At 70.9% G+C, this 57,671-nt stretch carries 48 protein-coding genes and 1 tRNA gene (2 of these 49 cut by a window edge); 27 read left to right on the forward strand and 22 right to left on the reverse strand.

What is annotated here, in order from left to right:
• The 3 genes in view from ACWD10_RS03185 to ACWD10_RS03195 are tightly spaced (each overlapping or abutting the next) and all read left to right on the forward strand, a layout consistent with a single transcriptional unit that may run on beyond the window.
• On the forward strand, positions 1–931 hold the 3' portion of the coding sequence (locus ACWD10_RS03185) for a flavin-containing monooxygenase (protein WP_451086383.1). It extends 683 nt beyond the left edge of the window; 931 of the gene's 1,614 nt are visible here — the last part of the coding sequence; its start codon lies beyond the left edge, outside the window; its stop codon occupies positions 929–931.
• Positions 928–1,935 carry an alpha/beta fold hydrolase gene (locus ACWD10_RS03190; protein WP_451086385.1) on the forward strand — a complete coding sequence of 336 codons (1,008 nt, stop codon included), beginning with the start codon at positions 928–930 and terminating at the stop codon, positions 1,933–1,935. The genes ACWD10_RS03185 and ACWD10_RS03190 overlap by 4 nt, the downstream gene beginning before the upstream one ends.
• Positions 1,932–2,804 carry an SDR family oxidoreductase gene (locus ACWD10_RS03195; protein WP_451086387.1) on the forward strand — a complete coding sequence of 291 codons (873 nt, stop codon included), beginning with the start codon at positions 1,932–1,934 and terminating at the stop codon, positions 2,802–2,804. The genes ACWD10_RS03190 and ACWD10_RS03195 overlap by 4 nt, the downstream gene beginning before the upstream one ends.
• 75 nt (positions 2,805–2,879) lie before the next feature.
• Here the strand turns inward: ACWD10_RS03195 and ACWD10_RS03200 are convergent, their stop codons facing one another.
• The 3 genes from ACWD10_RS03200 to ACWD10_RS03210 form a co-directional block, all read right to left on the reverse strand.
• Positions 2,880–3,056: a hypothetical protein gene (locus ACWD10_RS03200; RefSeq protein ID WP_451086389.1), complete on the reverse strand. Its 177-nt coding sequence runs from the start codon at positions 3,054–3,056 to the stop codon at positions 2,880–2,882.
• A gap of 76 nt (positions 3,057–3,132) precedes the next feature.
• Complete coding sequence (locus tag ACWD10_RS03205; RefSeq protein ID WP_451086391.1) at positions 3,133–6,390, reverse strand: S41 family peptidase; 3,258 nt, start codon at positions 6,388–6,390, stop codon at positions 3,133–3,135.
• 117 nt (positions 6,391–6,507) lie between these two features.
• On the reverse strand, positions 6,508–6,888 hold the full coding sequence (locus ACWD10_RS03210; protein ID WP_451086393.1) for an SsgA family sporulation/cell division regulator: 381 nt from the start codon (positions 6,886–6,888) through the stop codon (positions 6,508–6,510).
• A 271-nt stretch (positions 6,889–7,159) separates the two neighbouring features.
• Between ACWD10_RS03210 and ACWD10_RS03215 the strand changes: the two genes are divergently transcribed.
• The 4 genes from ACWD10_RS03215 to ACWD10_RS03230 all read left to right on the forward strand — a co-directional run bounded on the left by ACWD10_RS03215 (position 7,160) and on the right by ACWD10_RS03230 (position 11,362).
• Positions 7,160–8,215, forward strand: a complete 1,056-nt coding sequence (locus ACWD10_RS03215) for an energy-coupling factor ABC transporter permease (protein ID WP_451086395.1) — start codon at positions 7,160–7,162, stop codon at positions 8,213–8,215.
• Between the two features lies 1 nt (position 8,216).
• A complete protein-coding gene (gene cbiQ / locus ACWD10_RS03220) occupies positions 8,217–8,978 on the forward strand; it encodes a cobalt ECF transporter T component CbiQ (protein ID WP_451086397.1) in 762 nt (253 codons plus the stop codon).
• Complete coding sequence (locus tag ACWD10_RS03225; protein WP_451086399.1) at positions 8,966–9,751, forward strand: energy-coupling factor ABC transporter ATP-binding protein; 786 nt, start codon at positions 8,966–8,968, stop codon at positions 9,749–9,751. The genes cbiQ and ACWD10_RS03225 overlap by 13 nt, the downstream gene beginning before the upstream one ends.
• Positions 9,752–10,141: 390 nt before the next feature.
• Positions 10,142–11,362: a serine hydrolase domain-containing protein gene (locus tag ACWD10_RS03230; RefSeq protein WP_451086401.1), complete on the forward strand. Its 1,221-nt coding sequence runs from the start codon at positions 10,142–10,144 to the stop codon at positions 11,360–11,362.
• Positions 11,363–11,405: 43 nt separating this feature from the next.
• On the opposite strand, the gene ACWD10_RS03235 is transcribed toward ACWD10_RS03230, so the two are convergent.
• From ACWD10_RS03235 to ACWD10_RS03250, 4 genes are all read right to left on the reverse strand, one after another.
• Positions 11,406–12,257: an EamA family transporter gene (locus ACWD10_RS03235; protein WP_451086403.1), complete on the reverse strand. Its 852-nt coding sequence runs from the start codon at positions 12,255–12,257 to the stop codon at positions 11,406–11,408.
• Positions 12,254–12,784, reverse strand: a complete 531-nt coding sequence (locus ACWD10_RS03240; protein ID WP_451086405.1) for a YbaK/EbsC family protein — start codon at positions 12,782–12,784, stop codon at positions 12,254–12,256. The genes ACWD10_RS03235 and ACWD10_RS03240 overlap by 4 nt, the downstream gene beginning before the upstream one ends.
• Before the next feature lie 56 nt (positions 12,785–12,840).
• Positions 12,841–14,604, reverse strand: a complete 1,764-nt coding sequence (locus tag ACWD10_RS03245; protein WP_451086407.1) for a penicillin-binding transpeptidase domain-containing protein — start codon at positions 14,602–14,604, stop codon at positions 12,841–12,843.
• A 129-nt stretch (positions 14,605–14,733) separates the two neighbouring features.
• Complete coding sequence (locus ACWD10_RS03250) at positions 14,734–16,485, reverse strand: dolichyl-phosphate-mannose--protein mannosyltransferase (RefSeq protein ID WP_451086409.1); 1,752 nt, start codon at positions 16,483–16,485, stop codon at positions 14,734–14,736.
• Positions 16,486–16,825: 340 nt separating this feature from the next.
• On the opposite strand from ACWD10_RS03250, the gene rsmI reads away from it, so the two are divergent.
• The 11 genes from rsmI (at position 16,826) to ACWD10_RS03305 (ending at position 31,498) form a co-directional block, all read left to right on the forward strand.
• Positions 16,826–17,689, forward strand: a complete 864-nt coding sequence (gene rsmI, locus ACWD10_RS03255; RefSeq protein ID WP_451086541.1) for a 16S rRNA (cytidine(1402)-2'-O)-methyltransferase — start codon at positions 16,826–16,828, stop codon at positions 17,687–17,689.
• A gap of 184 nt (positions 17,690–17,873) precedes the next feature.
• Entirely contained in the window at positions 17,874–18,398 is a 525-nt protein-coding gene (locus tag ACWD10_RS03260; protein ID WP_451086411.1) for a hypothetical protein, read from the forward strand.
• A gap of 36 nt (positions 18,399–18,434) precedes the next feature.
• A complete protein-coding gene (locus tag ACWD10_RS03265) occupies positions 18,435–19,385 on the forward strand; it encodes a TatD family hydrolase (RefSeq protein WP_451086413.1) in 951 nt (316 codons plus the stop codon).
• A gap of 144 nt (positions 19,386–19,529) precedes the next feature.
• The gene (locus tag ACWD10_RS03270; protein WP_451086415.1) at positions 19,530–20,864 is read left to right on the forward strand and encodes a ubiquitin-like domain-containing protein; all 1,335 of its coding nucleotides are present in this window, start codon (positions 19,530–19,532) and stop codon (positions 20,862–20,864) included.
• 40 nt (positions 20,865–20,904) lie between these two features.
• Positions 20,905–21,795, forward strand: coding sequence for a 16S rRNA (adenine(1518)-N(6)/adenine(1519)-N(6))-dimethyltransferase RsmA (gene rsmA / locus ACWD10_RS03275; protein ID WP_451086417.1), 891 nt, complete (start codon positions 20,905–20,907; stop codon positions 21,793–21,795).
• Positions 21,796–22,695, forward strand: a complete 900-nt coding sequence (locus tag ACWD10_RS03280; RefSeq protein ID WP_451086419.1) for a 4-(cytidine 5'-diphospho)-2-C-methyl-D-erythritol kinase — start codon at positions 21,796–21,798, stop codon at positions 22,693–22,695. It begins immediately after the preceding gene.
• A gap of 194 nt (positions 22,696–22,889) precedes the next feature.
• Entirely contained in the window at positions 22,890–24,737 is a 1,848-nt protein-coding gene (locus tag ACWD10_RS03285; protein ID WP_451086421.1) for an ABC-F family ATP-binding cassette domain-containing protein, read from the forward strand.
• Positions 24,738–25,004: 267 nt separating this feature from the next.
• Positions 25,005–26,948 carry an outer membrane protein assembly factor BamB family protein gene (locus tag ACWD10_RS03290; protein ID WP_451086423.1) on the forward strand — a complete coding sequence of 648 codons (1,944 nt, stop codon included), beginning with the start codon at positions 25,005–25,007 and terminating at the stop codon, positions 26,946–26,948.
• A 118-nt stretch (positions 26,949–27,066) separates the two neighbouring features.
• Positions 27,067–28,881: an outer membrane protein assembly factor BamB family protein gene (locus ACWD10_RS03295; protein WP_451086425.1), complete on the forward strand. Its 1,815-nt coding sequence runs from the start codon at positions 27,067–27,069 to the stop codon at positions 28,879–28,881.
• A 59-nt stretch (positions 28,882–28,940) separates the two neighbouring features.
• Entirely contained in the window at positions 28,941–30,485 is a 1,545-nt protein-coding gene (locus ACWD10_RS03300; RefSeq protein WP_451086427.1) for an outer membrane protein assembly factor BamB family protein, read from the forward strand.
• Positions 30,486–30,715: 230 nt separating this feature from the next.
• Positions 30,716–31,498 carry a LuxR C-terminal-related transcriptional regulator gene (locus ACWD10_RS03305; protein ID WP_451086429.1) on the forward strand — a complete coding sequence of 261 codons (783 nt, stop codon included), beginning with the start codon at positions 30,716–30,718 and terminating at the stop codon, positions 31,496–31,498.
• A gap of 55 nt (positions 31,499–31,553) precedes the next feature.
• Here ACWD10_RS03305 and ACWD10_RS03310 read toward each other — a convergent pair whose 3' ends face one another.
• On the reverse strand, positions 31,554–31,847 hold the full coding sequence (locus ACWD10_RS03310) for a hypothetical protein (RefSeq protein ID WP_451086431.1): 294 nt from the start codon (positions 31,845–31,847) through the stop codon (positions 31,554–31,556).
• Between the two features lie 22 nt (positions 31,848–31,869).
• On the reverse strand, positions 31,870–33,540 hold the full coding sequence (locus tag ACWD10_RS03315) for a sodium:solute symporter family protein (protein ID WP_451086433.1): 1,671 nt from the start codon (positions 33,538–33,540) through the stop codon (positions 31,870–31,872).
• A 229-nt stretch (positions 33,541–33,769) separates the two neighbouring features.
• Between ACWD10_RS03315 and galT the strand changes: the two genes are divergently transcribed.
• From galT to ACWD10_RS03335, 4 genes are all read left to right on the forward strand, one after another.
• Positions 33,770–34,891, forward strand: a complete 1,122-nt coding sequence (galT, locus tag ACWD10_RS03320; RefSeq protein WP_451086435.1) for a galactose-1-phosphate uridylyltransferase — start codon at positions 33,770–33,772, stop codon at positions 34,889–34,891.
• A complete protein-coding gene (gene galE, locus ACWD10_RS03325) occupies positions 34,888–35,883 on the forward strand; it encodes a UDP-glucose 4-epimerase GalE (protein WP_451086437.1) in 996 nt (331 codons plus the stop codon). The genes galT and galE overlap by 4 nt, the downstream gene beginning before the upstream one ends.
• Positions 35,880–37,082, forward strand: coding sequence for a galactokinase (galK, locus tag ACWD10_RS03330; protein WP_451086439.1), 1,203 nt, complete (start codon positions 35,880–35,882; stop codon positions 37,080–37,082). The genes galE and galK overlap by 4 nt, the downstream gene beginning before the upstream one ends.
• Before the next feature lie 276 nt (positions 37,083–37,358).
• Positions 37,359–38,114 (forward strand): LuxR C-terminal-related transcriptional regulator, encoded by a 756-nt coding sequence (locus ACWD10_RS03335; protein ID WP_451086441.1) that lies wholly within the window; start codon positions 37,359–37,361, stop codon positions 38,112–38,114.
• Between the two features lie 111 nt (positions 38,115–38,225).
• Here the strand turns inward: ACWD10_RS03335 and ACWD10_RS03340 are convergent, their stop codons facing one another.
• Positions 38,226–38,723 carry a MarR family winged helix-turn-helix transcriptional regulator gene (locus ACWD10_RS03340; RefSeq protein ID WP_451086443.1) on the reverse strand — a complete coding sequence of 166 codons (498 nt, stop codon included), beginning with the start codon at positions 38,721–38,723 and terminating at the stop codon, positions 38,226–38,228.
• Between the two features lie 130 nt (positions 38,724–38,853).
• On the opposite strand from ACWD10_RS03340, the gene ACWD10_RS03345 reads away from it, so the two are divergent.
• Positions 38,854–39,684 (forward strand): trans-aconitate 2-methyltransferase, encoded by an 831-nt coding sequence (locus ACWD10_RS03345; RefSeq protein WP_451086445.1) that lies wholly within the window; start codon positions 38,854–38,856, stop codon positions 39,682–39,684.
• 43 nt (positions 39,685–39,727) lie between these two features.
• Here ACWD10_RS03345 and ACWD10_RS03350 read toward each other — a convergent pair whose 3' ends face one another.
• Both ACWD10_RS03350 and ACWD10_RS03355 read right to left on the reverse strand, forming a co-directional pair.
• Complete coding sequence (locus tag ACWD10_RS03350) at positions 39,728–40,417, reverse strand: TetR family transcriptional regulator (protein ID WP_451086447.1); 690 nt, start codon at positions 40,415–40,417, stop codon at positions 39,728–39,730.
• Between the two features lie 12 nt (positions 40,418–40,429).
• On the reverse strand, positions 40,430–41,482 hold the full coding sequence (locus tag ACWD10_RS03355; protein WP_451086449.1) for an acyl-CoA desaturase: 1,053 nt from the start codon (positions 41,480–41,482) through the stop codon (positions 40,430–40,432).
• Positions 41,483–41,797: 315 nt separating this feature from the next.
• Here ACWD10_RS03355 and ppc point away from each other — a divergent pair, with 315 nt between their 5' ends.
• A complete protein-coding gene (gene ppc, locus ACWD10_RS03360; protein WP_451086451.1) occupies positions 41,798–44,530 on the forward strand; it encodes a phosphoenolpyruvate carboxylase in 2,733 nt (910 codons plus the stop codon).
• 102 nt (positions 44,531–44,632) lie between these two features.
• On the opposite strand, the gene ACWD10_RS03365 is transcribed toward ppc, so the two are convergent.
• From ACWD10_RS03365 to ACWD10_RS03400, 8 genes are all read right to left on the reverse strand, one after another.
• Positions 44,633–45,292 carry an LPXTG cell wall anchor domain-containing protein gene (locus ACWD10_RS03365; RefSeq protein ID WP_451086452.1) on the reverse strand — a complete coding sequence of 220 codons (660 nt, stop codon included), beginning with the start codon at positions 45,290–45,292 and terminating at the stop codon, positions 44,633–44,635.
• Between the two features lie 175 nt (positions 45,293–45,467).
• Positions 45,468–45,950, reverse strand: coding sequence for a hypothetical protein (locus ACWD10_RS03370; RefSeq protein ID WP_451086454.1), 483 nt, complete (start codon positions 45,948–45,950; stop codon positions 45,468–45,470).
• Positions 45,951–46,040: 90 nt separating this feature from the next.
• A complete protein-coding gene (gene pth / locus ACWD10_RS03375) occupies positions 46,041–46,637 on the reverse strand; it encodes an aminoacyl-tRNA hydrolase (RefSeq protein ID WP_451086456.1) in 597 nt (198 codons plus the stop codon).
• Positions 46,638–46,724: 87 nt separating this feature from the next.
• A complete protein-coding gene (locus tag ACWD10_RS03380; protein ID WP_451086458.1) occupies positions 46,725–47,318 on the reverse strand; it encodes a 50S ribosomal protein L25/general stress protein Ctc in 594 nt (197 codons plus the stop codon).
• Positions 47,319–47,556: 238 nt separating this feature from the next.
• Positions 47,557–48,531 (reverse strand): ribose-phosphate diphosphokinase, encoded by a 975-nt coding sequence (locus ACWD10_RS03385; protein WP_451086460.1) that lies wholly within the window; start codon positions 48,529–48,531, stop codon positions 47,557–47,559.
• 98 nt (positions 48,532–48,629) lie between these two features.
• Positions 48,630–50,081, reverse strand: a complete 1,452-nt coding sequence (glmU, locus tag ACWD10_RS03390) for a bifunctional UDP-N-acetylglucosamine diphosphorylase/glucosamine-1-phosphate N-acetyltransferase GlmU (RefSeq protein ID WP_451086462.1) — start codon at positions 50,079–50,081, stop codon at positions 48,630–48,632.
• A gap of 128 nt (positions 50,082–50,209) precedes the next feature.
• A tRNA-Gln gene (locus ACWD10_RS03395) sits at positions 50,210–50,286 on the reverse strand.
• 13 nt (positions 50,287–50,299) lie between these two features.
• Positions 50,300–51,160: a hypothetical protein gene (locus ACWD10_RS03400; protein ID WP_451086464.1), complete on the reverse strand. Its 861-nt coding sequence runs from the start codon at positions 51,158–51,160 to the stop codon at positions 50,300–50,302.
• A 177-nt stretch (positions 51,161–51,337) separates the two neighbouring features.
• On the opposite strand from ACWD10_RS03400, the gene ACWD10_RS03405 reads away from it, so the two are divergent.
• Positions 51,338–52,729: a sensor histidine kinase gene (locus ACWD10_RS03405; RefSeq protein ID WP_451086466.1), complete on the forward strand. Its 1,392-nt coding sequence runs from the start codon at positions 51,338–51,340 to the stop codon at positions 52,727–52,729.
• 136 nt (positions 52,730–52,865) lie between these two features.
• Here the strand turns inward: ACWD10_RS03405 and ACWD10_RS03410 are convergent, their stop codons facing one another.
• Both ACWD10_RS03410 and ACWD10_RS03415 read right to left on the reverse strand, forming a co-directional pair.
• Positions 52,866–53,372: an SUKH-3 domain-containing protein gene (locus tag ACWD10_RS03410; protein WP_451086468.1), complete on the reverse strand. Its 507-nt coding sequence runs from the start codon at positions 53,370–53,372 to the stop codon at positions 52,866–52,868.
• On the reverse strand, positions 53,372–53,887 hold the full coding sequence (locus tag ACWD10_RS03415) for a YwqJ-related putative deaminase (protein ID WP_451086470.1): 516 nt from the start codon (positions 53,885–53,887) through the stop codon (positions 53,372–53,374). Before ACWD10_RS03415 ends, ACWD10_RS03410 begins: the two co-directional genes overlap by 1 nt.
• Before the next feature lie 350 nt (positions 53,888–54,237).
• Here ACWD10_RS03415 and ACWD10_RS03420 point away from each other — a divergent pair, with 350 nt between their 5' ends.
• On the forward strand, positions 54,238–55,224 hold the full coding sequence (locus ACWD10_RS03420; protein WP_451086472.1) for an SMI1/KNR4 family protein: 987 nt from the start codon (positions 54,238–54,240) through the stop codon (positions 55,222–55,224).
• Between the two features lie 12 nt (positions 55,225–55,236).
• On the forward strand, positions 55,237–57,671 hold the 5' portion of the coding sequence (locus ACWD10_RS03425) for an SUKH-4 family immunity protein (protein WP_451086474.1). The gene runs 586 nt beyond the window's last position; 2,435 of the gene's 3,021 nt are visible here — the first part of the coding sequence; its start codon is at positions 55,237–55,239; its stop codon lies beyond the right edge, outside the window.

Here is a 57,671-nt window from a genome sequence, read left to right on the forward strand (position 1 = left end):
GCCGTTCACCACCGCACTGCGCCGCGGCGTGCTCTGGGGCATCCGGGAGTTGCAGGTCCAGGCGTTCACCAAGCGTCCGAACGAGCTGGGCATGATCGAGGGCCTCGCCAAGGCGAACATGCGCCGCGCCATCAAGGACCCCGTCCTGCGGGACAAGTTGACCCCGGACTACCGCATCGGCTGCAAGCGCATCCTGCTCTCCAACACGTACTATCCGGCGCTCGCACAGGCCAACGTCGACGTGGTGGCGAGCGGGCTGCGCGAGGTGCGCGGCCATACGCTGATCGCCGCCGACGGGACGGAGGCCGAGGTCGACGCGATCGTCTTCGCCACCGGCTTCCACGTCACGGACATGCCGATCGCCGAACGCGTCGTCGCCGACGACGGCAGCACCCTGATGGACAGCTGGAGCGGCGGGATCAAGGCGCTGCGCGGCGCCACTGCCAGCGGGTTCCCGAACTTCATGACGGTCATCGGGCCGAACACCGGGCTCGGGAACTCCTCGATGATCCTCATGATCGAGTCCCAGCTGAACTACATGGCCGACTATCTGCGGCAGTTGGACCTCCTCGGCGGCCGGGACGGCCGGGCCGCGCTTGACGCGCGCGAGGAGGCGGTGACCGCGTGGAACCGCCGTGTCCAGGAGCGGATGGAGCGGACCGTGTGGACCACGGGCGGCTGCCAGAGCTGGTACCTGGACGCCCATGGCGTCAACACCACGCTGTGGCCGGGCACGACGACCGAGTTCCGCAATGCCACGCGCCGCGTCGACCTGGGGGAGTACGAGGTGCTGCGCCCGTCCGCCCCCGTGGTCCCGCTCCAGTCCGTACCGACGGACGCGAGCAAGGGGCGTACGAACAAGGGACGTACGAACAAGGGACGTACGAAGAAAAAAGGGGCCGTGGAGATGACATCGGAGGCAGGCGCATGAGCAGGCTGACCCGAGGCGCGTCCGGGCCCTTCGCACCGCCGCCCGCCGCGCGCGAGCTGACCGCCGTCTCCGCGGACGGGTCCCGCCTTCATGTCGAGGTGCACGGGCCTGTCGAGGACACAGCCGCGCCGGCCGTTATCCTCGCGCACGGCTGGACCTGCTCCACGGCCTTCTGGGCCGCGCAGATACGGGAGTTGGCGGCCGACCACCGCGTCATCGCGTACGACCAGCGCGGGCACGGGCGCAGCCCCGCCCCCGCCGGGCCCGCCGGGTACAGCACCCGGGCGCTCGCCGACGACCTGGAGGCGGTGCTCGCCACCGCCCTCGAGCCGGGTGAGAAGGCCGTGCTCGCCGGGCACTCCATGGGCGGCATGACGCTGATGGCCGCCGCCGCGCGCCCCAAGTTCCGCGAGCACGCGGCGGCCGCGCTGCTGTGCAGCACCGGAGCGCATGACCTGGTGGCCGAGTCGCGGGTGCTGCCGCTGCGGGCCGGGCGGCTTCGGACCCGGCTCACCCGGTCGGTGCTCGGGTCGCGGCTGCCGCTCGGGCCGGTGACTCCGGTCTCCAAGCGGATTCTGCGGTACGCGACGATGGGGCCGGGTTCCGCTCCGGCGAAGGTCGACGTGTGCGCGCGGATCGTGCACGCGTGCCCGCGGCGGGCCCGGTACGGCTGGTCGCATGTGCTCGGCGAGCTCGAACTGCTCGACGGAGTACGGGAGTTGGCGGTGCCGACCGCGGTCGTCGCCGGGACCGTGGACCGGCTCACGCCGCCGGTGCACGCCCACCGCCTGGTCGCGGAACTGCCGCACTGCGTGGGGCTCACCGAGCTCGCCGGGCTCGGCCATATGACGCCGGTGGAGGCGCCGGAGGCGGTGACCGGGCGGATCCGGGAGCTCGTCGACGCGTACGTACGGGACAGGACAGGGCACGGGCACGGGCACGGGCACGGACACGGGCACGGGCACGAGGAATCCGAGGTCGGTAAGGGAGCGGGGAGCGTATGAGCAAGGTCAGCCTGGACGGTCAGGTCGTCGTCGTCACCGGAGCGGCGCGCGGGGTGGGTGAACTGCTCGCCCGCAAGCTGTCGGCGCGGGGCGCCAAGATCGCGCTCGTCGGCCTGGAGCCGGACCTGATGAAGCAGGTCGCGGAGCGGCTGCACACCGAGAGCGACTGCTGGCACGCGGACGTCACCGACCACGAGGCGATGGCGCGGGTCGCGCAGGACGTCAAGCAGCGCTTCGGCAAGGTCGACATCGTCGTCGCCAACGCCGGGGTGGCCAGTGGCGGGCCCTTTGTGCAGTCGGATCCGGTGGCGTGGCGGCGGGTGATCGAGGTCAATCTGATCGGGTCCGCGGTGACGGCGCGGGCGTTTCTGCCGGTCCTGATGGAGAGCCGCGGGTATCTGCTGCAGATCGCCTCGCTCGCGGCGATCACGCCTGCGCCGATGATGACGGCGTACTGCGCGTCGAAGTCCGGCGTCGAGGCGTACGCGCATGCGCTGCGGGCCGAGGTCGGGTACAAGGGCGTGAAGGTCGGGGTCGGGTATCTGTCCTGGACGGATACGGACATGGTGCGGGGCGCCGACCAGGACGACGTGATGCGGGAGCTGCGGCAGCGGCTGCCGTGGCCGTCCAACAAGACGTATCCGCTGGGGCCCGCGGTGGATCGGATCGTGGCGGGGATCGAGCGGCGGTCTGCGCATGTGTATGCGCAGTGGTGGCTGCGGGGGATGCAGGGGATTCGCGGGTATCTGCCTGCGCTCATCGCTGCCGTCGGGCAGCGGGAGGTACGGAGGTTCGAGCCGAGGCTCTCCGAGGTGGGTACGGGGCTCGTGGGCGCCGGAGGCGCGGCGGACGAGGCTTCGCGGGGCTGAGGCAGGTAGTCCAAGCAGTACCAAGGGGGCGCACCCGGAGCGAGAGTGCTCCGGGTGCGCCCCCTTCGGTGCGCGTCAGACGTCGTAGTCCTGGTCGAACCGGTCCTGCTCTTCCTGGGCCAGACGTTCGGTCTCCTGCCGGTCGCGCTCGCGCTCCTGCTGCGAGCGCTCGTCGTTCTCTTTGCCCATCTTCTTCTTGGCCTGGTCGGCGAGCTGCTCGGCCTTGTCCTGGAACTGGTCCTTCATGCCCATGAGGTTTACTCCCGTTGTGGGTGAGGTGGTTGGGCCTCGATCAGCCTTGCACGGGCGGACATTCCACGCATTTCGATCATGCGCGCGGCGGCAGCTTGGGTCGACGGCGGTCGGGTACGGCCGAGTAGTCAGGCGGCACCGACGCCGGGTGTTGCTCCAGGAGGTCGAGGGCGACGTGGACCGCGTCGTCGAGTTGGGCGTGGCGGCCCTCCGCCCAGTCCAGCGGGGTGCGCAGGGCCGCGAGGTCCGGCTCCACGCCCTTGTTCTCCACCGACCAGCCGTACGCGTCGAACCACGCCGCGTTCATCGGGACCGTGATGACCGTGCCGTCGATGAGCCGGTGCCGCCCGGTCATGCCGACCACGCCGCCCCAGGTGCGCTGGCCCACCACCGGCCCCAGGCCGAGGAGTTTGAACGCCGCCGTGATCATGTCGCCGTCGGAGGAGGTCGCCTCGTCCGCGAGCGCGACCACCGGGCCCCGGGGTGCGTGCGAGGCGTACGACACCGCCTGGGCGTTGCGTGTCAGATCCCAGCCCAGGATCGTGCGGGTGAGCTTCTCCACCACCAACTCGCTGATGTGGCCGCCCGCGTTGCCGCGTACGTCGACGATCAGGGCCGGGCGGGACATCTCCATGCGCAGGTCGCGGTTGAACTGGGCCCAGCCCGAGCCGCCCATGTCCGGGATGTGTAGATAGCCGCACTTGCCGTGGCTGAGCTCGCGGACGACCGCGCGGCGCTTGGCCACCCAGTCCTGGTAGCGCAGCGGGCGTTCGTCGACCAGCGGGACCACCGCGACCCGCCGCGACCGGCCCTCACCTTCCGCCGGTTGGAACGTCAGCTCCACCGTCGAACCGCCCGAGCCCGCGAGCAGCGGATACGGGCCGGTGACCGGGTCGACCGGGCGGCCGTCGACATGGCTGAGCACCGCGCCCGCGCGGATGCCCGCACCCGCGAGCGGTGAGCGGGCCTTGGAGTCCGACGACTCGCCCGGCAGGATCCGCTTGACCAGCCAACTCCCGTCCCGGCAGACGAAGTTGGCGCCGAGCAGGCCCTGGGCGCGCTGGTAGTGCGGCGGGCCCTCGTTGCGGCGGGCCGGGGTGACGTACGCATGCGAGGTGCCCAGTTCGCCGAGGACCTCGCGGAGCAGATCCGCGAACTCGTCGGGCGCCGCGACCCGTTCGACCAGCGGACGGTACTGGTCGAGCACCGCGTCCCAGTCGATGCGGCACATCCCCGGGTCCCAGAAGTACGCGCGGATGATCCGCCCCGCCTCGTCGTACGCCTGCCGCCACTCGGCGCCCGGGTCGGCCTCGTGCAGGATGCGGCGCAGGTCGATCCAGACCGTGGAGTCGCTGTCGCCGGACTCGGTGGACGGCACCGCGCGCAGGTCGCCCTCGTCGACGACGACGAGGCGGGTGCCGTCGCCGCTGACCCCGAACCAGTCGAGGTGGTCGACGAGTTCGGTCTTCTTCGCCTTGGAGATGTTGAAGTGCTCCAGGTTCGGGCGGCCGGACACATCCGCCGGGTTGGCGAAGGTCTCACCGAGCGCCCCGGAGATCGGCCAGCGCATCCAGACCAGGCCGCCGCCGCTGACCGGGTGGAGCGACGAGTACTTGGAGGCGGCGACCGGAATCGGCGTCACCCGGTTCTCCAGGCCCTCGACCTCGACGGTGACGGCGCCCTCGCCACCGGTGTCGGCCTCCTCGGTGTCCCAGCCGCCCGCGGCGGGCCGCCCGTCCGGCGAGTACGCGAACGGGGAGGGGGTCGCGGAGGAGAGCGGCACCAGATACGGGCGGCAGCCGAGCGGGAAGGAGAGGTCGCCGGTGTGCACGTCGTACACCGGGTCGAAGCCGCGCCAGGACAGAAAGGCCAGATAGCGGCCGTCGCTGGTGAAGACCGGGTTCTCGTCCTCGAAGCGGCCGTTGGTGACGTCCACGAGGGTGCGCGTCCCCGGACCCTCGATCCGGGCCATCTTGATCGAGCGCAGCGTGCGGCCGATCCCGGGGTGCGACCAGGTCAGCCACGCCCCGTCGGGCGAGAAGGCGAGGTCGCGCACGGGGCCGTTGGTGGACCGGATCACCTCGGTGACCTCGCCGTTGGACTCCTCGGTAGCGTCGATGAGCAGCAGCCGCCCGTCGTCGGAGGCGACCGCGAGCCGCTCGCCCTCCGGGTCGGACACCATCTCCTGGACGATGCCGAGCACGCCGGAGGCGAGGCGGCGCGGCGGCCGGTCGCCGGAGGCCCGGGGCAGGTAGGCGATCTCGATGGCGTCCGCGCCCTCGGCGGAGGTGATGTACGCGACCTGGCCGCCGGAGCCGAGCATCTCCGGAAGGCGTACTCGTACGCCCGGGGTGTCGGTGATGGCGCGGGCCGGGCCGTCCCGGTGCGTGAGCCAGTACAGGCTGCCGCGCACCACGACCGCGCTGGCCCGCCCGGTCTCGTCCACGGACAGCGCGTTGATGTGGTGGGCGGCGGGCACCTGGTAGCGGCGCCGCCCGGCGCGCGGCCCGCCGAGGCGCACGTCCAGCTTGCGCGGTACGGAGTCCGGGGACAGGTCGTCGAGCAGCCATACGTCGCCCGCGCACTGGTAGACGACGCGCGCGCCGTCGGACGTGGCGTGCCGGGCGTAGAACGCGTCGTGGTCGGTGTGCCGCCGCAGGTCGGAGCCGTCCTGGGCGCAGGAGTACAGATTGCCGATGCCCTCGTGGTCGGAGAGGAACGCGATCCGCCCGGCCACGAACATCGGGCAGTGCAGGTGACCGTCGAGGTCTTCGAGGAGCCGCTTGCCGTGCAGCCAGAGGCGGCCGGTGGCGCCGCCCCGGTAGCGCTTCCAGGCGGCCGGTTCGTGCGGGGGTCTGCCGGTGAGCAGCAGGGTGCGGCGCTCGCCGTCGATGTCGGCCACGGCGATGTCGTCGACCGGGCCCCAGGGCAGCTTGCGGCCGGGGGAGCCGTCGGTCGCCACGGTGTAGGCAAACGTGTAGTACGAGAACGGCTCGCCGTAGGAGGTGACGGCGAGGATGTCGCCGTCCGGCTCCCAGCCGCACACCTTGGTGTCGGTGTTGCCCCAGTAACTGAGCCGCCGCGCGGGCCCGCCGTCGACCGGGACGACATGCACCTCCGGATCGAGGCTGCGCCAGGTGGTGAAGGCGATCTGACTCCCGTCCGGCGAGAAGCGGGGGTGTCCGACCCGGGTCCGGTCGACGGTCACCCGCCAGGCGCGCTCCGGGGTGCGGCCCTCCGGGGCGATGGGGGAGACCCAGAGATCGTCCTCGGCGGCGAAGCAGAGGAGGTCGCCGTGGAGGTGGGGGAAACGGATGTATGCGGCATCACTCACGGAACCATGCTTTTCCGGGCGGAGGGGTGCGGCAACTTGGATTCCCCGGTTTTCTTTGCCGGGTTCTTTCGGGGGCCGTCCGCGAACCGTCCGCCGTGAACGGTCAGCCGTCAGCCGTCAGTGAGGCAGGGAAGCCGCCATTCCATGCGTACGGCGCAGGAAGCGCAGCAGCGGCGAGCAGTCGAACTGGAGCACCGCCACCCCGTGGGTGGTGTGGAACTCGATCACCGTCTGGGCCCGGCCGCACGGCCAGACCCGTACGTCGCCGCTCTCGGTCGGGGCCTTGAGTCCCCGCTCCAGAACGTCGCGCTCGAAGGTCCACTCGTGCTCGCGCGGCGGGTCGGGGTAGTACTCGCGCGGGGCGCCGGGGTAACTGAGCCGCACCGTGCCGGGGGCGTCCGCCGGGTCGTAGTGCAGCGTGACCCGGACCGCTCGGGGGCCGTCCGGGGTGTCGGTGACCACATGTGCCCTCGCCAATTCATCGACGACGTCCGGCATGAGGGGGCTCCTCGTACTCGAGCGGCCTCGCGACGGCTGCCTCACGCGGCGGTCGCGATCCACGGCGCCGTTGCCGTGTTCCTCTACCAATGTCCCATATGCGGGGAGATTGGCTCCAGGGCTAGTTGTGTCCGGGGCGCTCTTGCAACCACTTCGCAAGAGGGCACTATTATCAAGCGGCTATTCAGCCGGTCCCGCGGCCGGTTGTTCAGCTGGTTATTTCGGCCGAGGCCCGCAGCAGAGGCCCGAGAGCAGGAAGAGCGGAGCCCTCATGCACGTACCCGACGGATTCATCAACGCGCCCGTCTCCGCCGCCACCGGTGTGATCGCGGCGGGCGCCGTCGCCGTGTCGCTGCGCGGCGCGCGCAAGGAACTGGACGAGCGCACGGCGCCGCTCGCCGGTCTGGTCGCGGCGTTCATCTTCGCCGTGCAGATGCTGAACTTCCCGGTCGCCGCGGGCACCAGCGGACATCTCCTCGGCGGGGCCCTCGCGGCGATACTCGTCGGCCCGTACACCGGTGTCCTCTGTATCTCCGTGGTGCTGCTCATGCAGGGCGTGCTCTTCGCGGACGGTGGCCTGACCGCGCTCGGCGTGAACATCACGAACATGGGCGTCGTCACCGTCCTCGTCGCCTACGCGATCTTCCGCGGCCTGGTGCGGGCGCTGCCGAAGAAGCGCCGCTCGGTGACCATCGCCTCGTTCGTCGCCGCGCTGGTCTCGGTGCCCGCCGCCGCGACCGCCTTCACCGGCATGTACGCACTCGGCGGCACGACGTACGTCCCCGCCGGCACCGTCTTCACGGCGATGGTCGGCGTGCACACCCTGATCGGCCTCGGCGAGGCCGCGATCACCGCCGCGACCGTCGGCGCCGTCATCGCCGTACGCCCCGACCTGGTGTACGGCGCCCGCGGCCTGACCGCACCGCTCAAGCTGCGGGTCGGCGGCGAACTGGTCGACGCGGCCCCGGCCCCGTCCGCCCGGGCCGAGGCCCCGGCGCGCTCCCCGCGCAAGGTGTGGGTGGTCGGCCTGGTCGCCTCCGTCGTCCTCGCGGGCTTCGTCAGCTTCTACGCCTCCGCGAGCCCTGACGGCCTGGAGAAGGTCGCCGCGGACAAGGGCATGGACCAGAAGGCCGAGGAGCACGCCGCCGCCGACTCCCCGCTCGCCGACTACGGCCTCTTCGGCGTCGCCGACGAGCGGCTCTCCGTCGGCCTCGCCGGGGTGATCGGCGTCGGCGCCACGGTGCTCGCGGGGACCGGGGTGTTCTGGGCGGTACGCCGTCGCCGTACCGCGCAGGACGCGGACGTTCAGGTCGAGGAAACTGTCTGACATGGGCGCGGGCCACGCCCACCGGCTCTACCGGCACGGGCACTCGCCGGTGCACGCGCTGCCGCCGCACTGCAAGCTCGCCGCCGTGCTCTGCTTCGTGGTGGTCGTGGTCTCGACCCCGCGCGAGGCGATGTGGGCCTTCGGGCTCTACGCGGTGCTGCTCGCGGCGGTGGCGTACGCGGCCCGCGTACCGCCCGGCTTTCTGCTCAAGCGACTGCTCATCGAGGTCCCGTTCGTGGCCTTCGCGGTGCTGCTGCCCTTCGTGGCGCACGGCGAGCGGGTCGACATCCTCGGCCTGTCGCTGAGCGAAGAGGGCCTGTGGGGCGCCTGGAACGTACTCGCCAAGGGCACCCTCGGCGTCGCCGCGTCCGTGCTGCTCGCCGCCACCACCGAACTGCGCGAGCTGCTGCTCGGCCTCCAGCGCCTGAAGCTGCCGCCGCTGCTCGTGCAGATCGCGTCCTTCATGATCCGGTACGGGGACGTGATCACGGACGAGATGCGGCGGATGCGGATCGCCCGCGAGTCCCGCGGCTTCGAGGCCCGTGGCCTGCGGCACTGGGGCGTGCTCGCGAAGTCGGCGGGCGCCCTGTTCATCCGCTCCTACGAGCGCGGGGAGCGGGTCCATCTGGCGATGGTCAGCCGGGGGTACGCCGGGTCGATGCCGGTGATCGACGAGGTGACGGCGTCCCGGGCCCAGTGGACATCGGCCCTGGCACTGCCGCTGTCCGCCCTGCCGGTCTGTCTGTTGGGATGGTTCCTGTGACTGTTAGCTCTGCCGCTTCTGCCGCTGCTGCCGCTCCTTCTCTTGAGGTCTCCGGCCTCGCGTACGCCTACCCCGACGGTCATCAGGCCCTGTTCGGCGTCGACTTCAGCATCGGCCGCGGGGAGCGGGTGGCGCTGCTCGGGCCCAACGGCGCGGGCAAGACCACGCTCGTGCTGCACCTCAACGGCATCCTGACGGCCGGGGCCGGGACGGTCACCGTCGCCGGGCTCCCGGTCGGCAAGCGGCACCTGGCGGAGGTGCGGCGCCGGGTCGGGATCGTCTTCCAGGACCCGGACGACCAGTTGTTCATGCCGACGGTGCGCGAGGACGTGGCCTTCGGGCCCGCGGCGGCCGGGCTGCGCGGGCCGGAGCTCGAGGCGTGCGTACGGAAGGCGCTCGAGCGCGTGGGCATGGCGGAGTACGCGGACCGGCCTCCGCACCACCTCTCCTTCGGGCAGCGGCGCCGGGTCGCCGTCGCGACGGTGCTCGCGATGGAGCCGGAGATCCTGGTCCTGGACGAGCCGTCGTCCAACCTCGACCCCGCGTCGCGGCGCGAACTCGCGGACATTTTGCGGTCGTTGGACGTGACGGTCCTGATGGTCACGCACGACCTGCCGTACGCCCTGGAGCTCTGCCCCAGGTCCCTGATCCTGAGTGAGGGCGTGATCGCGGCGGACGGGGCGACGCGGGAGATCCTGGCGGACGAGGAGCTGATGCGGGCGCACCGCTTGGAGCTCCCGTTCGGCTTCGACCCGCGGTCGGTGGCAGCCTGAGCGCTCCGCACGCCGATGGGTTTTCCCCCAGCCCCGCCCCTTCCCGAACTGGGGGCAAGCCCCCAGACCCCCCATATCCGCCCTGAACGGGCGTCGTCCTCAAACGCCGGACGGGCTGATAGGTGAGCCCCCTCCGGGTGGGTGGGGGAGGCGGGGGGGGGCGGTTCGCGCGCTCGCGGAGGCGCGGGTGGTTCCCACCCGCCCGGAGCCCCACCCACTAGGAGCCCCCGAAGCGCCGTCAGCCACGCGGCGTTAGCCGCATATCGATACCGTCGGGAAGGGGCGGGGCTGGGGAACAAAGAACCCCCGGAAGCTTGCCCGATTCGTGTGCGTTGCACCATGGAGGGTCGACCAGACGCAACGAGCAGGCAGAAAGACAGGAGTACGGGCGTGAACGTCCAAGGCACCGTGGCGCCGGGGTTCGAGCCCGTCAGAGACGCCTTCGTGCGTAACTTCACCGACCGCGGCGAGCGCGGCGCCGCCGTCACCGTCTACCGCGACGGCCGCCCGGTCGTCGACCTATGGGGCGGGAGGCGGGACGCCGACGCCGGACCGGAAGGCCGGACCTGGGCCCCGGACACCGCCCAGATCGTCCGCTCCGTCACCAAGGGCATCGCCGCCGCCGTACCGCTCCTGCTCCACCAGCGCGGCCGCCTCGACCTGGACGCCCCCGTCGGCACCTACTGGCCCGAGTACAAGGCCGCGGGCAAGGAGCGCACCCTCGTCCGCCACCTCCTGGCCCACCGCGCCGGCGTCCCAGTGCTCGACCACCCCGTTACCGCGGCCGCACTCGCCGCCGACCCCGAGGCGGGCGCCGCGGCCGTCGCCGCCCAGGCCCCGGAGTGGGAGCCCGGCACGGACCACGGCTACCACGCGCACACGTACAGCTGGCTCCTCGGCGAACTGGTCCGCCGGGTCACCGGCCGCACCATCGGGCGCTGGATCGACGAGGAGATAGCCCGCCCCCTCGGCCTCGACCTCTGGCTCGGCCTGCCCCCGCAGCACGCCGCCGACGGCCGGGTGGGCCGCGGCGGCCGCGTCGAGCCGCCGTCCGCGGCCGACGGGAGCCTGCGCCTGCGGCCCAAGCGCAACGTCGCCGCCGCGTACGCGGACCCGGAGTCCCTGACGAGCCGGGCCTTCCGGGCGCTCGAGCCCACCGACGAGAACGCGCCCGGCTACCGCGCCCTGGAGCTCGCCGCCTCCAACGGCGTCGCGACGGCCCGCTCCCTCGCCCGCTTCTACGCGGCGCTGGTCGGACCGGTGGCGGGCCAGGAGGAGCAGCAGGCAAGCCACCCCCGGCTGCTCGCCCCCGCCACCGTCACGCTCGCCCGCACCGAGGAGTCCGCGGGCCCGGACCGCGTCCTGGTGGTCAACACCCGCTTCGGCCTCGGCTACATGCTGCACGGCGCCTCGTCCCCGCTGCTCGGCCCCGGCTCCTTCGGCCACCCCGGCCGCGGCGGCCCGCTGGCCTTCGCGGACCCGGAGACCGGCATCGGCTTCGGCTACGTCACCAACGGCCTGCAGAAGGGCGTCACGGCGGACCCGAGGGCCCAGGCGCTGGTACGGGCCTTGCGGGCGGCGCTGGGTGATTCGAGCCCGTCCGGCGTTTGAGGACGAGCCCGTTCGGGGCGACGCGCTGAGCCCCGGACGACCCTCACCCCGCGTGCAACATAAGCCCGATCCCCAATGCCATAAGCGCCGCCGCCGCAATCCGAGGCGTACCGAACCGCTCCTTGAAGAACACCGCCCCGATCGCCGCCCCCACGATGATCGAGGACTCCCTCAGCGCCGCGATCGGCGCGAGCGGTGCCCGGGTCTGCGCCCACAGGACGAGGCCGTACGCCGCCACCGAGAGCACCGCGCCGAACAGGCCACGGACGGCGTACGGACGCACCAGGGAAGGCAGTTCGCGGCCGTACCGGCAGAGGGCGAACGCCGGGAGGGCGAAGCCCTCCAGGATCATCAGCCAGGCGATATAGCCGAGCGGAGTGCCGGAGGCGCGCACGCCCACACCGTCCACCACCGTGTACGCCGCGATGGCAAGCCCGGTCGCCCCGGCCGCGAGCAGCGCCGCCCACTCCGGCCGCCGCCCCGAGCCGCGGATCCCCCACAGCGCGAGGCCGAGCAGGCCCGCGCAGGCCACCGCGACGCCCGCGGTCTGCCAGGCGTCGATCCGCTCGCCGACGAAGACCGCGGCGGCGACGGTGACGACGAGTGGTGCCGTACCGCGCGCGATCGGATACATCTGCCCGAAGTCGCCGAGGTTGAACGACCGCATGAGCAGCAGCAGATAGGCCACGTGCAGCACGCCGGAGGTGGCCAGGAACGGCCAGGACCCGGCGGCGGGCAGCGGCGCGAAGCAGGCGAGCACCACACCGATGACGGCGCCGCCGCCGGAGACGAGGGCGAGGGCGATGAGCCGGTCCTTGATGTGGTGGGCTATCGCGTTCCAGCTGGCGTGCGTGACGGCGGCCAGGACGACCGCCCCGGCGACGAGCGGCGTCATCGCGTCTCGCGTACGTCCACCAAAGCGCCGCCCGCGTGCGCGACAAGCTCCTTCGGGGCGAGCGGGAACACGGTGTGCGGGGTCCCGGCCGCCGCCCAGACCACGTCGTGGTCGAGCAGGCCGCGGTCGGCCAGGACACGGGTGCGGGTGAGGTGGCCGAAGGGCGGCACCCCGCCGATCGCGTAGCCGGTGGTCCCACGCACCACGTCGGCATCGGCGCGCGTCACCTTCCCGGCGCCCAACTCCCGCCGTACGAGCTCGACATCGACCCGCGAGGAACCGTCCATCAGGACCAGGACGGGCACGCCGTCGGCCGCGAAGATCAGGGACTTGACGATCGCGCTGAGCTCGCAGCCGATCGCCTCGGCGGCCTGCGCGGCGGTCCGGGTCGCCTCCGGGAAGGCGCGGACCTGGTCGACGAGTTCGGCCAGGCCGAGCTCGTGCAGCGCGGCGACGAAGCGGGGATGGGGCTGCGGTTCCGGTGCGGTGCTCATGCGCCGCACGCTATCGGTACGTGTACGGGCCATGCGAGGGAGTTATGACCGCCCTCGCATGGCCCGTTCCGATCACGTAGCGCCGGTGCTCAGCCTGCGGAGTCCTTCAGGACCGAGCCCACCAGCGGACCGGCGGAGCTGCCGCCACGGCCGCCCTGGCGCACGACCGCGGCCGAGGCCATATCGCCGTACCAGGCGGTGAACCAGCCGTTGGGCTTCTTCTGCCCGTCGACCTCCGCGGAGCCGGTCTTGCCGCCGATGTCGCCGCTCAGCCCCGCCTTCGCCAGCGCCTCGGCGGCCGAGCCGCTCGTGGCGGTGTAGTGGAGCAGCTCCTTCAGCTGTTCGTGCGCCGACTTCGACAGCTTGCGCGGCGCGGTCGCCAGGGACCGGTCGTCCACGTCCGGCGAGACCAGATACGGCTGCCGGAACACGCCGGTCTTGGCGGTGGCGATGATCGAGGCGACGTTGAGCGGGTTCATCCGCACCCCGCCCTGACCGATCAGCGAGGCGGCCATCTGCGCGTCGGACTGCACCGGCACCGCCCCGTCGAAGGTCGAGACCCCGGACTTCCAGTCGCCGCGGCCGAGCCCGAACACGTCCCGCGCCTGTTTGGTGAGGTCGTCGTCCTTGAGCTTCGGAGCGCGGCTGATGAACGCCGTGTTGCAGGACGCCGCGAAACTGGAACGGAACGTGCCGTCCTTGATCTCGAACTTCTCGACGTTGTGGAACTTCCAGCCGCCGTACTCGTAGTACTTGGGGCACGGGTGCGGCTTGTCGATCGACGCGAGGTCCTTCTCGAGGAGCATCGACGCGGTGACGATCTTCATCGTGGAGCCGGGCGCGAGCGAGCCCTGCAGCGCCACGTTCATGCCCCGCGTATCGGAGTTCGCGACCGCCAGGATCTCCCCGGTGGACGGCTTCACGACCACGACGGAGGCCCGCTCCCGGCTCGCCACCTGCTTCTCGGCGGCGGCCTGCACGGTCGGGCTGAGCGTGGTGCGGACCGTGCCCGGGGTGCCCTCGGAGAGCGTGAGCAGGGTCTTGTCGGGCAGCGCCTTGGCGTTGTCGCCCTCCGCCCCGCTGGAGCCTGCGTTGTTCTCGTCGTGCCCCTTGGACTCCTTGCGGACGATGCGGAGTTCGAGCCCCGGGGTGCCGCCCGCCGTGTCGCCGTACTTCTCGCGCAGCGAGTCGAGCACGGTCCCGAGCGAGGGGTACTTCTTCGTGGTCAGCTCCTTGCCGTCCCGGTCGAGCGCCTTGACCGGCGGGGTGTCCGCCGCTTCGGTGCGCAGCATGTCGCCTTCGCGCAGCTCGGGGTGGACCACCGAGGGCTCCCAGTGGACCATCGGCCTGCCGGTCTTCTCGTCGCGCTGGACGGTGAGTTCGGAGTCGTACGCGAAGGGCTTGCTCTTTCCCTCGTACGAGGCAACGGCCGAGACCGAGAACGGGACCTTCTTGCCCTTCGGGGTGCCCGGATCCAGCTCCACCTCGGTGAGGTGGGCGTCCTTGCGGTACCCGGTGAGGGCGGCCCGGGCGGCCGTCTCGTCGTCGGTGTGCTCGGCGGCCGCGGCGGCGTCGCCCTTCGCCCAGGCGGCGAGGAACTCCTTGCTCGTGCCGCGGACTTCGGCGGCCGTCAGCGGCCCCCAGTCCGGCTTCTCGCCGCGCGTCGAGGCCTGCTGCTTCCTGGGGTCCGCCTCCGCGCCGTCGCCGGTCAGGGCGTACGCGGTGAACCCGGCACCGGCCGCCACCACGGCGACCGCCCCGCCGATGACCGCGGCCTTGACCTCCCTGCGCATCCCGGACAGGCCGCCGTTCGCGTTGTTGCGCCCACCCTCGACGCGTCTTCTGTTACCCACGAGTTCCTCCGCTGACTGCCCCACACTCCTTCACCAGGGCCGCACCCTATAGGGGCGGCGGGGGTCCTGGCTGCGCCCGGTTCTTCCGGGGAGCGGCTATCCGGCGAAGTCCCCCGCTACACCCGGGCGTTAGACCCAGGTGTCGAGCCACATCCGGGCTCGCCAGGAATCCACCGGAATCGGGGTTCCCGTGTAAATCGGCCAGAAATAAATGAAGTTCCAGACGATCAGGAGGACCAGGACGCCCGAGCCGACCGCGCCGATCGTGCGGCGGCGTTCCGTGGAGCCCGGGGGGCCGAGCAGAGCGCCGACCATCATCGCCAGGGCCAGGCACAGGAACGGCACGAAGACGACGGCGTAGAAGAAGAAGATCGTGCGCTCCTGGTACATGAACCAGGGCAGGTAGCCCGCCGCCACGCCGCACAGGATCGCGCCCGCCCGCCAGTCCCGGCGCAGCAGCCAGCGCCACAGCACATAGGCGAGCGCGAAGCAGGCCGCCCACCACAGGAGCGGGTTGCCGAGGGCCAGGACCTCGGCCGCGCACTTGTCCGACGTCCCCGTCGGGCAGCCGTCCTTCCCCGGCGCCGGGGACTCGTAGTAGTACGACACCGGGCGGCCCAGGACCAGCCAGCTCCACGGGTTCGAGTCGTACGTATGGCCCGAGGTCAGGCCGATGTGGAACTGGTACACCGTGTACTCGTAGTGCCACAGCGAGCGCAGCCAGTCCGGCAGGAACGTCCAGCTGCCGCCCTGGCCCTCGGCCGCCGCCCAGTTCCGCAGATAGCCCTTGTCGGAGACCAGCCAGCCGGTCCAGGAGGCCAGGTACGTCAGGAGCGCCACCGGGACCGTGGAGACGAAGGCGGGCAGCACGTCCCGCTTCAGGACCGCCACGTGCGGGCGGGACGCGCCCGCGACCCGGCGCGCGCCCACGTCCCACAGGACCGACATCAGGGCGAACGCGGCCAGGATGTACAGGCCGTTCCACTTCGTGCCGAAGGCCAGGCCCAGGCAGACCCCGGCCGCGATGCGCCAGGGGCGCCAGCCGAGGCGGAGCCGGTCGCCGACCTCCACGGACGGGCGGGTGACGCCGTCCGGGTCCGTCGGCAGGGCGGCCGCCAGGCGGGCCCGCGCCCGGTCCCGGTCGACCACCAGGCAGCCGAAGGCCGCGAGCACGAAGAACATCAGGATCAGGTCGAGCAGCGCCGTGCGGCTCATCACGAAGTGCAGGCCGTCGACCGCGAGCAGCCCGCCCGCCAGGCAGCCCAGGAACGTCGAGCGGAAGAGACGGCGGCCGATCCGGCAGAGCATCAGGACCGACAGGGTGCCGAGCACGGCCGTCATGAACCGCCAGCCGAACGGGCCGAAGCCGAACATCCACTCGCCGAGCCCGATGACCCACTTGCCGACCGGCGGATGCACCACGTACGCGGCGTCGTGACCGAGGGCGATCTGCGAGCCCTGCTCGATCACCTTGTCGTTGATGTCCTTGGGCCAGTTCACCTCGTAACCGCGGTGGATCAGCGCCCAGGCGTCCTTGGCGTAGTACGTCTCGTCGAATATGACCTTGTTCGGCGAGCCCAGGTTCCAGAACCGCAGGACGCCCGCCAGGAGCGCCACGAGGACCGGGCCCGCCCAGGCGAGCAGGCGGTTCAGGGGAGCGATCCGGCGCGGCGGCATCCCGAGCGTGGCCCACAGGCGCGGGCTCGGTCCGGTGTACGGCGGGACCAGGCGGGCTCTCACGTCGCCACCCGCGACCCCGGCCGTGCCGTAGCCGAATCGGCGCAGCCGCCGCTGCCAGCCGGGCTGCTGCGGCGGCTCGTCGGGGGCGGCGCCCCCTTGGCGGGCTTCGCTGGTGTCCGTGGCGGACGCGGGACTGGTCACGGGCGCAATGGTAGGGGGCCTCCCTTTGGCACCAGGCTTCCGTACGGTCGGCTCGGTTGCCGCACCTGGGGGCTGCGCCCCCAGACCCCCCTTCGCGCTGAACGCGCTCGTCCTCAGGCGCCGGACGGGCTGTGATGGGGGCTGCACCCCGGGCCGCTGTTGTCGCGCTGAACGCGCTCGTCCTCAAGCGCCGGACGGGCTGAATTGTGCCCTCGTCCTCAGGCGCCGGACGGGCTGGATTGGTGCCCTCGTCCTCAGGCGCCGGACGGGCTGGATGGGTGCCCCCATCCTCGGGCGCCCGTGGTGGTTGCCCCCTGCGAGGATGGACCCCGTGACACCCGTGACAGCACAACCCGGAACGCTCGTCCTCGCAGGCACCCCCATCGGGGACCCCGCCGACGCCCCGCCCCGGCTCGCCGCCGAGCTCGCGCGGGCGGACATCGTGGCGGCCGAGGACACGCGTCGCCTGCGTCGGCTCACCCAGGCTCTCGGTGTGCAGCCCGCCGGGCGGATCGTCTCCTACTTCGAGGGCAATGAGGCCGCGCGTACGCCCGAGCTGGTCGAGGCGCTCGCCGACGGTGCCCGGGTGCTCCTGGTCACCGACGCGGGCATGCCGTCCGTGTCCGACCCCGGGTACCGGCTCGTCGCGGCCGCAGTGGAGCGGGATCTGCGGGTGACCGCGGTGCCGGGGCCGTCCGCCGTGCTCACGGCGCTCGCGCTGTCCGGGCTGCCGGTCGACCGGTTCTGCTTCGAGGGGTTTCTGCCGCGCAAGGCGGGCGAGCGGCTCGGTCGGCTCCGCGAGGTCGCGGACGAGCGGCGCACCCTCGTCTACTTCGAGGCCCCGCACCGCCTGGACGCCACCCTCGCCGCGATGGCCGAGGCCTTCGGCGCCGAGCGGCGCGCCGCCGTCTGCCGGGAGCTGACCAAGACGTACGAGGAGGTCAAGCGCGGCACCTTGGGCGAGCTTGCCGCCTGGGCCGCCGAAGGCGTACGCGGGGAGATCACCGTCGTCGTCGCGGGTGCGGAGGAGAGCACTGCCGAGCTCGATGCGGAGGAGCTGGTGCGCCGGGTCCGGGTGCGCGAGGAGGCGGGGGAGCGGCGCAAGGAGGCGATCGCCGCGGTCGCGCAGGCGGCGGGCCTGCCCAAGCGGGAGGTCTTCGACGCCGTCGTGGCGGCAAAGAATGCGGAGCGGAGCGGCCCATAGGACGGTAAAGGACTATCGTGAAAAGCAAAACGTAACGCCGCGCACCAGGCGTTTTTGCTATGACGAGGCCAAATTCGCATCAATACTCGACAGGCCTGATGCGCTCGCGCCGGGAGAGGCGTCCACTGGACGAGGGACGCAAACCGTCCCGGACGTGCTTGTCCAGAGGACAAGAGGAGCGGGCATGACAGAGATCACCGGCCAGACCCCCACCGAGGGCCAGACCAGCACCAGCACGGGTGCCGATACGAGTACGGGGGCGGGCATCGACACCGGCGCGAGCGCTGGTCCCGGCATACCGGGCGGCGCGATCGCGTCCGCCCGTGAGTCCTACGCGTTCGCGTGTATTCGCTGCGGGCACGGGTGGGAGCAGACCTTCGACATCAGGCACTACCTCGACGGGAGCGGCACCGAGTTCGTGATGTATTTCGCCGACGGCCAGCGGGTGCCGTCGCCGCTCACCCGGCCGACCTGCCTCAACTGCGGCGGCCACAAGGTACGGATCATGCAGGCGGGCCAGGTGTCGTCCATCCTCGATCTGCTGCACGGCCGGACGGAGCCGCGCCGGGGCGCGGAAGCCACGGAGGCCAGGAAGGCCACGGAGGCCACTCAGGAGCGCGAGTCCCCACCGTCCGAGCCGCGGGAGCGGCACCACTGGCACCTCTCCGACCTGCTCCATCCGTTCAGCCATCGCAAGGACGCCTCGTAGGACGGGCTTCCCGACGCGCTTCGTAGGATCGGGGGCATGAGCCCCAAGGACTCCCAGGCCCCCAAGGACCCCAAGGACGCACCGCCGCCGTTGCCGGACCCTCTCCGGATCCCGGTGGCCGACTCGCACACCCACCTGGACATGCAGTCCTCGACGGTCGAGGAGGCGCTTGCCGATGCCGCCTCCGTGGGCGTCGAGGCCGTGGTCCAGGTGGGGTGTGATGTGAAGGGGTCGCGTTGGGCGGCGGACACCGCGGCGGCGCACGCGAGCGTGCACGCCACGGTCGCGCTGCATCCCAATGAGGCGCCGCGGATCGTCCTGGGAGACCCGATCCAAGGGGCGGCCCGAAGGGCCTCGGTTGAGGGTGGTGGTGGGCGACGGGAGGGCGGCTGGTCGCGGCAGGGGGCGCGCGAGCCCGGTGGCGACGCCGCGCTCGACGAGGCGCTCGCCGAGATCGCCAGGCTGGCGGCGCTCCCGCAGGTCAAGGGCGTCGGCGAGACCGGGCTCGACTACTTCCGCACCGGCCCCGAGGGCAAGGAAGCGCAGGAGAAGTCCTTCCGCGCCCATATCGAGATCGCCAAGCGGCACGGCAAGGCCCTCGTCATCCACGATCGCGACGCCCACGCCGACGTGCTACGCATCCTCAAGGAAGAGGGCGCCCCGGAGCGCACCGTCTTCCACTGCTACTCCGGCGATGCCGCGATGGCCCAACTCTGCGCGCAGCACGGCTACTTCATGTCCTTCGCGGGCAACGTCACCTTCAAGAACGCTCAGCCGCTGCGCGACGCCCTCGCGATCGCGCCGCTCGATCTGGTGCTCGTCGAGACCGACGCGCCCTTCCTGACCCCGGTGCCGTACCGCGGACGGCCTAACGCGCCCTATCTCATTCCGGTCACACTGCGGGCCATGGCCGAGGTGCGGGGCATCGACGAGGACACCCTGGCGGCAGCGGTACGGGACAACACGGCGCGCGCATTTGATTACTGACCGATAACGGAACGCGTCGCCCATGCGTGGTCAGCACTGGGCACAGCAGCGACACATTGTGATGGCGCGGCTTTGGAGAGTGATGGCCACTCCGCTAGGTTCCCCCTGCCCGATCCGGACCGGGGGAGCCTGGAGACGCCGTCAGTGAGCCAAAGCAACGCAGCCCCTTCCGCGTACGACACAGCCTCTTCGGCGTACGAACCCACCCTGCCTTCCGCGTACGACGTCCCGCCTGTCTCGCACGCCTCTCACGCCTCTTACGACACCGTCCCTTCCGCGTACGGCGTCGGTCCCTTCTCGTACGAGGAGACCCCCGCCCCCGTAGTGCCGCGTCCCGGTGGGCGGGCGCAGGCGCGGCGGGACGCGCGGCGCCGGAAGGCCGCTCGGCGGCCCGATTCGCTGCGGCGGATGGTGCCGCGGGCGCTCGTCGTGGCGTTTCTGGCCGGCGGAACCTCCGCCTTCCTCGCCAAGGACAAGGCCGTCGAGCTGTCCATCGACGGGGAGTCGCGCACCCTGCACACCTTCGCCGACGACGTCACCGAGCTCATCGCCGACGAGGGGCTACGGGTCGGGGCGCACGACATCGTCGCGCCCGCGCCCGGCACCGAACTCGCCGCCGGCGACGAGGTCGTGGTCCGCTACGGCCGCCCCGTGCACCTCACCCTCGACGGCCAGCGGCGCAAGGTGTGGACCACCGCCAACACCGTCGACGGCGCGCTCCGCCAGCTCGGGGTGCGGGCCGAGGGCGCCCACCTCTCCACCTCCCGCAAGCAGCGGATCTCCCGCTCCGGGCTCCGGCTCGACGTGCGTACCGAGCGCACCGTGACGGTCCTGGCCGACGGGCGCGAGCGGACCATCCGTACGAACGCCGCGACCGTGCGCCAGGCCGTCGAGGAGGCCGGGGTCGTGATGCGCGGCCAGGACACCACCTCCGTGGAACCGGACTCGTTCCCGCGCGACGGGCAGACCGTCACCGTCATGCGGATCACCGGCAGCAAGAAGGTGCGCGAGGAGCCCATCCCCTTCGACGTGGCCAAGACCGAGGACGCCTCGCTCTACCGCGGCACCGAGGTCGTCGTACAGCAGGGGCGGCAGGGCGCGCGGCGGGTCACCTACGCACTGCGCACCGTCAACGGCGTCCGGCAGAAGCCCAGACGCATCGGGTCCGAAGTGGTACGCGAGCCCCAGACGCAGCGCGTCCGCATCGGTACCAAGCCGCTGCCCACCTCCGTGCACGGTGCCGACGGGCTCAACTGGTCCGCCCTCGCCGTCTGCGAGTCCGGCGGCCGACCGGACGCGACGGATCCCTCGGGCACGTACGGCGGCCTCTACCAGTTCGACACCAACACCTGGCACGACCTCGGCGGCACGGGGCGTCCCGAGGACGCACCGGCCGAGGAGCAGACGTACCGGGCGAAGAAGTTGTACGTACAGCGGGGGGCGAGTCCGTGGCCGCACTGCGGGTCCAGGCTGCGTTGACCGTGAACGCGGGACGGGCTCCGTCGCCTACCCTTGCCCGGTGAACAACAGCGCGAGCCCCGACGCCCTCCTGGGCCCGGCCGACATCCGTGAGCTGGCCGCCGCCCTGGGCGTGCGCCCCACCAAGCAGCGCGGCCAGAACTTCGTCATCGACGCCAACACCGTCCGCAGGATCGTCCGCACCGCCGACGTGCGCCCCGACGACGTGGTCGTGGAGGTCGGACCGGGCCTCGGCTCGCTGACCCTCGCGCTGCTCGAGACCGCGGACCGGGTGATCGCCGTGGAGATCGACGACGTGCTCGCCGGGGCGCTCCCGGCGACCGTCGCCGCCCGGATGCCGGACCGCGCCGACCGTTTCGCGCTGGTCCACGCCGACGCGATGCACGTGACCGAGCTGCCGGGCCCCGCCCCCACGGCGCTGGTCGCCAACCTGCCGTACAACGTCGCCGTCCCGGTGCTCCTGCACATGCTCGACACCTTCCCGACCATCGAGCGCACCCTCGTCATGGTGCAGGCCGAGGTCGCCGACCGGCTCGCCGCGACGCCCGGTTCGAAGGTGTACGGGGTGCCGTCCGTGAAGGCCAACTGGTACGCGGACGTGAAGCGGGCCGGGGCCATCGGGCGCAACGTCTTCTGGCCCGCCCCGAACGTGGACAGCGGTCTGGTGTCCCTGGTGCGCCGCACCGAGCCGGTCGCCACGACCGCGTCGAAGGCCGAGGTGTTCGCCGCCGTCGACGCCGCGTTCGCGCAGCGCCGCAAGACGCTGCGCGCCGCCCTGTCCGGCTGGGCGGGCTCGGCCGCGGCCGCCGAGGCGGCGCTGGTCGCGGCCGGGGTGTCGCCGCAGGCGCGCGGCGAGGCGCTGACGGTGGAGCAGTTCGCGAAGATCGCCGAGAACCGGGCGGTCTCAGCAGAGAACCGGGGAGTTTCCTAGGTGAGTGTGACGGTACGGGTACCGGCCAAGGTCAATGTCCAGCTCGCGGTCGGCGGGGCACGCGCCGACGGCTTCCACGACCTGGCCAATGTCTTCCTCGCGGTCGGGCTCTACGACGAGGTGACGGTGACGCCCGCGGAAGAGCTGCGGATCACCTGCTCGGGACCGGACGCCCACCAGGTCCCCCTCGACCGTACGAACCTGGCGGCGCGGGCAGCGACCGCCCTCGCGGAGCGGCACGGCCGCGCGCCCGACGTGCACATCCACATCGCCAAGGACATCCCCGTCGCGGGCGGCATGGCGGGCGGCAGCGCGGACGGCGCGGGCGCGCTGCTCGGCTGCGCCGAGCTGTGGGGCACCGGCAGCCCGCGTACCGAACTCCTCGACATCTGCGCCGAGTTGGGCAGCGACGTGCCGTTCAGCCTGGTCGGCGGCGCGGCCCTCGGCACCGGCCGCGGCGAACGGCTCACGCCCCTGGAGGTCGGCGGCACCTTCCACTGGGTGTTCGCGCTCGCCGACGGCGGCCTCTCGACGCCCGCCGTGTACCGGGAGTTCGACCGGCTCGCCGAGGAGGCGGGCCGCGAGATCCCCGCACCGGCCGCGTCCCCGGCGCTGCTCGACGCCCTGCGCCTCGGCGACGCCTCCGCCCTGGCGGCCGCGGTCACCAACGACCTGCAGCCCGCCGCGCTCTCCCTGTTCCCGTCCCTGGAACGCACCCTCGCCGCGGGCACGGCGGGCGGCGCACTCGCGGCCCTGGTCTCCGGCTCGGGCCCGACCACGGCCTTCCTCGCCAAGGACGCCGAGTCGGCGGAGGCGGTGGCCGAGGCGCTGCTGGCTTCGGACACCTGCCGGGCGGTACGGGTCGCCTCCTCCCCGGCGGAGGGCGCGAGGGTCAAATAAGCCCGTCCGGCGTTTGCCGATAAGCCCGTCCGGCGATTGAGGACGAGGCCTCCCCCAAGCTCTCGACTTCGCTCGAGCAGGGAGGTGCCCCCCTGGCCGAAAGCGGGGGTCCGGGGGCAAGGCCCCCAGGGGCGCCCACCGAGCCGACGTGGCCCTACCCTGGAACCTGATCCACCCCCCGTACAGGAGAAAATGTGGCCGTCAACCTGGTCAATGTCGAGGCAGTCAGCAAGGTGTACGGCACCCGTGCCCTGCTGGACTCCGTCTCACTCGGTGTCTCCGAGGGGGACCGCATCGGCGTCGTGGGCCGGAACGGCGACGGCAAGACCACCCTCATCCGCATGCTCGCCAAGCTGGAGGAGGCCGACAGCGGCCGCGTCACGCACAGCGGCGGCCTGCGCCTCGGCGTCCTCACCCAGCACGACTCGCTCGACCCCGAGGCGACCGTCCGGCACGAGGTCATCCGGGACCTGGCCGACCACGAGTGGGCGGGGAACGCCAAGATCCGCGACGTACTGACCGGGCTCTTCGGCGGGCTCGACCTGCCGGGCTTCGAGAAGGGCCTCGACACGGTCATCGGCCCGCTCTCCGGCGGCGAGCGCCGCCGCATCGCGCTCGCCAAACTGCTCATCGACGAGCAGGACCTGATCGTCCTGGACGAGCCGACGAACCACCTCGACGTCGAGGGCATCTCCTGGTTGGCCAAGCACCTGCGCGAGCGTCGCTCGGCCCTCGTCTGCGTGACGCACGACCGCTGGTTCCTCGACCAGGTCTGTACCCGGATGTGGGACGTGCAGCGCGGCACGGTCCACGAGTACGACGGCGGCTACAGCGACTACGTCTTCGCGCGGGCCGAGCGGGAGCGGATCGTGGCCACCGAGGAGGCCAAGCGGCAGAACCTGGTCCGCAAGGAGCTGGCGTGGCTGCGCCGCGGCGCCCCGGCCCGTACCTCCAAGCCCCGCTTCCGGGTCGAGGCGGCCAACGAGCTGATCGCGGACGTACCGCCGCCGCGGGACACGAGTGAGCTGATGAAGTTCGCGTCCTCGCGGCTCGGCAAGACGGTCTTCGACCTGGAGGACGTGACCGTCCAGGCCGGGCCGAAGGTGCTGCTCAAGCACCTGACCTGGCACCTCGGCCCGGGCGACCGGATCGGCCTGGTCGGCGTGAACGGCGCGGGCAAGACCTCGCTGCTCCGCGCGCTCGAGAACGCGGCGCGCACGCAGGGCGAGGCGCAGCCGGCCGGTGGCCGTATCGTCGTCGGCAGGACGGTCAAGCTGGCGTACCTCTCCCAGGAGGTCGTCGAACTCGACCCCGACTGGCGGGTGTTGGAGGCGGTCCAGCGGGTGCGCGACCGGGTCGACCTCGGCAAGGGCCGGGAGATGACCGCGGGCCAGCTGTGCGAGAAGTTCGGCTTCACGAAGGAAAAGCAGTGGACGCCGGTCGGCGACCTGTCCGGCGGCGAGCGCCGCCGCCTGCAGATCCTGCGCCTCCTGATGGACGAGCCGAACGTCCTCTTCCTCGACGAGCCCACCAACGACCTCGACATCGAGACCCTGACCCAGCTCGAGGACCTGCTCGACGGCTGGCCCGGCTCGATGGTCGTCATCTCCCACGACCGCTTCTTCGTGGAACGTACGACGGACAAGGTGTACGCCCTCCTCGGCGACGCCACCCTGCGGATGCTGCCGCGCGGTATCGACGAGTACCTGGAGCGCAGGAAGCGGATGGAGGAGCGGGCGGCGGCGGCCGCGTCCGTGACGCCGCAGTCGTCCGGTACGCCGGAAAGGTCGGGCTCTTCCGATACGTCGGCCACGCCCGCTCTGTCGGCCGCCGAGGCGCGTGCCGCCAAGAAGGAACTGCAGAAGATCGAGCGGCAGTTGGACAAGATCACCGAAAAGGAATCCAAGCTCCACGCCGAGATCGCCGAGAACGCCACGGACTTCGACCGCGTCGCCAAGCTCGACACCGAACTCCGCGAACTCACCGGCCAGCGTGAGGAATTGGAGCTGCGCTGGCTGGAGCTGGCGGAGGAAGCGGGCTGACGGGCCCTTCGATCGGTCCGGTCCGGGGCCGGTGGGCGCCGCCGTAGTGGCGTAACGAGCGCATCACGGGCCGGTCCTCCGTTGGGAACAGGGGGCGGACCGGCGCGGCGGTATGCCCGGAGTCAGTGGTACAAAGAAGTCCCGCTCGACTGACGCAGAGTTGCGGGGAAGATGCCCGATTCGCTCCTTTCCGGGGGGATTTGAAAGCCAACGGAATTGCGGGGGAGGCCGGCGGGCAGCGGACCCGTGTGAAGAGGTACACCGCTGATGACCCAGCCGCCCAGCCAACCGCCGCAGCCCTCGGGTGGGTTCGGGGCTCCGCAGGACCCTCAGCAGGGGATGCGGATGTCCAAGGAGCCCGGCAACGAGACTCCGCCGCAGCCTCCGGCTCAGCCGGGCCAGCCGCCTGCCCAGCCCGCTCAACCGCCTGCTCAGCCTCCGGCGCAGCCGGGACAGCCGCCCCAGCAGCCGCCGCAGCCCCCGGCCCAGCCGGGTCAGCCGCCGCAGGCGCCGCCCGGGCAGCCGGGGTACGGGTACCCGCAGGGCGGTCCGGCTCCGGCCGCCGACAACCCGTATGCGCAGAGTCCGGCGGGGCCGCCGCAGCCCGGTCCGTACGGGCAGGTTCCGCCACCGCCCGGACAAGCCCCCGGACAAGCTCCCGGACAGGCTCCCGGGCAGCCGGGGTACGGATACCCGCAGCAGCAGGCGCAGTTCCCGGGTGCGCCCGTGCCGGGCTCCGGGACCGGTGGCGGTGGCGGGGTCGGCGGGTTCTTCAAGGGGAAGCCCGCCGCGATCATCGGCGCGGCCGTCGCCGCGGCCCTGGTGATCGGCGGCGGCGTGTGGTTCGCCACCAGCGGCGGTGACGACGACCCCAAGAAGCCCGTCGCCCAGGGCAGCCAGGATGCCAAGCCCTCAGGCTCCACCGGCTCCGGCTCCACCGGCTCCACCGGCGACGCCCCGGGCCGGGACGGCGGTGAGGACGACCTCAACTCCGGCCGCAAGTCCGGCGAGGCCCACGCCTGGGCGGCCAAGAACGAGCAGGACGTGCCCGGTCGCGGCGCCGAGATGATGGACATCTGGACCGACGGCGACACCGTCGTACAGGCCGCCTTCAAGGAGATCACCGCCTACGGTGCGGCCGACGGCAAGAAGAAGTGGAGCGTGAAGCTCGACGGCAAGGTGTGCGACACCCCGCCGCACCCGGCCGAGAACGGCAAGGTCGTCGTCGCCCTGGAGACCGGCTCCGAGACCAGGTCGCGCTGCAACGAGCTCCAGATGGTGGACCTCGTCACCGGCGAGAAGGGCTGGAAGAAGAAGGTCGGCGAGGGCGGCGCCTTCGACAGCACCATCACGCTCGACCTGGAGATCTCCGGGGACGCGCTCCTGGTGGCCCGCTCGCTCTCCGGTACGGCGTACCGCCTGAGCGACGGCAAGGAGATCTACAAGCACGAGAAGGACGGCAGCTGCTTCCCCGACGGTTACGCCGGGGACGGGAAAGCGGTGGTCGGCACCGCCTCCTGCGCCGCCACCACCGACAAGAACGCGCAGCTGCGCGGCTTCGACCCGAAGACCGGCAAGATCGAGTGGCGGTACGAGACGCCCAAGAACACCGAGATCCAGAAGGTCTACTCGGTCAACCCGCTGGTCGTGTCGCTGGTCAACCGGGAAGAGAAGTCCTGGAGCATCGTCGCCTTCAAGAGCAACGGCAAGGTGCGCTCGCAGCTCGACGGCGGCAAGGACAGCTTCATGCAGCGCTGCGGGATGACCATCACCGAGAAGGAACTGCAGAGCTGTGTCGGCATGGTGGCGTCCGGCGACACGTTCTACATGGCGACGGAGCAGAAGAAGACGGGCGAAGGCTACAACCGCAGCAACGAGGTGATCGCCTTCGACCTCGACTCGGGCAAGCCGACCTGGCGCGGCAAGACCGAGGAGCCGCGCTCGCTGCTCCCGCTCGAGGCGGACTCCTCCGGCCTGGTGGCGTACGTCGAGCCGTCCTTCGACAAGCCGGGCCAGATCGTGAAGTTCGGCCCCAAGGGCGGCACGCCGAAGCTGCTGCTCCAGCACCCCGAGTCCGCCCTGTCGATGGAGAACACCATGGCCATTTCGGGCAAGGTCGCCTACGCCGACGGCCGCTTCTTCGCCTCTCCGGGGCGGCTCATGGGCCAGGACGGCGAGGAGGAGACGGCGATGCTGTCCTTCGGCAAGTGACGCCTTCGGTAAGTAGCGCCTTCGGCAAGTAACGCCTTCGGCAAGTGACGCTTGCCGCCCCGCCGTTCGCGGCGTACCCCCGGTCCGCCCGCCCGTACACCCGAGGTAGAAGAAACACATGACTCAGCCGCCCCAGCCCCCCCAGCAGCCCCCCAACGAGCCCCCACAGGGAGGCGGCTTCGGCGCCCCCCAGGACCCACCCCCGGGCGGCTACGGCACACCCCCGCCCCCACCCCCCGGCCAGCCGGCCTACGGCTACCCGCAGAACCCGGGTCAGCCTCCGCCCCCGCCCCAGGGCCAGCCGAGCTATGGCTACCCGCAGGCCCCGGGTCAGCCTCCGCCCCCGCCCCAGGGCCAGCCGGGCTACGGCTACCCGCAGGCCCCCGGCCAGCCCGGACAGCCCGGCCAGCCGACCCCGCCGCCGCAGTACGGCGCGTACCAGCAACAGCCGTACGGCGCACCGACGATGCCGCCCGGCGGCCCGGCCGGCGGTGGCGGCAAGAAGCTGAACACCCAGATGACGATCATCATCGCGGCGGTCGTCGCGGTGGTCCTGATCATCGGCGGTGGCGTGTGGTACGCGAACTCCGGTGACGACGGGGGCAAGCAGGACGAGTCCAAGAACTCCTCGGGTGGCACGGGCGGCGACGAGAAGTCGGCCGGGGGCGGCGGCAAGGAGAAGGCGCCGTCCGACCCGAACTCGAAGGTGCTGTTCCAGGTGCCCCAGCCGTCCCTGGGCAAGCTGAAGCAGGTCGATGCCCGCGGCTCCTGGCTCCACGACAAGGTGTACGCCGTGAGCGGCACCAGCCAGATCACCGGCTACGACGTCGACAGTGGCAAGGAAGCCTGGAAGCTGCCCCTGGACGGCCCGGCCTGCGGCTACTCCCGCGAGATCAGCGAGGACGGCCTCACGGCGGTGATCACGGGGTCGCAGAAGCCCAAGAACGAGGACGACTACTCCCCCTGTACTGAAGTCGTCGTGTTCGACGTGAAGTCGGGGGACAAGCTGTGGCAGAAGAACATCAAGGTCAGCAGCGAGCCGCTGGCCCTCGATGAGGCCACCATCACCGGCGGCACCCTCGCCGTCGCCAGCAGCACCAACGGTGGCGCGGCCTTCAACCTGAAGACCGGCAAGGAGCTGTGGAAGCCCAAGGCCAACGACACCTGCGAGGACGCCGGTTACGGCGGCGGCGAGCAGCTGGTCGCGCTGCGCCGGTGCGGCTCGTACGACAACCCGCGCCTCGAGGTGCAGCTCCTCGACCAGGTGAGCGGCAAGCCCAAGTGGTCGCACAAGGTGAGCCCCGGCATCCAGTACGCGAACATCGTGTCCACCAAGCCCGTGGTGTACGGCGTCAGTTCGACCAACGAGGCCGCCGGTCCGACGGACTACTTCACCCTCGACGAGAAGACCGGCGCGATGCGCTCCAAGATCGCGGTCGACCCCAAGAAGTATCTGCGCACCTGCCAGACGACCGAGGTGTACAGCTGCCGGAACGTCGCGGTGGCGGGGGACCGGCTCTTCCTGGCCACCTTCCAGCACCGTGGCGCCAGCGGTGACATCGGTCTGACCAACGAAGTCGTCGCGTTCGACCTGGCCACCGGCAAGTCCGTGGCCGGCAAGACCGACGCGGGCCCGGCGTGGACGCTGTACCCGCTGCGGGCCGACGGCAACAACGTCATCGCGTACAAGCGCCCGCCGTACAACCAGGGCGGCCAGGTCGTCTCGATCGACGGCAGCACGCTGAAGGAGACCGTCCTCCTCAAGAACCCCGCCGACGAATCGGTCCGGAAGGCGGAGACCTCGTTCGTGCCCGACGGCGACGAGATGCTCTACGGCGACGGCAAGCTGTTCCTCGCCCAGAAGATCGTGAGTGAGCGCAGCAGCAGCCTGGACACCGAGAAGCCCCTCGCCATCGGGTTCGGAGCCGAGTAGGGCCTGGTCCCGCCGGACAGGACCGAGCCTGCCCCCACCACTCTTGTGAGGTACACGCCATGCCCCAGCCGCCCCAGCCACCCCCGCCGCCGGGCGGGCCCCCGCAGGGCGGCTTCGGCCCACCACCTCCGCCACCCCCGTCGGCTCCGTACGGCGCGTACCAGCAACAGCCGTACGGCGCACCGACGATGCCGCCGGGCGGCCCGTCCGGCGGGGGTGGCGGCAGGAAGCAGAACACCCAGATGGTGATCATCATCGCGGCGGTCGTCGCGGTGGTCCTGCTCGTCGGTGGTGGTGTCTGGTACCTGAACTCCACCGCCGACGGGGGCCGTAAGGACGAGTCCAAGGGCTCCTCGGGCGCCCCCAAGCGCCCCAGCGGCGGCGCGACGGAGAAGCCACCGTCCGACCCCAAGGGCAAGCTCCTGTTCCGGCTGCCCAAGCCGGACCTGGGCAAGGTGGAACAGATCGACACCCGGGGCTCCTGGCTCACCGACACCGTGTACGCCAAGAGCGGCCACAGCGAGGTCGGCGGCTACGACCCCGACAGTGGCAAGGAGCTCTGGAAGCTCCCACTGGACGGCGCGGCCTGCGCAGCCTCCCGCGAGGTGAGCGAGGACGGGTACGCGGTGGTGATCACTGAGCCGCAGAAGCGGAAGAAGTCGGGCGACGTATTCGGTTGCAGCGAGGTCGTCGTGTTCGACGTGAACTCGGGGACCAAGCTGTGGCAGCGGAGTGCCAAGGTCGGCTCCGACAAGCTGCCCTTCAAGGAGGCCACCATCGCCAAGGGCACCGTCGCCGTTGGCGGCACTTACGGCGGTGCGGCCTTCGACTTGAAGAGCGGCAAGGAGCGGTGGCAGCCCAAGGCCACTGACACCTGCATGGACGACGGCTACGCCGGCGGAGAGCGCCTCATCGCGGTGCGCCGTTGTGGCGAGTACTCCGAGCCGCGCCTGGAGGTGCAGCTGCTCGACCCGGTCTCCGGGAAGCCGAAGTGGTCGCACAAGGTGAGCCGAGGCATTCAGCACGTCAGTGTCGTTTCGACGGAGCCGCTGGTGTACGCGGTGAGTGCGACCAACGAGGTTGCGGGCCCGACGGACTACTTCGTCCTCGACGAGAAGACCGGCGCGATGCAGACCAAGATCGCCGTGGACCCGGAGCGGTATCAGTCCACCTGCAATTCGACTGAGGTCTTTCTGTGCAGGCACGTCGCCGTCACCGATACCCGGCTCTTCCTGGCCACAAAAGACCACCAGAACGACACCGGTAACGGCTCGACGAACGAGCTAGTCGCGTTCGATCTGGCCTCCGGCAAGTCGGTCGCCGGCAAGGTCGACGCGGGGGCGGGCAGGTTCTACCCCTTGCGGGCCGATGGGGACAACGTCATCGCGTTCCGGGCGGGGGCGTCGGATCACGTGATGTCAATCGACGGTGCCACGCGCAAGCGGACGGTGCTCCTCAAGCTGCCGGATGGCGTCGCCGGCCTCGGGCCTGATACGAGCGAACTTCTCTACGGCAACGGCAGGTTGTTCTTCGCCACGCCGATCTTGGGGAGCGGCTTCGGTGACGAGGAGGAGTTCCTCGCGCAGGGTTACGGCGCCCGATAAGACCTCCACACCAACCAAACACCGAGGCCCCTCCGGGCGGGGCCGCAGTTTCTCCAGAGCCGTATAGGGCCCCGCCGCCCGCGTTCCGAATGGCTGGGAATTCGGCACTCCTAGGGACTTCCGGCCGGTAGGGGCGCGTAACGTCGAACGAGCGTGTAGCTTCCGGGGGATGGAGGGCCGGGGTTGGGGGCTCGGGTGTTGTGGTCGGTGGGGGAGCCAGGGGGTCGTGCATGGGTGTGCGTCTGATGGTGGTCGACGATCACCGCCTGCTCGCCGAGGCGCTCGCCTCGGCCCTGAAGCTGCGCGGCCACCGCGTGCTCGCCGCCACCGCGCCCCCCGCCGGTGCGGCCGAGCTCGTGGTGCAGCGTGCTCCCGAGGTGTGTCTGCTGGGCACGGCGATGCCCGCGGAGCCGGGGATCTTCGACCCCGTGGTCCGGATCAAGCGGGAGCGGCCGCAGGTCGCGGTCGTGGTGCTCGGGCCCGTGCCCTCGCCCCGTGGCATCGCCGCCGCCTTCGCCGCCGGTGCCTCCGGTTACGTACGTCATGACGAGCGGATCGAGGGCGTTGAGCGGGCCCTTATGAAGGCCAGGGCGGGGGAGGCGGCGGTCGCGCCCGCGCTGCTGCAGGGGGCGTTCGCCGAGTTGCTCAACCCGGCCGCCCAGCCCGATGACGAGGGGCAGCGGCTGCTGCAGATGCTGACGCCTCGTGAGGTCGAGGTGCTTGTGCGGGTTGCCGATGGGGAGGACACGCGGCTCATCGCGGCCGGGATGGGGATAGCGCCCTCCACCGCCCGGACCCACGTTCAGCGGGTGCTGATGAAGCTGGGCGTCGGGTCCCGGCTTGAAGCGGCTGCTCTTGCCGCTCGCACCGGGCTTCTTGAACGTGCCGGTCCTGTGGTGTCCACCCGTGTGGACAGCCGTACGCCGACGGGGCCGGAGTCACCCGAATCCGCAACGGAATCCGCATCCGAATCCGCATCTGAATCCGCATCCGAATCCGAACTCGAGCGGTGAACTCCGGCCCCCTGCCCCCTGCCCCCGTGCCCAGGGGCGGCCAGGGCTAAGGCCACTACTCCGACACCGCGTCCTGCGGAGGCGTCGCCGTCTCCGCCGGGCGCAGCTTCATCCAGGCCAGGAAGAACAGGCCCAGGGCCAGCATCCCGAGGCCCGTCCACAGGTTGATGTTGATGCCCTCGGCCTTCTTCAAGTCGGCCTCGGACGCGGTGAATCCGGCGATCGTCACGATCACGCCGTAGACGGCGAACAGGCCGCCGATGATCCGCCGGATGTCGAAGAGCCGGGCGGCGGTCGCCGACTTGGACTCCAACTCGGAGACTTCGCGGTGCAGTTCGGATTCAGACATGGTTCTCTGAGCCTCCGATCGGTCAGAAGGAGTACGGGATGTAGCAGGCGGCAGCGAGGACGATCGCGCCCCAGCCGAGCAGTGCGGGCTTGCGGTACCAGGCCAGGTCGCCCTCCCCGGGGAGCTCCTCCATGCCGGGCGACTTCGTGCCGTACACCAGACCGGCGAGCTGGGCCTCCGGCTTGGGCGCGGTGAACAGCGTGACCAGGACCATCACCACGGCACCGGCGACGAAACCGACGATCGCGGAGACGAAGTTGGCGCCCTGGTCGGTGGGGATGGCGATGACGCCCTGCTTGTAGATGATGAAGTAGTTGACCATCGCGGCCGTGGTGCCCGCGACCAGACCCCACACACCGGATTTCATCGAGGCCCGCTTCCAGAACATGCCGATGATGAAGACCACGAACATCGGGACGTTGAAGAAGGAGAAGAGGGTCTGCAGGTAGCCCATGATGTTGCTGAAGCTGGCGGCCAGGAAGGCCGTGCCGATCGAGGCCAGGACGCCTATGGCCGTGATCAGGCGGCCGAACTTCAAGTAGTACGTGTCGTCGCGGCCCTTGACCACGTACTTCGCCCAGATGTCCGACGTGAACACGGTGTTGAAGGACGAGACGTTCGCCGCCATGCCCGCCATGAACGCGGCGAGCAGACCGGTCACCGCGATGCCGAGGACGCCGTTGGGCAGCAGTTCCTGCATGAGGAGTGGGATCGCGTCGTTGTAGGTGAGGTCCGAGCCCGCTGTGCCGATCTTCGGCACCAGGACCGCCGCGACCAGGCCCGGGATCATCACCAGGAAGACGATGAACATCTTCGGGAACGCGGCGATCAGCGGGGTCCGCTTGGCCGCGGAGAGGTTCTTGGCGGACAGGGCGCGCTGCACCTCGGCGAAGTTGGTGGTCCAGTAGCCGAAGGAGAGGACGAAGCCCAGGCCGAGCACGATGGTCAGCCAGTTCGCGCCGAGCGGGTTGGCGTCCCCGATGCCCGTACCGCCCCAGGCGGTGAGGAAGTTGTCGCCGCGGCCCTGGGTCAGGTTGTCGCTCAGTCCGTCCCAGCCGCCGACCCGCTTGAGGCCGAGCAGGGTCAGGGGTATCAGCGCGGCGAGGATCACGAAGAACTGCAGGACCTCGTTGTAGATCGCCGAGGACAACCCGCCGATGGTGATGTAGGCGAGCACGAAGAAACCGGCGACGACGATGGACACCCACTGCGGCCAGCCGAGCAGCGCCTCGACCACGATTGACAGGGCGTAGAGGTTGACGCCCGCGATCAGGATCGACGCGAAGGCGAACAGGACCGAACTGAGCAGGTGCGCCGACTTGTCGAAGCGCTGGAGCAGGAACTCCGGCACGCTGCGGACCTTCGAGCCGTAGTAGAACGGCATCATCACCAGGCCCAGGAAGACCATGGCCGGGATGGCGCCGATCCAGTACCAGTGCACGACGGCGACGCCGTACTGGGCGCCGGTCGCCGCCATGCCGAGGATCTCGGTGGCGCCCAGGTTGGCCGCCACGAAGGCGAGGCCGGTGACCCAGGCGGGCAGCGAACGCCCGGAGAGGAAGAAGTCGAGGCTGGTCTTGACGCTCCGCCGGGCGGCGAATCCGATGCCGAGGACCACGACGAAGTAGATCGCCAGGAGCGTGTAGTCCAGACCGTTGGTAGGGAGACGAAGCCCTTCGGCCAGGTAATGCATGGGGAAACTCGCTTCGTTGCGCGAACGTATCGGTCCGGAACCTAGCTCCTCGGCTTCGAAAAATGAACAGTTCTGTTGATGCTGTTTGTTTGATTGTGATGAGCGCGTGATGGCGCACGTCCCAGGCCCTGAAGATCCGGAAGGGTCAGGCACGGCCATTGACGTAGCTGTTTGCTCGTGGTTTGTTGTGTGCGGTTATGTTTGATGGGTGGTTGGTGAGGAGTCCCGTGTGAAGAAGACCTCGACCCGGCTCGCCGACGGTCGTGAGCTCATGTACTACGACCTGCGCGACGACGTCGTACGCGACGCCGTGGACCGCAGGCCGCTCGACCCCACCGCCACCACGTCCGAGGTGCGCCACGACCGGCTCCTCGACGACGACGTCGCCATCGCCTCGCACCGGCAGGGCCGCACCTACCACCCGCCCGCCGACCAGTGCCCGCTCTGCCCCTCGCAGGGCGAGCGGCTCAGCGAGATCCCCGACTCCTCGTACGACGTCGTGGTCTTCGAGAACCGCTTCCCCTCGCTCGCGGGCGACACCGGCCGCTGCGAGGTGGTCTGCTTCACCCCCGACCACGACGCGTCCTTCGCCGACCTCACCGAGGAACAGGCCGGGCTCGTCCTGGAGGCCTGGACCGACCGCACCGCCGAGCTCGCGCACCGGCCCGAGGTCGCACAGGTCTTCTGCTTCGAGAACCGCGGCGCCGAGATAGGCGTGACCCTCGGCCACCCGCACGGCCAGATCTACGCCTACCCCTTCACCACCCCGCGCACCGACCGGATGCTCCGCTCCCTCGCCGCACACCGCGAGCGCACCGGCGGGCGTACGGGCGGGCGCACCGGCGGACGTACCGGGGGCGGCCGCAACCTCTTCGACGACATGCTCGCCGAGGAACTCGCCGCCGAACGCGTGGTCCTCGAGGGCGAGCACTGGGTGGCCTTCGTGCCGTACGCCGCCCACTGGCCGTACGAAGTGCACCTCTACCCCCGGCGCCGCGTCCCGGACCTGCTCGCGCTCGACGACGCGGCCCGCACCGAGTTCCCCCAGGTCTATCTGGAACTCTTGCGACGCTTCGACCGGCTCTTCGACCGGACCGTCGGCGGTCCGGAAAGCCCGGGGCACGCCCCGACTCCGTACATCTCGGCCTGGCACCAGGCCCCGTTCACCGGCCTGGAGAAGTACGGCGTCGACCGGGGCGAGTTCGCGCTCCACCTCGAGCTTTTCACCATTCGCCGCACTTCCGGCAAGCTGAAGTTTCTCGCGGGTTCCGAATCCGGCATGAACGTGTTCATCAACGACGTGCCGCCGGAAGCCGCGGCCCAGCGACTGCGAGAGGTAGCGAGTTCATGAGCGGGAAGTACCTGGTCACCGGTGGCGCCGGCTATGTCGGCAGCGTGGTCGCGGCCCATCTCCTCGAGGCGGGCCATCGCGTCACCGTCCTGGACAACCTCTCCACCGGCTTCCGCGAGGGCGTCCCCGCGGGCGCCGAGTTCATCGAGGGCGACATCCGCGACGCCGCGAAGTGGCTCGACGCCAGCTATGACGCCGTCCTGCACTTCGCCGCCTTCTCGCAGGTCGGTGAGTCCGTCGTGAAGCCCGAGAAGTACTGGGACAACAACGTCGGCGGCACCATGGCGCTGCTCGCCGCCATGCGCGAGGCCGGGGTGCGCAAGCTGGTCTTCTCCTCCACGGCGGCGACGTACGGCGAACCGGTGAACACCCCCATCACCGAGTCCGACCCGACCGCCCCGACCAGCCCCTACGGCGCCTCCAAGCTCGCCGTCGACCACATGATCACCGGCGAGTGCGGGGCGCACGGCCTGGCAGCGGTGTCCCTTCGCTACTTCAACGTCGCGGGCGCATACAGCACGCTTTCCCATGTCACTGTCGGTGAGCGGCACGACCCCGAGTCGCACCTCATTCCGTTGGTCCTCCAGGTAGCCCTGGGCGAGCGCGAGTCCATCTCGATCTTCGGTGACGACTACCCGACCCCGGACGGCACCTGCGTACGCGACTACATCCACGTCGCCGACCTCGCCGACGCCCACCTGCTCGCCCTCGACGCGGCCCGCGACGGCGAGCACCTGATCTGCAACCTCGGCAACGGCAACGGCTTCTCGGTCCGCGAGGTCATCGAGACCGTCCGCGAGGTCACCGGCCACCCGATCCCCGAGGTCGTGGCCCCGCGCCGGGGCGGCGACCCGGCCGTCCTCGTCGCCTCCGCGGCCACCGCGCACGAGCGCCTCGGCTGGCGGCCCAAGCGCGCGGACCTCGCAGGCATCGTGGCGGACGCGTGGACGTTCACCCAGTCGGTACGCGGCACGGAGGGGAAGCAAGCATGACGGCAGTGGTCGAGGGCGACCAGGGGACGGCGGCCGCGGTCGCGGCGGCCTTCCGTGAGCTGTACGGGCGGACGCCGGACGGGGTCTGGTCGGCGCCCGGGCGGGTCAACCTGATCGGTGAACACACCGACTACAACGACGGTTTCGTGATGCCCTTCGCGCTGCCGCACACCGCGGTGGCCGCGGTCGCGCGCCACGACGACGGCGTCCTGCGGGTCCACTCCGCCGACATCGACGGCGACGCGGCGGGCCCCATCGAGCTGCCGGTCGCCGACCTCGCGCCCGGCGGCCCCGGCACCGGCACCGGCGCCTGGACGGACTACGTCGCGGGCGTGCTGTGGGCGCTGCGGGACGCGGGCCACCCGGTGGCGGGCGGCGCGGACGTGCACCTGGCATCGACGGTGCCGACGGGCGCGGGCCTGTCGTCCTCGGCGGCCCTGGAGATCGTCACCGCGCTCGCCCTCAGCGACCTGTACGAACTCGGTCTCGCGCGCTGGCAGTTGGCCCGCCTGTGCCAGCGCGCCGAGAACGTCTACGTCGGCGCGCCCACCGGCATCATGGACCAGACGGCCTCGGCCTGCTGCACACCCGGCCACGCCCTGTTCCTCGACACAAGGGACCTCTCACAGCAGCAGATCCCCTTCGACCTGGCGGCCCACGGCCTGCGGCTCCTCGTCATCGACACCCGCGTCAAGCACGCGCACAGCAGCGGCGAGTACGGCAAGCGCCGGGCGGGCTGCGAACAGGGTGCGGCCGAACTGGACGTGACGGCCCTGCGGGACGTGGCGTACGACGACCTGCCGACGGCTCTGGAACGGCTCGCGGACCCCGAAGTGCGCCGCCTGGTACGGCACATCGTCACCGAGAACCGGCGCGTGGAACGGGTCGTCGAGCTGCTCTCGGCGGGCGAGGTGCGCGCCATCGGCCCGGTCCTGACCGAGGGCCACGCCTCGCTCCGCGACGACTTCCGCATCTCCTGCCCGGAGTTGGACCTGGCGGTCGACTCCGCCCTCGCGGCCGGTGCGCTCGGCGCCCGGATGACGGGCGGCGGCTTCGGCGGCTCGGCGATCGCGCTGGTGGCGGCCGGGGCGGTGGCGCCGGTGACGGAGGCGGTGAACTCGGCGTTCACGGCTGCGGGTTACCAGGAGCCCCGGGTCTTCACGGCGGTACCGTCGGCCGGGGCGCGGCGGGTCGAGTAAGCCGGAATTCACCCCCCGGACAACCAGTTCTGCAATTTTGCTTCCGCTCCCGGCCGCCATCCGTACTCTGATGCACAGCACCGGTGGGGGCCGGTGCTGATCAGGGGGCGAGACAGCCGGGTACGACGCCCGGAGTGGGGGTAACAGTCACAGCACGGCGGCGGCCGTGCCGCACCTGTGTCGATCCTGCACTTCGGGCGCCGTACCTGTGTTGAAGATCCATCTCCCGCCGGGGGGTCCGGGGAATCCCCGGAACAGGAAGCCTGGGGGTTTCACGTGGTTCGAATCCGGGTCCTGGTCGTAGACGACCACCGCATCTTCGCCGAGTCGCTCGCCGCCGCCCTGGCGGCCGAGCCCGATGTGGACGTGGCGGCGGCGGGCAGCGGCCCCGCTGCGCTGCGCTGCCTGGAGCGGGCGGCCACCGAGGGCCGCAGGTTCGACGTCCTGCTCGTCGACGCCGACCTGGGCGCGGCCCCGGCCCCGTCGCCGTCCCTGGCCGCCCCTTCGCTCAACGGCACCGACGGCACCCCGGTCGACGGCATCTCCCTGGTCTCCGGCATCCGCGCGACGCAGCCCGCCGTGCGCACTGTCGTCCTTGCCGAGCGCGACGACCCGCGCCGCGCCGCGCTCGCCCTCCAGGCCGGTGCCTCCGGCTGGGTCGCGAAGGACTGCTCACTGTCCCGGCTCCTTACGGTGATACGGGGCGTGCTGCGGGACGAGACGCATCTGCCGCCCGCCCTGCTCACCGGCGTACTCCGTGAGTTGACCGCCGCCCGCAAGCACCGCACCGAGAGCGAGCGGCTCGTCGAGTCGCTGACGCCGCGTGAGCGCGAGGTGCTGCGGTGCATGGTTGCGGGCCTGGGGCGCAAGGCCGTCGCCGAGCGCCTGTTCCTGTCTCCGCACACCGTTCGGACCCATATGCAGAACGTCCTCGGCAAACTGGGCGTCCACTCGACGCTGGCCGCTGTGGCGCTGGCTAGACGGGCGGGCGTGGGGCCCGTGGACGCGGCATCCACCCCGTCTGGCGTGTGAAATCCAGCCTGTCCGGCGTTTGAGGACGAGCCCCGTTCAGGGGCGAAAGGGGGGTCTGGGGGCGCAGCCCCCAGCTGCGGCCACCGAGCCAACGGAACGAAAACGTCTGACCTAGCCAGGAGTGTTATCGAACGGCGCCGTCAACTGCCGCAGCAACCCGGCAAGTTCCGCCCGCTCCCCACGGGACAACTGCGCCAGAATCGCGCGCTCCTGCGCGAGCAGTCCGGCCAGGGCCTGGTCGGCCCGGTCCCGGCCCTCCGGGGTCAGACGGACGAGGACCCCGCGCCGGTCGCTGGGGTCGGGCAGCCGTTCCACCAGGCCCTTCTTGGCGAGCCGGTCGATCCGGTTGGTCATCGTGCCGGAGGTGACCAGGGTCTGCGTGAGCAGTTGTCCCGGTGAGAGCTGGTACGGGGCGCCCGCGCGGCGCAGCGACGTGAGGACGTCGAACTCCCAGGGCTCCAGCTGGTGCTCGGAGAAGGCGAGGCGGCGGGCCCGGTCGAGGTGGCGGGCCAGCCTGCTGACCCGGCTCAGTACCTCGAGGGGTTCCACGTCGAGGTCAGGGCGCTCTCGGCGCCATGCCGCGACCAGCCGATCGACCTCGTCCTCCATGCCGATCAGTGTAGTGGGTCCCTCGACGTGAAGTCTCTTGACGTCGAGAGATATTCCGGGTTCCCTGTGGGCATCGTCGCGAAGCAAGCGTGTTCCACCAGTACGTTCGCACCTGGCAGGGAGCTCGAACATGCATTCCGACCCAACCTGGGATCCGCAACAGTACCTCCGGCACTCCGGTCACCGCACCCGCCCGTTCCTCGATCTGCTCGCCCGCATACCCGAGTTGCCCGCGGGCGACGGGCCGGGCGACGTCCCCCCGCGCATCGCCGACCTCGGCTGCGGCCCCGGCAATGTCACCGCGCTCCTGGCCGACCGTTGGCCGACCGCACACATCACCGGCTTCGACAGCTCCCCGCAGATGCTGGAGCAGGCCCAGAAGTACGCCGGCACCACACCCGGCGGCGGGCTGCTCGATTTCCGCCCGGCCGACGCCGCGCACTGGACACCCGATACGACCTACGACCTGATCGTTTCCAATGCCGCCCTCCAGTGGGTGCCCGGGCACCCCGAGTCCTTCCCCCTCTGGATCGAACGGCTGAGGCCCGGCGGCACCCTCGCCTTCCAGGTGCCCGGCAACTTCACCTCGCCCAGCCACGCCCTGCTCGGCGAGCTCTGCGAATCCCCGCGCTGGCGCGACCGGCTCGGCCCCCACGGGCGGCGTTTCGTACACATCCTGGAGCCCGCCGAGTATCTGAACCGGCTCGTCGACCTCGGCTGCACCACGGACGCCTGGGAAACCACGTACTCCCAGCTCCTCGCCGGAGAGGACCCGGTCCTCGACTGGGTCAAGGGCACCGCCCTGCGCCCGGTCCTCACCGAACTGGCCGACGACCCGGAGGCGGCCGAGGAGTTCCTCGCGGAGTACCGGGACGAGCTGCGCAAGGCGTACCCGCCGGGGCCGCACGGCACGGTGTTCCCATTTCGGCGGATCTTCGCGGTGGCGACAAAGGCGGGCTGACGCACCCGGGGCCCGGGGCGGCGCGCGCTCCGGACCCCGGCAGTCAGTTCTTGCGGTGCCCTATCAGCCGCGGCTTCGGCTCGAGCCCGTCGAGCCCGTGCCACGCCAGGTTCACCAGATGCGCCGCGACCTCGGCCTTCTTCGGCTTGCGCACGTCCAGCCACCACTGGCCGGTCAGCGCCACCATTCCCACCAGCGCCTGCGCGTACAGCGGCGCCAGCTTGGGGTCGAAGCCCCTGCCCTTGAACTCCATGCCGAGGATGTCCTCCACCTGCGTGGCGATATCGCTGATCAGCGAGGCGAAGGTGCCCGTCGACTGGGCGACCGGGGAGTCCCGGACCAGGATGCGGAAGCCGTCCGTGTACGTCTCGATGTAGTCGAGCAGCGCGAACGCCGCCTGCTCCAGGAGCTCCCGCGGGTGCCCCGCGGTCAGCGCGCCCGTCACCATGTCGAGGAGCTGCCGCATCTCACGGTCCACCACCACCGCGTACAGGCCCTCCTTGCCGCCGAAGTGCTCGTACACCACCGGCTTGGAGACCCCGGCCTTGGCCGCGATCTCCTCCACCGATGTGCCTTCGAAGCCCTTCTGGGCGAAGAGGGTGCGCCCGATGTCCAGCAACTGCTGACGCCGCTCGGCACCCGTCATCCGGGTACGGCGGGTACGCCGGGGTTTGTCAGGCTTGTCCGCGGAACTGCCACTGATGTTCGGGTCGCTCGCCACGCCCTCCATCATGCCCGGTCGGCGTCATGCCGCGTCGGCGGGCCGAGTCTTGCGCCGGGAATCGATCCGGGACTGTGACGGCCAGCGCACGTCGTACGCCCAGCCGAACTGCTCGAACCAGCGGATCAGACGGGCCGACGAGTCCAGCTGGCCCTTCATCACCCCGTGCCGGGCCGACGTCGGGTCCGCGTGGTGCAGGTTGTGCCAGGACTCCCCGCAGGACAGGATCGCCAGCCACCACACGTTCCCCGAGCGGTCCCGGGACTTGAACGGGCGCTTGCCGACCGCATGGCAGATGGAATTGATCGACCACGTCACGTGATGCAGCAAAGCCACTCGTACGAGTGAGCCCCAGAAGAAGGCCGTGAAGGCACCCCACCACGACATCGTGACCAGACCGCCCACCAGCGGCGGAAGCGCCAGCGACACCGCGGTCCACAGCACGAACTGGCGGGAGATCCGGCGGATCGTCGCGTCCTTGATCAGATCGGGCGCGTACTTCTCCTGCGAGGTCTGCTCCTCGTCGAACATCCAGCCCACATGGGCCCACCACAGGCCCTTGAGCAGCGCCGGAACCGTCTCCCCGTACCGCCACGGCGAGTGCGGGTCGCCCTCCGCGTCGGAGAACTTGTGGTGCTTACGGTGATCGGCCACCCAGCGCACCAGCGGGCCCTCCACGGCCATCGAGCCCGCGACCGCCAGGGCGATCTTCAGCGGCCGCTTGGCCTTGAACGAACCGTGCGTGAAATGCCGGTGGAAACCGATCGTGATGCCGTGGCACCCCAGGTAGTACATGCCGATGAGCAGGCCCAGATCCAGCCAGCTCACCCCCCAGCCCCAGGCCAGCGGCACCGCCGCGACCAGGGCCAGGAACGGCACGGTGATGAAGAGCAGCAGCGTGATCTGCTCGACCGACCGCTTCTGCTCGCCGCCGAGGGTGGCCGAGGGCAGCTCTGCGGCGGACTGCGAGCCGGACTGCGAGCCGGAGGCGGACGCCGCCGCAGCGCCGTCCGGGGCGCTGTCCGGGGCGGCATCGGTCACATCGGAGCTCGGTTTGAGTTCGGAGCTCGTCGTCATGGGCGTCCCCTGTGGGGTCGAGGGTTTTCGGCAGGTCAGCCGGGTGACGGGATTTCTTGCCGTGCCAAAGCGGTCCACACACCGCCTTTCCGCGCCTTTCCTACGGTCCCGTAACCTACGGCGTCGTAAGTATGGGCAGTGCTCACGCGGGCGGCAAGCGGCCACCGGCGGGTGGCGGGCGGTCGGGTCCTATCCTGGTTGCGTCGGACAGCGTGGTCCGCTCTGAGTCTTCCCCGGAATACCTAGGCCCTCCCTAAAGGCCCAGGTTCCCCGGTCCCCCCTCCAGAAGCGCGCAATTTGCAAGGAGCCGCACCTGTGAGCAGTGCCGACCACCAGACCAACCAGACCGGCGCAGAGCTGCGCGCCGACATCCGGCGCCTCGGCGACCTGCTCGGCGAGACCCTCGTACGCCAAGAAGGACCCGAGCTCCTCGAACTCGTCGAGCGCGTCAGAGCCCTCACCCGGGAGGACGGCGAGGCCGCCGCCCGGCTGCTCGGCGAGACCGAGCTGGAGACCGCGGCCAAGCTGGTCCGCGCCTTCTCCACCTACTTCCACCTGGCCAACGTCACCGAGCAGGTACACCGCGGCCGCGAGCTCGCCGCCATCCGCGACGCCGAGGGCGGCACCCTCGCCCGCACCGCCGACATGCTCAAGGACGCCGACCCGGCGCACCTGCGCCAGACCGTCGAGCACCTCAACGTCCGGCCGGTCTTCACCGCACACCCCACCGAGGCCGCCCGCCGCTCCGTCCTCACCAAGCTGCGCCGCATCGCCGCGCTCCTGGAATCCCCGCGCTCCGCGGCCGACCGCCGCCGCCTCGACCTGCGCCTGGCCGAGAACATCGACCTCGTCTGGCAGACCGACGAGCTCCGCGTGGTCCGCCCCGAGCCCGCCGACGAGGCCCGCAACGCCATCTACTACCTCGACGAGCTGCACACCGGCGCCGTCGGCGACGTCCTCGAGGACCTCACCGCCGAACTGGAGCGCGCCGGGGTCGAGCTGCCCCCCGGCACCCGCCCGCTCACCTTCGGCACCTGGATCGGCGGCGACCGCGACGGCAACCCCAACGTCACCCCCCAGGTCACCTGGGACGTCCTGATCCTCCAGCACGAGCACGGCATCACCGACGCCCTCGAACTCGTCGACCACCTGCGCGGACTGCTCTCCAACTCGATCCGCTACGCGGGCGCCACCGAAGAGCTCCTCACCTCCCTCCAGACCGACCTGGAGCGCCTGCCGGAGATCAGCCCCCGCTACAAGCGCCTCAACTCCGAGGAGCCCTACCGCCTCAAGGCCACCTGCGTCCGGCAGAAGCTCCTCAACACCCGAGAGCGCCTCGCCAAGGGCATCCCGCACGAGCCCGGCCGCGACTACCTCGGCACGTCCGAGCTCCTGCACGACCTCACCCTCATCCAGACCTCGCTGCGCGAGCACCGCGGCGGCCTCTTCGCCGACGGCCGGATGGACCGCACCATCCGCACCCTCGCCGCGTTCGGCCTCCAGCTGGCCACCATGGACGTACGCGAGCACGCCGACGCCCACCACCACGCGCTCGGCCAGCTCTTCGACCGGCTCGGCGAGGAGTCCTGGCGGTACGCCGACATGCCGCGCGAATACCGGCAGAAGCTGCTCGCCAAGGAGCTGCGCTCCCGCCGCCCGCTCGCACCCAGCCCCGCCCCGCTCGACGCCGCCGGAGAGAAGACCCTCGGCGTCTTCGAGACGGTCAAGAAGGCCCTGAAGGTCTTCGGCCCCGAGGTCATCGAGTCGTACATCATCTCCATGTGCCAGGGCGCCGACGACGTCTTCGCCGCGGCCGTGCTCGCGCGCGAGGCGGGCCTGATCGACCTGCACGCGGGCTGGGCGAAGATCGGCATCGTGCCGCTCCTGGAGACCACCGACGAGCTCCGCGCCGCCGACGTCATCCTCGACGAGATGCTCGCCGACCCCTCGTACCGCCGCCTCGTCTCGCTGCGCGGCGACGTCCAGGAGGTCATGCTCGGCTACTCGGACTCGTCGAAGTTCGGCGGCATCACGACCTCCCAGTGGGAGATCCACCGGGCGCAGCGCCGCCTGCGCGATGTCGCGCACCGGTACGGCGTACGCCTGCGGCTCTTCCACGGCCGTGGCGGCACCGTCGGCCGCGGCGGCGGCCCCTCGCACGACGCGATCCTCGCCCAGCCGTGGGGCACCCTCGAGGGCGAGATCAAGGTGACCGAGCAGGGCGAGGTCATCTCCGACAAGTACCTGGTGCCTTCGCTGGCCCGGGAGAACCTCGAACTGACCGTCGCCGCAACGCTGCAGGCCTCCGCCCTGCACACCGCGCCCCGCCAGTCCGACGAGGCCCTGGCCCGCTGGGACGCCGCGATGGACACCGTCTCGGACGCCGCGCACTCCGCCTACCGGCGCCTGGTCGAGGACCCGGACCTGCCCGCGTACTTCTTCGCCTCCACGCCCGTCGACCAGCTCGCCGACCTGCACCTGGGCTCGCGCCCGTCCCGCCGCCCCGACTCCGGCGCCGGTCTGGACGGGCTCCGCGCCATCCCGTGGGTCTTCGGCTGGACCCAGTCGCGGCAGATCGTGCCCGGCTGGTTCGGCGTGGGATCGGGCCTCAAGGCCCTCAGGGAAGCCGGTCTCGACACCGTGCTCGACGAGATGTACGAGCACTGGCACTTCTTCCAGAACTTCATCTCCAACGTCGAGATGACGCTCGCCAAGACCGACCTGCGGATCGCCCGGCACTACGTCGACACACTCGTGCCGGACGAGCTCAAGCACGTCTTCGCCACCATCGAGGCCGAGCACGAGCTCACCGTGCAAGAGGTGCTGCGGATCACCGGCGGCGAGAAGCTGCTCGACGAGCAGCCCGTCCTCCAGCAGACGTTCGCGATCCGCGACGCCTACCTCGACCCCATCTCCTACCTCCAGGTCTCGCTGCTCAAGCGCCAGCGCGACGCGGCCGCCGCGGGCGTCGAGCCCGACCCGCTGCTCGCCCGCGCCCTGCTCCTGACCGTCAACGGCGTGGCGGCGGGGCTGCGCAACACCGGCTGACCGCAGGGGAGTTGCACATACTGCGCGTACTGCGCGTACTGCGCATACGACGGTGCCCGGCACGGATCGCTTCCGTGCCGGGCACCGGTGTGTTACGGGGTATCAGCTCTGGTGGCCCTTGCGGCGGCGGGCGACCAGGTAGCCGCCGACGCCGACGAGCGCCGCCGCCGCGACGGAGAGTGCCGTGACCGGCGCGCCATTGCCGGTCTCGGCCAGGTCGCCGTCGCCCTCCTGCGACGAGGACGGAGACGGGGACGGCGACGGCTTCGCGGGCGCGGCCGGGGCCGAGGACGCCGGGGACTCGGGGGCGGCGGAGGGCTCGTCGGCCGGGGCGGGCTTGTTGCTGCCGCCCTCGCAGTCCGACCAGAACACCTTGTGCTTCGCCTTACCGTTCTCGCCGTCGAACGTCCAGAACAGCTTGTAGTGCCCGTCCGGCAGCGACAGATCCCGCGTACGCCCATGACCCTCGGCGTTCAACGTGAGCGAACCGGACTTCACCTTCTCGCCCTTCACCCCGGCGGTCGGGGCCCAGGCCTCGATCCACCACGTGGCGCGCTGCCCGCCGTCGAAATTGAACGCGTCGAGGTAGAACGTGCAGACGTGAGGCTCGTTCTTGCGGAGCTCCTCGCCGGTCCCGGAGTCGTGGATCTTAATGGTGCCGTTGTCGCCGGGGGGCGTGGCGTGGGCGGGGGAGACGAACAGCAGGGCAGACGCAGCTGCTACAGATACGGCCGCGGCGCCGGTAGCGGTCAAGGTGCGCATGGGGCGTCCTATTTTTGGGAAGAGGAGCGGGAGTTGGGGGGGGCGGCTCAGCTTCCTGCGCCCCGTCAGGGCGGTCAAGGCGCAGAACACCGCATCCGCCCCGTGCGCCCCGTAACATCCCAATAGTTCACCATAACGATAAGGTGAACGCCCCGTTCCGGTCCGTGAGTTGGCGTCAGAGCGTCGCGAACGACGCCACCAGCACAGCAGCCCCCGCAAGACCGATACCCCACGCCGTCCGCGTAAGCCGAAGACCACCCCCGACCACCACCGCGGCAAGGACAAGCGCACCCCCGAACGGCACCCAGGCGTGCAGAAAACCGGGGCCCCCGGTGCGGACCGCCTCATCCGTGCCGGGCTTGAGCGCCACCGGCACCGTCACACCCTTGCGCTCACCGAGCGACCGGTCGATGACCACACGGTCGCGGGGCTTGCTCGCCACCCGGGTCTTCGCCGGGGCATACGACCCCCAGCACCGCTCCTCGTCGCACCGCGACACCGAGAGCCTGCCCTGTTCCCGCTCGCTCGCGAACAGCACGTGCTGGGCCGTCGACCAGGACGTCCAGACACCCGCGACAAGCAGCAGCAGCGCAAGAAGTACGGATCCGGCGCGCCGCCCGAAGAGCAGCAGACCGGGCGCGGCGGTGGTGGCAGACATGGCCGCGATCCTTGGCCATGGATGTGCGTCAGGTCAACCGTGGCCTCCGCCACGCCCTCACGACCCCACCACCTGACGTACGCATTCCGGCTACGCGTTGTACGCGCTCTGCGCCCGCTCGAGCCCCTCGGTGACCAGACACTCGACCGAATCGGCCGCCCGGTCCACGAAGTAGTCGAGCTCCTTGCGCTCGCTCGACGAAAAGTCCTTGAGGACGAAGTCCGCGACCTGCATCCGACCCGGCGGACGCCCCACCCCGAAGCGCACCCGGAAGTAGTCCGAGCCGAGAGACTTGGTGATGCTCTTCAGACCGTTGTGGCCGTTGTCGCCGCCGCCCAGCTTCAGACGCAGCATGCCGTAATCGATATCGAGCTCGTCGTGGATGGCGACGATGCGGTCCGTCGGCACCTTGTAGAAGTCGCGCAACGCGGTCGTCGGGCCGCCGGACAGATTCATGTACGACATCGGCTTGGCCAGCACAACACGGCGACTGCCGGGACCCATCGGCCCGATCCGGCCCTCCAGAACCTGGGCCTGCGCCTTGCCGTGCCGCTTGAAGCCGCCACCGATCCGCTCGGCGAGCAGGTCGACGACCATGAACCCGACGTTATGGCGATTGGCGGCATAGCCCGGACCAGGGTTGCCGAGCCCGACGATCAGCCACGGGGCATTGGCGTCGGTGGTCATCTGCGTTTCTCCTTCGCGGCGCCTTCATCACGCAACCGCCGGGCGGACTGCGACGAGCCCGCCCGGCGGTTCACATCCAAGCGAGGATCAGGCCTCCGCGGCCTCTTCCTCACCCGCGGCCTCCGCGGCCGGCTCCTCGGCCTGCGCGGACAGGACCTGAAGGACGACGGCGTCCTCCTCGATGTCCAGCGTGGTGCCGGCCGGCAGCGTGATGTCCTTGGCCAGGACGGAGGCACCCGACTCCAGGCCCTCGACGGAGACGGTGAGCGACTCCGGGATGTGGGTGGCCTCGGCTTCGACCGGCAGCGCGTTCAGAACGTGCTCGAGCAGGTTGCCGCCGGGAGCCAGCTCGCCCTCGGTGTGGACGGGGATCTCCACGGAGACCTTCTCGCCCTTCTTCACGACGAGCAGGTCGACGTGCTCGAGAATGCCGATGCGGAGCGCGTCACGCTGCACGGCCTTGGGGATCACCAGCTGCTTCTTGCCCTCGATGTCCAGGTTGATCAGGACGTTCGAGGTGCGCAGCGCCTGCAGGGTGTCGTGGTGCGGCAGCGCGATGTGCTGCGGGTCGGTGCCGTGGCCGTAGACAACGGCGGGCAGCTTGTCGGCGCGACGGAGACGGCGGGCGGCGCCCTTGCCGAACTCGGTACGCGTCTCGGCGGAGATCTTCACTTCGGACATAAGCACTCCTCGTAGGGGATCCATGCGGATCGATGAGTCGATGGCGGTCACCCGGCCACGACTGGCCTGCTACGAAGAGCGCGTCGATAACGGACAGCCACACCTGCTCGCAAAAAGCAGTGCGGCCTCCCTCGCCGAGCAACTTGGGCAGTCTACTCGCCAGGAGGCCGCACCAGAAATCGATCTTCTGGAGATCTTCCAGGGCCGCAACCAGGGCGACCCGGGGCTCACAGCTCGCTCACTGCTCCTCGAAGAGGCTGGTCACCGAGCCGTCCTCGAAGACCTCCTTCAGCGCACGCGCGATCGTCGGCGCGATGGACAGGACCGTGATCTTGTCCAGCTCCAGCTCGCCCGGCGTCGGCAGCGTGTTCGTGAACACGAACTCACTGACCTTCGAGTTCTTCAGACGGTCCGCCGCCGGGCCCGACAGCACACCATGCGTCGCCGTCACGATGACGTCCTCCGCACCGTGCGCGAACAGCGCGTCCGCGGCCGCACAGATCGTGCCACCGGTATCGATCATGTCGTCGACCAGGACACACACCCGGCCCTCGACATCACCGACGACCTCGTGCACGGTCACCTGATTCGCCACGTCCTTGTCGCGCCGCTTGTGCACGATCGCAAGGGGCGCACCGAGCCGGTCGCACCAGCGGTCGGCAACCCGTACCCGGCCCGCGTCCGGCGAGACGACGGTCAGCTTGTCCCTGTCCACCTTCGTACCCACGTAGTCCGCCAGGATCGGCAGCGCGAAGAGGTGGTCCACCGGGCCGTCGAAGAAACCCACGATCTGGTCCGTGTGCAGGTCGACCGTGACGATCCGGTCCGCACCCGCGGTCTTCATCAGATCCGCGACCAGCTTGGCCGAAATCGGCTCACGGCCACGGTGCTTCTTGTCCTGCCGCGCATAGCCGTAGAACGGCACGATCACGGTGATGCTGCGCGCGGAAGCCCGCTTCAGCGCATCGATCATGATCAGCTGTTCCATGATCCACTTGTTGATCGGAGCCGTGTGGCTCTGGATCAGAAAGCAGTCGGCCCCACGCGCCGACTCCTGGTAACGGACGTAGATCTCGCCGTTCGCGAAGTCGAACGCCTTGGTCGGAACAACGCCGATGCCCAGCTGGGCGGCGACCTCCTCGGCCAGCTCGGGGTGGGCGCGGCCGGAGAAGAGCATCATCTTCTTCTCGCCGGTCGTCTTGATCCCGCTCACAGCACAGTCTCCTCAGACAGGTTCATCGCAGCCCGGAACGAGCCGGCCGAATGGTGTGCACTATCACGGTACGCCGCCTCAGGCGCACCTTTTTCCGGTCAGCTTTCACTGTCCGACTCCTGAGAAGCGCTCTGAGCCGCCTTCGCAGCCGCGCTCCCCGGACGCTTACGAGCCACCCAACCCTCGATATTCCGCTGCTGACCGCGGGCCACCGCGAGCGAACCGGGCGGCACATCCTTGGTGATCACCGAGCCGGCCGCAGTGTACGAACCGTCCCCGATGGTGACAGGAGCCACAAACATATTGTCGGCACCGGTACGGCAATGGGAACCGATGGTGGACGGGTGCTTCTCCTGCCCGTCGTAATTCACGAACACGCTCGCGGCACCGATGTTCGTGTGATCACCGATGGTCGCGTCCCCGACATACGACAGATGCGGCACCTTCGTGCCCTCGCCGATCGTGGCGTTCTTCATCTCCACGTACGTCCCGGCCTTCGCCCGCACACCCAGCTTGGTGCCCGGCCGCAGATACGCATACGGCCCGACGCTCGCCTCCTCACCGACCACGGCGGAGTCCGCCACCGTGTTGTCCACGCGCGCGCCGACGCCCACCACGGTGTCCTTCAGACGGGAGTTGGGCCCGACCTCGGCACCCTCCGAGATATGCGTCGAGCCAAGCAGCTGCGTACCCGGCAGCACGATCGAGTCCGGCTCGAACGTCACGCTGACATCAAGGAACGTACTGGCCGGATCCACGACGGTGACCCCGCCGAGCATCGCCCGCTCAAGCAGCCGGTCGTTGAGAATCCGCCGCGCCTGACTCAACTGCCCGCGGTTATTGATCCCGGAGATCTCCCGGTGATCGCCCGCGACCGAGGCACCGACACGGTGCCCCGCCTCCCGCAGGATCCCGAGCACATCCGTGAGGTACTCCTCGCCCTGACTGTTGTCCGTGCGCACCTTGCCGAGCGCCTTGGCGAGCAACTGCCCGTCGAAGGCGAACACTCCGGAGTTGATCTCCCGGATGGCCCGCTGCGCGGCGTCGGCATCCTTGTGCTCGACGATCGCGGTGACGGCACCGGAGGCGTCCCGCACGATCCGGCCGTACCCGGTCGCGTCCGGCACCTCGGCGGTCAGCACGGTGACGGCATTGCCGTCGGCGGTGTGCGTGGCGGCGAGCGCGCGCAGCGTCTCGCCGGTGAGCAGCGGAGTGTCCCCGCAGACGACGATCACGGTGCCGTCCACGGCCCCGTCGGCACTCAGCTCTTCGAGCCCCATGCGCACGGCGTGCCCGGTGCCGAGCTGCTCGGCCTGCACGGCGGTGCGCGCGGCCGCGTCGACCTGATCGAGGTGCGCGGTGACGAGCTCCCGCCCGTGCCCGACGACCACGACGAGCTCCGCGGGCTCGAGCTCCCGCGCGGCGGAGACGACATGGCCGACCAGGGAGCGGCCGCAGATCTCGTGCAGAACCTTGGGGGTCTTCGACTTCATGCGGGTGCCCTCACCCGCTGCGAGGACGACTACGGCGGCCGGGGGTGTGGCGCTCACGGGGGATGCCCTTCGGCTTCGGATGTGTTGCGGGGTGGACATCCGCAGGATACCGGGGCGTTGTGGGGCGGAAATGAGGACGGGTCCTGACCTGGTGGTCAGGACCCGAACTTAGATCTTGTGTGCTGTGGCTCCCCCGCAAGGATTCGAACCTTGACCTGCGGCCACCAAAAGACCGTGTGCTGCCTGGTTACACCACGGGGGACGGCCCTTAGACCTTACCTGAGATGTCGCTGAGCGTGGGCCACGATTCCGTTCCACCACCCCTCAATGCGCAGGTACAGGTGGGCGCTCTGGTTGACCGAGATGACTAGACAACCGTGGTAGTCGTCACCGGTGTTCTTACGGACGGTCTTTGGGTTGTGCTGCTTCAGCGTGGGCCTGCTGAAGACGTCGACGTCGACACCGATGACATCGGCCCAGTACTGGTGAGCGGCAGGAACGTCCGCGGACTCGTGGATCAGGAGGCGGTAGCCCCGGTGCTCCTGCTCGACGCCCATCAGGTCTAGCCAGGCCACAAAGGTCTCGATGACGCCGGAGTCGCTGTTGACGAAGATCACGCGTTCGCGACGGGCGTGCGGCTTGCTCTTGCTGCCTTCGGCCCAATACAGCGCTACCCCGACCAGGAACAGATCGCGGTCGGAGAGTTCGCCGACCTCCAGGTGTGCTGCACGCCTGACGCGCTCGCGCTCCTCGTCTTGAGCGCTGCGCAGGCGGGCCAGCCCCGCGTGCATGAGGGCCTGCTGTTCCTCCGGCGTGTAGCGCGGCTCGGGCCGCGGCAGGTCTCGCACCCAGAGCGAGATCGAACTCTTCGAGCAGCCGAGCTCCGCCTGGATTCGGTCGTACGTCCAGCCCTGGATCCGCAGCTCCCGGGCGCGCTCGCGGAGGTCGTCCTTGGCGTTCGGGCGCTTGGTCCACTCCGGTGGGGGCTCGCCCTTGACCAGTTGGTTGAGGATGTCGTTGTTGTAGACCTTCAGTTCGTTCCTGATCTGTCGGAGGCTGCAGCCCTGCTGGCGCAGGGCTATGGCTCGTTCGCGAAGAGACTCGAAGTCGGCGTACCTGCCTGTGATCTCACTCATAAGCCAACCCTCGTCCGGAATGCGGACGTCCGGCTCGAAAGCGCGATCGATTCACCAGTTCGGGTAATATCAGGCGGTTTCGCTTCCGCTCGAACGCCGCGCGTGCCAGTGCCCCGGTATCTGTGGTTCCGGAAACTCCCCGGCTGGGCGCAGGTCCGCGCCCGTACGCTGGAGGGCATGACCACGACGGGGGTAGAGCACGAGGAAGCGGCCGGGGGGCCGCTGTGGTGGGGGCGGCGGCGTAGTGCCGTGCTCGATGTGGGGCTCGGGGTGGTGTCGGCCGTGGAGTGTGCGGCCGAGGGGGTCGGGTCCGCGGAGCGGGCCGGGCTTCCGGTCGCCGTGGGCGTGGTGTTCGGGCTGCTCGTCGGGGCCGTGCTCGTGTTCAGGCGGCGGTGGCCGATCGCCGTTGTCCTCGTCACCGTCGCGGTGACCCCGGCCAGCATGGGGTTTCTGCTGACGGTCGTGGGCCTTTACACCCTGGCCGCCTCCGAGGTGCCGCGGCGGATCACCGCGGCGCTCGCCGGGATGTCGCTCGCGGCCACGATGATCGTCACGTTCGTGCGGACGCAGCAGGACATAGCGCGCGGGGATCTGCAGATCGGTGAGTGGTTCGTGCCGTTCATCGCCGTCGCCGCCTCGCTCGGTGTCACCGCGCCTCCCGTGCTGCTCGGCCTGTACGTGGGGGCGCGGCGCCGTCTGATGGAGAGCCTGCGGGAGCGTGCGGACAGCCTGGAGCGGGAGCTTCAGCTGCTTGCGGAGCGGGCGGAGGAGCGGGCCGAGTGGGCGCGGAACGAGGAGCGCACGCGGATAGCCCGGGAGATGCATGACGTGGTGGCGCACCGGGTGAGCCTGATGGTGGTGCACGCGGCGGCGGTGCAGGCGGTGGCGCACAAGGATCCGGAGAAGGCGGCGCGGAATGCCGCGCTGGTCGGGGACATGGGGCGGCAGGCGTTGACCGAGCTGCGGGAGATGCTGGGGGTGCTGCGTTCCGCCGAGCGGGATGAGTCGGAGGGGCCTGCGGCGGTGCGGGGTGGTGGCGTGCCGGTGCCGCTGGCTTCCGTGGGTGCGGCGGCGGCCGAGGCGGCGGCTCGGGCGGAGGATGTGGCTCCGGGTGCGGACCTGGTTGTGGATGACGGTCCTTTCCTGGCCGAGGTGGACGGTCCTTTCCTCGCCGAGGTGGAGGAGCTGGTCGGGCAGTCGCGGGCCGCGGGCATGGCCGTGGAGTTGTCGGTGGACGGGGTGCCGGGCCGCTATCCGGCGGGGGTGGAGCGGACCGCGTACCGGGTGATCCAGGAGGGTCTGACCAACGTCCACAAGCACGCGCCGGGCGCGAAGGCGCATGTACGGCTGGCGCACCGGGGTGCCGAGGTGGCGATGCAGGTGGAGAACGAGCCGCCGCCGGAGGGCGGAGCCGGGTCGCCGGGGCTGCCGAGCGGCGGCAATGGCCTGGTGGGGATGAAGGAGCGGGTCAGCGCGCTGGGCGGGGTGTTCGTGTCGGGGCCGACGGAGGCGGGGGGTTTCCGGGTGTCGGCGGTGCTTCCGGCGCGGTCCGGCTCGTCGGGCGGGTGAGCGGGTCCTGTGCTTCGGGCGGGTGAGCGGGTGTGCGCTCCTGAGGGTTACGCCGTTGCCGGTCGTACGGGTGGCTGTGCCGTTGCCGGTCGTATGGCTGGCTGTGTGGCTGTGCCGTATTCAGCCGTACGGGTGACTACGCCGTGGTGAGTCGTACGGGAAGTGCCCCGGTGAGCAGCGTCGCGAGGGCGTCGTCGATGTCCGGGCCCAGGTACCAGTCGCCGGTGTGGTCCACGGCGTAGACGCGGCCCTCGTTGTCGATGGCGAGGAGGGCCTGGGTCTCGGTCTCCTCGCCGAGTGGGCAGATCTCCGTGTCCAGGGCGCGGCCCAGGTCGCCGAGGATGCGGGCCAGGTGGAGGCCGCGGAGTGGGTCGAAGTGGAGGGGTACGGGCGCGACTTGGCGTCCGGGGCCGGTGGGGTTGACCGTCAGTCCGCCGAATTCCGCCCAGGCTTCGACGGCGGCCGGGAACACGTTGTGCCGGTGGCCCGCGGGTGAGGCGTGCTCGCGTAGTGCGTCGGCCCACCGTTCGGCCTGCTGTATGTCCCAGCGGCCGGGCTGCCAGCCGGCCTCGCGCAGGGCGGCGTCGACGGGCACGGGGAAGCGTGTGGTGGATGTGCGGTCGGTGGTGCGGTCGAAGGGCATCAGCCTTCAGTCTCCGTGGGGTTGATGATGCGTACGCCGAAGTGCGCGACGAGTGCGGTGCAGGAGCGGCAGGGTGGGGCGAAGGATCCGTGGAGCGGGTCGCCGGCCTCGCGGATCCGGCGTGTGGTGAGTTTGGAGTTTTTCAGTGCTTTGCGTGCTTCGCCCGGGGTGAGTGGTTTGTCCTTGTTGCGGCGGGACTTGGCCGCCCGGGCGGTCTCGACCGCGGTGAGATGGCGGGAGATGAGGAGTGCTTCGGGGCAGCGGCCGGTGAAGCGTTCGCGCTGGCCGCTCGTCAGGGTGTCGAGGAAGTCCTTGACGAGCGGGTGGAGTTCGGGTGTCGCGTCGGAGCGGCCCGCGGTGGAGGTGAGTGTCTCGCCGCGTACGGAGAGGGCGGCGGCGACGGTGGGCAGGATCCCGTCGCGGCGGTGCCGCAGGGTGGGTGGGGCGGCGGCTTCGGCGGTGCCGCTCCAGGTGAGCCGCGGGTCACCTGGAGGGTGAGCTGGTGCGGTGTGCATGGTGGTACGTCCCTCCCGGCGGTGGCGTCGGCCCCTCTCCCGGCCGTGTTCTGACGACAGGGCCTGGCGCCGGCCGCGCGTCCCGCACTCCCTGAGTGCGGGAACAGACTGCCAAATGGGGTGCCTGGTGCGGAAGCTGGGGCGGTGTGTGCTGCGTCGTATTCGATGCACGTCACGGCGCACGCGACGGCGCGTGTCACGGACGGGTGGCCGCAGGTCACGGAAGCGGAGGTCGCGGAAGCGGAGGTCCGGTGACCGGTGGTGCGTCAGCGCTTAGGCTGTGGGGGCAGTGGCGCGGTACGCGGTGACAAGCGGCGCGTCGTTACGGATCCACGCAGGGGGCAACCGCCATGACGACAGGTCGGCTCGGGCAGCAAGCCGCGCCGCCGAACGCGGCTTACGCCGGGCAGGTCGTGCAGTTCCCGGACCCGGTCCGGGCCGCGCGCCACCCCAGAGGCGTACGCGTGGACGAACACGGCTATCCGGACTTCTCGCCCTTCGCGCGCGCGGCGGCCGAGATCGCCGAGCCCCCCGAGGGTTTCGGCGTCGACGAACTCCGCCTCACGGACTACGTCTCGGCGAACGCCGCGCTCTCCGCCGACGGACACACCTTGTGGGACACCGTCCCCGCGGTGGCGACCCCGCACGGCTGGACCTGGCACCACGTGCCCCGCACCCGCCGCGTCGAGCTGGTCCCGGTCGAGGTGAAGGCGCTGCTGCGGCACCACGGCGGCCTGGCCACGGCGCCGGTCGACCAGAACAAGCGGGGCACCCGGCCGCTCCAGGAGACCCGCCCGGTCCACTTCGGGCTGCCGAAGAGCGCGCTCGCGGTGACCGAGCAGCAGCTGGTCGGCGTCGAGGAGGATCTGGGGTACCGGCTGCCGGGTGCCTACCGGGCGTTCCTGAAGGCGGCGGGCGGCTGCGCCCCGGTCGGCGTCGCGCTCGACGCGGACCTCGGGCTCCTGGTCGACCAGCCGTTCTTCACGGTCCGCGACGAGGCCGCGGTCAACGACCTCTACTACGTCAACAAGTGTCTGCGCGATCACCTCACAAAGGACTACCTCGGTGTGGGCTTCGTGCAGGGCGGCCTGATTGCCGTGAAGGTCAAGGGCGACCGGATCGGCTCGGTCTGGTTCTGCGCGTACGACGACGCACGGGACATCGGCGATACGGCGGGCTGGACCATAGGAGAGCGCATGGAACGGCTGTTGCTGCCGCTCGGCGAGGACTTCGACGCCTTTCTGTCCCGGCTCGCGGGCAGCCCGCCGGAGCTGGAGACCGTGGCGAACCTGATGGTGGACGGCGGCTTCGCGCGCGCCGTGCCGGTAGCGGCGTAAGGGGTGACCGCGATGGTGACGTTCGCGCAGGCGCAGGAGCGCGCCGAGGACTGGATCAATGGCGGCGTGCCCGCGTATCAGCACCGTGAGGTGCGGGTGCGGGAGTTCGACCTCGGGTTCGTGGTCTGGGCCGAGGATCGCGAGGAGGGCCCGACCTCGGACGGCGGCCGCCAGCGGCTCGTCATCGCCCGGGACAGCGGCGAGGCCACGCTCTGGCCCGCGCTGCCCGTGGGCGAGGTGATCCGGCGGTACGAGGAGGACTACGGCGGCCCGGACGCGGCCCCGGAACCGGCCGCGCCCCCACCGGAGCGGGTGGATCTGAACCAGACGTCGTTCCTGCTTTCGCCACCCGAGTGGTTGCAGGAGGCGGCTGATCAGTTGGGGATTCCGGATCGGCGGGGGGCGGGTGAGGCTTCGGCTGGGCCTTCGGCTTCGGCCGGGGCTTCGACTGGGGCTTTGGCGGATCCTTCGGCTTCGGCGGGGGCTCCGGTTTCGGCGGAGGCTGAGGCTTCGGCGGGGGCTGGGGTGGAGGCTGCCTCGCCTGACGGCTCGGCTTTGGGGGGCGGTTCTGGCCCGACCTCCGGTGGGTTCGACTCCGCTTCGCGTGGGTCCGTGTCCACCTCCGGTTCCAGTGGGTTCGACTCCGCCTCGGGCGGGTCTGCGTCCACCTCCGGTGGGGACTCCCTTTCCGGTGATTTCTCGTCCAGCAGCGCGCCCACGAGCGGTACTCCGTGGGCCGGTACGGACACCAACGCGGACGCGGGCGAGGAGGACCTCTCCGTACCGCTGCCCGCGACCGTGTTCTCGCCGCCGCTCTCCGGTGACGACGAGGACAAGCCGCCGTCCGTCGCGCCCGACGCCAAGACGGCACTGATGTCGGGTGGCAGCCAGCTGCCGCCGACCACCCAGGCTCCGGCCTTGGGGCGTGACGACTCCGGGGCTCCGGGTCAGCCGGGCCAGCCGGGCCAGCCGGGTGAGGAGCCCGCGGGTGCGCCCGCGTACGGCTACCCGCAGGCCGGTGCCCCGCAGGCCGGTGCCCCGGAGGCCGGTATCTCGCAGCCGCCCGCCGCACCCCCGGTCGCGCCGTCCGCGCCCCCGGCCGCTCTTGGCGTGCCCGCGCCGCCCGGGGCCCCGGGCGCCCCGGCCTCGCCGCCGGTTTCGCCCGACGCCGATACGACCGGTGGTCCGGCCCCGTCAGGTCCGGGTGCGCCTGGAACCCCGGCCGGTGGCTACGTACCGACACAGCTGGTCTCCGCGCTCGGGCCCGACGGGCCACAGCCGCCCGCGCCGCCCGCGCCTTCCGAGCCCAAGTCCGAGGAGGACAAGGGCGATTCGGCGGACAGCGGTGGCAGTGGCAGTGACGGTGGCGGCGGCAGTGTGCACCACGCCGCAACGATGTTCGCCGACCCGAACATGATGGGTCCCGGTGGTCCGGGTGCTTCGGCTGGTCCGGGTGCGCCGAAGCCTCCGGGTCCGCCCGGTGCTCCCGGTAGTCCCGGTGCGCCGAAGCCCCCCGGCCCGCCTGGTGCTCCTGGTGCTCCCGGTGCACCCGGCGCGTCCAGCACCCCGCCGCCCGGTGCGTCCGGCGGTGGCGGCGGTGGCGTACACCAGGCCGCGACCATGCTCGCCGGGCCCGCGGTCGGTGGCCCGGGTGCGCCCGGTGCACCCGGCGCCCCGCAGCCGCCCGGCCCGCCGCCGGGCGCCCCGGGCATGCCGCCCGGCGCAGGCCCACAGCCCGCCCCCGGCCAGCCGGGGCCAGCGGGCCAGCCCGCCCCCGGCCAGCCGATGCCTCCCGCCCAGCCGATGCCTCCCGCCCAGCCGATGCCCGGCCAGGCACCCGGCGGCCCCGGCGGCCCCGGCGCACCCGGCGCCCCCGGTGCGCCTGGCGCCCCCGGTGCGCCTGGCGCCCCCGGTGCGCCTGGCGCAGGCCCGCAGCCCGGACCACCGCCCGGTCCGCAGCCCGGACCATCGGCCGCCCCCGCGCCCGGACCGACCCCGGCCGCACCCCCGGCATACGGCTACCCGCAACAGCCCCCTACCGGCCAGCCCACGGTCGGCCCCGGCTATCAGGCCGTGCTCCGCTACCGCGCGCAGGACAGCTCCGAGCAGCAGCTCATCCGTCGCTCGGCGCCCGGTATGCCGCACCCGGAGTGGCAGATCCTGCATGAGCTGCGCGCCCTGAACGTGCCGCCGCAGCAGGTACTCGAGCTCCATACCGAGCTGGAGTCCTGCGAGCTGCCCGGTGCGTACTGTGCCCGGATGATCCGTGAGACCTGGCCGCAGGCGCGGATCACGAGCATCGCCCCGTACGGCAAGGACCACACGTCCCGGCAGCAGGGCATGCAGCAACTCCTCGCGCACCAGGGCGAGTTGCACCAGGTCGCGGACGGTCCGGCGCGCCCGGCTCCGGTGCGGGCCCCGGTGCAGCCGGTGCAGCCCGTGCCGCC

The sequence above is a fragment of the Streptomyces sp. NPDC002851 genome, from assembly GCF_053591935.1.

Bases quoted from the DNA above. Each gene is read 5' to 3' on its own strand.
- ACWD10_RS03190 (WP_451086385.1), top strand. From the start codon at position 928: ATGAGCAGGCTGACCCGAGGCGCGTCCGGGCCCTTCGCACCGCCGCCC.
- ACWD10_RS03195 (WP_451086387.1), top strand. From the start codon at position 1,932: ATGAGCAAGGTCAGCCTGGACGGTCAGGTCGTCGTCGTCACCGGAGCG.
- ACWD10_RS03200 (WP_451086389.1), bottom strand. From the start codon at position 3,056: ATGGGCATGAAGGACCAGTTCCAGGACAAGGCCGAGCAGCTCGCCGAC.
- ACWD10_RS03210 (WP_451086393.1), bottom strand. From the start codon at position 6,888: ATGCCGGACGTCGTCGATGAATTGGCGAGGGCACATGTGGTCACCGAC.
- ACWD10_RS03215 (WP_451086395.1), top strand. From the start codon at position 7,160: ATGCACGTACCCGACGGATTCATCAACGCGCCCGTCTCCGCCGCCACC.
- cbiQ (WP_451086397.1), top strand. From the start codon at position 8,217: ATGGGCGCGGGCCACGCCCACCGGCTCTACCGGCACGGGCACTCGCCG.
- ACWD10_RS03225 (WP_451086399.1), top strand. From the start codon at position 8,966: ATGGTTCCTGTGACTGTTAGCTCTGCCGCTTCTGCCGCTGCTGCCGCT.
- ACWD10_RS03235 (WP_451086403.1), bottom strand. From the start codon at position 12,257: ATGACGCCGCTCGTCGCCGGGGCGGTCGTCCTGGCCGCCGTCACGCAC.
- ACWD10_RS03240 (WP_451086405.1), bottom strand. From the start codon at position 12,784: ATGGCCCGTACACGTACCGATAGCGTGCGGCGCATGAGCACCGCACCG.
- ACWD10_RS03260 (WP_451086411.1), top strand. From the start codon at position 17,874: ATGACAGAGATCACCGGCCAGACCCCCACCGAGGGCCAGACCAGCACC.
- ACWD10_RS03265 (WP_451086413.1), top strand. From the start codon at position 18,435: ATGAGCCCCAAGGACTCCCAGGCCCCCAAGGACCCCAAGGACGCACCG.
- ACWD10_RS03290 (WP_451086423.1), top strand. From the start codon at position 25,005: ATGACCCAGCCGCCCAGCCAACCGCCGCAGCCCTCGGGTGGGTTCGGG.
- ACWD10_RS03295 (WP_451086425.1), top strand. From the start codon at position 27,067: ATGACTCAGCCGCCCCAGCCCCCCCAGCAGCCCCCCAACGAGCCCCCA.
- ACWD10_RS03300 (WP_451086427.1), top strand. From the start codon at position 28,941: ATGCCCCAGCCGCCCCAGCCACCCCCGCCGCCGGGCGGGCCCCCGCAG.
- ACWD10_RS03305 (WP_451086429.1), top strand. From the start codon at position 30,716: ATGGGTGTGCGTCTGATGGTGGTCGACGATCACCGCCTGCTCGCCGAG.
- ACWD10_RS03310 (WP_451086431.1), bottom strand. From the start codon at position 31,847: ATGTCTGAATCCGAACTGCACCGCGAAGTCTCCGAGTTGGAGTCCAAG.
- ACWD10_RS03315 (WP_451086433.1), bottom strand. From the start codon at position 33,540: ATGCATTACCTGGCCGAAGGGCTTCGTCTCCCTACCAACGGTCTGGAC.
- galE (WP_451086437.1), top strand. From the start codon at position 34,888: ATGAGCGGGAAGTACCTGGTCACCGGTGGCGCCGGCTATGTCGGCAGC.
- galK (WP_451086439.1), top strand. From the start codon at position 35,880: ATGACGGCAGTGGTCGAGGGCGACCAGGGGACGGCGGCCGCGGTCGCG.
- ACWD10_RS03340 (WP_451086443.1), bottom strand. From the start codon at position 38,723: ATGGAGGACGAGGTCGATCGGCTGGTCGCGGCATGGCGCCGAGAGCGC.
- ACWD10_RS03345 (WP_451086445.1), top strand. From the start codon at position 38,854: ATGCATTCCGACCCAACCTGGGATCCGCAACAGTACCTCCGGCACTCC.
- ACWD10_RS03350 (WP_451086447.1), bottom strand. From the start codon at position 40,417: ATGATGGAGGGCGTGGCGAGCGACCCGAACATCAGTGGCAGTTCCGCG.
- ACWD10_RS03355 (WP_451086449.1), bottom strand. From the start codon at position 41,482: ATGACGACGAGCTCCGAACTCAAACCGAGCTCCGATGTGACCGATGCC.
- ACWD10_RS03365 (WP_451086452.1), bottom strand. From the start codon at position 45,292: ATGCGCACCTTGACCGCTACCGGCGCCGCGGCCGTATCTGTAGCAGCT.
- ACWD10_RS03370 (WP_451086454.1), bottom strand. From the start codon at position 45,950: ATGTCTGCCACCACCGCCGCGCCCGGTCTGCTGCTCTTCGGGCGGCGC.
- pth (WP_451086456.1), bottom strand. From the start codon at position 46,637: ATGACCACCGACGCCAATGCCCCGTGGCTGATCGTCGGGCTCGGCAAC.
- ACWD10_RS03380 (WP_451086458.1), bottom strand. From the start codon at position 47,318: ATGTCCGAAGTGAAGATCTCCGCCGAGACGCGTACCGAGTTCGGCAAG.
- ACWD10_RS03400 (WP_451086464.1), bottom strand. From the start codon at position 51,160: ATGAGTGAGATCACAGGCAGGTACGCCGACTTCGAGTCTCTTCGCGAA.
- ACWD10_RS03405 (WP_451086466.1), top strand. From the start codon at position 51,338: ATGACCACGACGGGGGTAGAGCACGAGGAAGCGGCCGGGGGGCCGCTG.
- ACWD10_RS03410 (WP_451086468.1), bottom strand. From the start codon at position 53,372: ATGCCCTTCGACCGCACCACCGACCGCACATCCACCACACGCTTCCCC.
- ACWD10_RS03415 (WP_451086470.1), bottom strand. From the start codon at position 53,887: ATGCACACCGCACCAGCTCACCCTCCAGGTGACCCGCGGCTCACCTGG.
- ACWD10_RS03420 (WP_451086472.1), top strand. From the start codon at position 54,238: ATGACGACAGGTCGGCTCGGGCAGCAAGCCGCGCCGCCGAACGCGGCT.